At 44.4% G+C, this 57,671-nt stretch carries 45 protein-coding genes (1 of these 45 only partly in view); 18 read left to right on the plus strand and 27 right to left on the minus strand.

Annotation, left to right across the window (positions count from 1 at the left end):
* From rpsA to gyrA, 7 genes are all read right to left on the minus strand, one after another.
* Nucleotides 1-199 carry the 5' end (the start) of a 30S ribosomal protein S1 gene (gene rpsA / locus K6Y31_RS00285; protein ID WP_232802978.1) on the minus strand. Its footprint begins 1,478 nt before the window's first position, so 199 of the gene's 1,677 nt are visible here — the first part of the coding sequence; the start codon lies at nucleotides 197-199; the stop codon falls past the left edge of the window.
* A 117-nt stretch (nucleotides 200-316) separates the two neighbouring features.
* Nucleotides 317-1,006, minus strand: coding sequence for a (d)CMP kinase (cmk, locus tag K6Y31_RS00290; RefSeq protein WP_233050885.1), 690 nt, complete (start codon nucleotides 1,004-1,006; stop codon nucleotides 317-319).
* Between the two features lie 202 nt (nucleotides 1,007-1,208).
* On the minus strand, nucleotides 1,209-2,222 hold the full coding sequence (gene fbp / locus K6Y31_RS00295) for a class 1 fructose-bisphosphatase (protein ID WP_233051128.1): 1,014 nt from the start codon (nucleotides 2,220-2,222) through the stop codon (nucleotides 1,209-1,211).
* Nucleotides 2,223-2,385: 163 nt separating this feature from the next.
* Complete coding sequence (gene aroA, locus K6Y31_RS00300; protein ID WP_232802988.1) at nucleotides 2,386-3,666, minus strand: 3-phosphoshikimate 1-carboxyvinyltransferase; 1,281 nt, start codon at nucleotides 3,664-3,666, stop codon at nucleotides 2,386-2,388.
* 11 nt (nucleotides 3,667-3,677) lie between these two features.
* Nucleotides 3,678-4,781 (minus strand): histidinol-phosphate transaminase, encoded by a 1,104-nt coding sequence (hisC, locus tag K6Y31_RS00305; protein WP_233050886.1) that lies wholly within the window; start codon nucleotides 4,779-4,781, stop codon nucleotides 3,678-3,680.
* Between the two features lie 8 nt (nucleotides 4,782-4,789).
* Nucleotides 4,790-5,878: a 3-phosphoserine/phosphohydroxythreonine transaminase gene (gene serC / locus K6Y31_RS00310; RefSeq protein ID WP_233050887.1), complete on the minus strand. Its 1,089-nt coding sequence runs from the start codon at nucleotides 5,876-5,878 to the stop codon at nucleotides 4,790-4,792.
* Between the two features lie 58 nt (nucleotides 5,879-5,936).
* On the minus strand, nucleotides 5,937-8,639 hold the full coding sequence (gyrA, locus tag K6Y31_RS00315; RefSeq protein WP_233050888.1) for a DNA topoisomerase (ATP-hydrolyzing) subunit A: 2,703 nt from the start codon (nucleotides 8,637-8,639) through the stop codon (nucleotides 5,937-5,939).
* A 171-nt stretch (nucleotides 8,640-8,810) separates the two neighbouring features.
* Here gyrA and ubiG point away from each other — a divergent pair, with 171 nt between their 5' ends.
* The 6 genes from ubiG to K6Y31_RS00345 all read left to right on the plus strand — a co-directional run bounded on the left by ubiG (nucleotide 8,811) and on the right by K6Y31_RS00345 (nucleotide 15,538).
* Nucleotides 8,811-9,536: a bifunctional 2-polyprenyl-6-hydroxyphenol methylase/3-demethylubiquinol 3-O-methyltransferase UbiG gene (gene ubiG / locus K6Y31_RS00320; RefSeq protein WP_427901884.1), complete on the plus strand. Its 726-nt coding sequence runs from the start codon at nucleotides 8,811-8,813 to the stop codon at nucleotides 9,534-9,536.
* Between the two features lie 487 nt (nucleotides 9,537-10,023).
* Complete coding sequence (nrdA, locus tag K6Y31_RS00325) at nucleotides 10,024-12,303, plus strand: class 1a ribonucleoside-diphosphate reductase subunit alpha (RefSeq protein WP_233050889.1); 2,280 nt, start codon at nucleotides 10,024-10,026, stop codon at nucleotides 12,301-12,303.
* 54 nt (nucleotides 12,304-12,357) lie between these two features.
* Nucleotides 12,358-13,494, plus strand: coding sequence for a class Ia ribonucleoside-diphosphate reductase subunit beta (gene nrdB, locus K6Y31_RS00330; protein WP_233050890.1), 1,137 nt, complete (start codon nucleotides 12,358-12,360; stop codon nucleotides 13,492-13,494).
* Nucleotides 13,494-13,775: a class I ribonucleotide reductase maintenance protein YfaE gene (gene yfaE, locus K6Y31_RS00335; RefSeq protein WP_233050891.1), complete on the plus strand. Its 282-nt coding sequence runs from the start codon at nucleotides 13,494-13,496 to the stop codon at nucleotides 13,773-13,775. The genes nrdB and yfaE overlap by 1 nt, the downstream gene beginning before the upstream one ends.
* A 92-nt stretch (nucleotides 13,776-13,867) precedes the next feature.
* The gene (gene pdxH, locus K6Y31_RS00340) at nucleotides 13,868-14,521 is read left to right on the plus strand and encodes a pyridoxamine 5'-phosphate oxidase (RefSeq protein ID WP_233050892.1); all 654 of its coding nucleotides are present in this window, start codon (nucleotides 13,868-13,870) and stop codon (nucleotides 14,519-14,521) included.
* A gap of 222 nt (nucleotides 14,522-14,743) precedes the next feature.
* Nucleotides 14,744-15,538: an alpha/beta hydrolase gene (locus K6Y31_RS00345; RefSeq protein ID WP_233050893.1), complete on the plus strand. Its 795-nt coding sequence runs from the start codon at nucleotides 14,744-14,746 to the stop codon at nucleotides 15,536-15,538.
* Between the two features lie 48 nt (nucleotides 15,539-15,586).
* On the opposite strand, the gene K6Y31_RS00350 is transcribed toward K6Y31_RS00345, so the two are convergent.
* The gene (locus K6Y31_RS00350) at nucleotides 15,587-16,975 is read right to left on the minus strand and encodes a cobyric acid synthase (RefSeq protein WP_233050894.1); all 1,389 of its coding nucleotides are present in this window, start codon (nucleotides 16,973-16,975) and stop codon (nucleotides 15,587-15,589) included.
* A gap of 156 nt (nucleotides 16,976-17,131) precedes the next feature.
* On the opposite strand from K6Y31_RS00350, the gene K6Y31_RS00355 reads away from it, so the two are divergent.
* Nucleotides 17,132-18,622 carry an NAD-dependent DNA ligase gene (locus K6Y31_RS00355; RefSeq protein ID WP_233050895.1) on the plus strand — a complete coding sequence of 497 codons (1,491 nt, stop codon included), beginning with the start codon at nucleotides 17,132-17,134 and terminating at the stop codon, nucleotides 18,620-18,622.
* A gap of 19 nt (nucleotides 18,623-18,641) precedes the next feature.
* On the opposite strand, the gene K6Y31_RS00360 is transcribed toward K6Y31_RS00355, so the two are convergent.
* Nucleotides 18,642-21,347 carry a bifunctional acetate--CoA ligase family protein/GNAT family N-acetyltransferase gene (locus K6Y31_RS00360; protein ID WP_233050896.1) on the minus strand — a complete coding sequence of 902 codons (2,706 nt, stop codon included), beginning with the start codon at nucleotides 21,345-21,347 and terminating at the stop codon, nucleotides 18,642-18,644.
* 226 nt (nucleotides 21,348-21,573) lie between these two features.
* Here K6Y31_RS00360 and K6Y31_RS00365 point away from each other — a divergent pair, with 226 nt between their 5' ends.
* On the plus strand, nucleotides 21,574-22,905 hold the full coding sequence (locus tag K6Y31_RS00365) for a DEAD/DEAH box helicase (RefSeq protein WP_233050897.1): 1,332 nt from the start codon (nucleotides 21,574-21,576) through the stop codon (nucleotides 22,903-22,905).
* A gap of 115 nt (nucleotides 22,906-23,020) precedes the next feature.
* Here the strand turns inward: K6Y31_RS00365 and dbpA are convergent, their stop codons facing one another.
* Both dbpA and K6Y31_RS00375 read right to left on the minus strand, forming a co-directional pair.
* On the minus strand, nucleotides 23,021-24,406 hold the full coding sequence (gene dbpA, locus K6Y31_RS00370) for an ATP-dependent RNA helicase DbpA (RefSeq protein WP_233050898.1): 1,386 nt from the start codon (nucleotides 24,404-24,406) through the stop codon (nucleotides 23,021-23,023).
* Between the two features lie 154 nt (nucleotides 24,407-24,560).
* Complete coding sequence (locus tag K6Y31_RS00375) at nucleotides 24,561-26,342, minus strand: putative bifunctional diguanylate cyclase/phosphodiesterase (protein WP_233050899.1); 1,782 nt, start codon at nucleotides 26,340-26,342, stop codon at nucleotides 24,561-24,563.
* 264 nt (nucleotides 26,343-26,606) lie between these two features.
* Between K6Y31_RS00375 and K6Y31_RS00380 the strand changes: the two genes are divergently transcribed.
* Entirely contained in the window at nucleotides 26,607-27,335 is a 729-nt protein-coding gene (locus K6Y31_RS00380) for a GGDEF domain-containing protein (RefSeq protein WP_233050900.1), read from the plus strand.
* Nucleotides 27,336-27,427: 92 nt separating this feature from the next.
* Here K6Y31_RS00380 and sucD read toward each other — a convergent pair whose 3' ends face one another.
* The 8 genes from sucD to sdhC form a co-directional block, all read right to left on the minus strand.
* On the minus strand, nucleotides 27,428-28,300 hold the full coding sequence (gene sucD, locus K6Y31_RS00385; protein ID WP_232802515.1) for a succinate--CoA ligase subunit alpha: 873 nt from the start codon (nucleotides 28,298-28,300) through the stop codon (nucleotides 27,428-27,430).
* On the minus strand, nucleotides 28,300-29,466 hold the full coding sequence (gene sucC / locus K6Y31_RS00390) for an ADP-forming succinate--CoA ligase subunit beta (RefSeq protein ID WP_232802516.1): 1,167 nt from the start codon (nucleotides 29,464-29,466) through the stop codon (nucleotides 28,300-28,302). Before sucC ends, sucD begins: the two co-directional genes overlap by 1 nt.
* Before the next feature lie 105 nt (nucleotides 29,467-29,571).
* Nucleotides 29,572-30,747: a 2-oxoglutarate dehydrogenase complex dihydrolipoyllysine-residue succinyltransferase gene (gene odhB / locus K6Y31_RS00395; RefSeq protein ID WP_233050901.1), complete on the minus strand. Its 1,176-nt coding sequence runs from the start codon at nucleotides 30,745-30,747 to the stop codon at nucleotides 29,572-29,574.
* Nucleotides 30,748-30,764: 17 nt separating this feature from the next.
* On the minus strand, nucleotides 30,765-33,578 hold the full coding sequence (gene sucA / locus K6Y31_RS00400; protein ID WP_233050902.1) for a 2-oxoglutarate dehydrogenase E1 component: 2,814 nt from the start codon (nucleotides 33,576-33,578) through the stop codon (nucleotides 30,765-30,767).
* Nucleotides 33,579-33,719: 141 nt separating this feature from the next.
* Nucleotides 33,720-34,433, minus strand: coding sequence for a succinate dehydrogenase iron-sulfur subunit (locus K6Y31_RS00405; protein ID WP_232802519.1), 714 nt, complete (start codon nucleotides 34,431-34,433; stop codon nucleotides 33,720-33,722).
* 12 nt (nucleotides 34,434-34,445) lie between these two features.
* Complete coding sequence (sdhA, locus tag K6Y31_RS00410; RefSeq protein WP_233050903.1) at nucleotides 34,446-36,212, minus strand: succinate dehydrogenase flavoprotein subunit; 1,767 nt, start codon at nucleotides 36,210-36,212, stop codon at nucleotides 34,446-34,448.
* Nucleotides 36,212-36,556, minus strand: a complete 345-nt coding sequence (gene sdhD, locus K6Y31_RS00415) for a succinate dehydrogenase, hydrophobic membrane anchor protein (RefSeq protein ID WP_233050904.1) — start codon at nucleotides 36,554-36,556, stop codon at nucleotides 36,212-36,214. The genes sdhA and sdhD overlap by 1 nt, the downstream gene beginning before the upstream one ends.
* Nucleotides 36,550-36,924 (minus strand): succinate dehydrogenase cytochrome b556 subunit, encoded by a 375-nt coding sequence (gene sdhC, locus K6Y31_RS00420; protein ID WP_345790219.1) that lies wholly within the window; start codon nucleotides 36,922-36,924, stop codon nucleotides 36,550-36,552. Before sdhC ends, sdhD begins: the two co-directional genes overlap by 7 nt.
* Before the next feature lie 399 nt (nucleotides 36,925-37,323).
* Here sdhC and K6Y31_RS00425 point away from each other — a divergent pair, with 399 nt between their 5' ends.
* Nucleotides 37,324-38,610 (plus strand): citrate synthase, encoded by a 1,287-nt coding sequence (locus tag K6Y31_RS00425; RefSeq protein WP_233050906.1) that lies wholly within the window; start codon nucleotides 37,324-37,326, stop codon nucleotides 38,608-38,610.
* 90 nt (nucleotides 38,611-38,700) lie between these two features.
* Nucleotides 38,701-39,024, plus strand: coding sequence for a DUF4377 domain-containing protein (locus tag K6Y31_RS00430; RefSeq protein WP_233050907.1), 324 nt, complete (start codon nucleotides 38,701-38,703; stop codon nucleotides 39,022-39,024).
* 57 nt (nucleotides 39,025-39,081) lie between these two features.
* Here K6Y31_RS00430 and kdsB read toward each other — a convergent pair whose 3' ends face one another.
* The 5 genes from kdsB to K6Y31_RS00455 are packed head-to-tail and all read right to left on the minus strand — an operon-like array spanning nucleotide 39,082 to nucleotide 45,050.
* On the minus strand, nucleotides 39,082-39,822 hold the full coding sequence (gene kdsB / locus K6Y31_RS00435; protein WP_233050908.1) for a 3-deoxy-manno-octulosonate cytidylyltransferase: 741 nt from the start codon (nucleotides 39,820-39,822) through the stop codon (nucleotides 39,082-39,084).
* Nucleotides 39,819-40,004: a Trm112 family protein gene (locus K6Y31_RS00440; RefSeq protein ID WP_232802526.1), complete on the minus strand. Its 186-nt coding sequence runs from the start codon at nucleotides 40,002-40,004 to the stop codon at nucleotides 39,819-39,821. Before K6Y31_RS00440 ends, kdsB begins: the two co-directional genes overlap by 4 nt.
* Nucleotides 39,991-40,974, minus strand: coding sequence for a tetraacyldisaccharide 4'-kinase (gene lpxK / locus K6Y31_RS00445; protein WP_233050909.1), 984 nt, complete (start codon nucleotides 40,972-40,974; stop codon nucleotides 39,991-39,993). Before lpxK ends, K6Y31_RS00440 begins: the two co-directional genes overlap by 14 nt.
* 1 nt (nucleotide 40,975) lies before the next feature.
* On the minus strand, nucleotides 40,976-42,724 hold the full coding sequence (gene msbA / locus K6Y31_RS00450) for a lipid A ABC transporter ATP-binding protein/permease MsbA (protein ID WP_233050910.1): 1,749 nt from the start codon (nucleotides 42,722-42,724) through the stop codon (nucleotides 40,976-40,978).
* A 28-nt stretch (nucleotides 42,725-42,752) separates the two neighbouring features.
* The gene (locus K6Y31_RS00455; RefSeq protein WP_233050911.1) at nucleotides 42,753-45,050 is read right to left on the minus strand and encodes a DNA internalization-related competence protein ComEC/Rec2; all 2,298 of its coding nucleotides are present in this window, start codon (nucleotides 45,048-45,050) and stop codon (nucleotides 42,753-42,755) included.
* A gap of 33 nt (nucleotides 45,051-45,083) precedes the next feature.
* On the opposite strand from K6Y31_RS00455, the gene K6Y31_RS00460 reads away from it, so the two are divergent.
* Nucleotides 45,084-45,614 (plus strand): DUF2062 domain-containing protein, encoded by a 531-nt coding sequence (locus K6Y31_RS00460; RefSeq protein ID WP_233050912.1) that lies wholly within the window; start codon nucleotides 45,084-45,086, stop codon nucleotides 45,612-45,614.
* A 341-nt stretch (nucleotides 45,615-45,955) separates the two neighbouring features.
* Nucleotides 45,956-46,948, plus strand: a complete 993-nt coding sequence (locus K6Y31_RS00465; protein WP_233050913.1) for a porin — start codon at nucleotides 45,956-45,958, stop codon at nucleotides 46,946-46,948.
* Nucleotides 46,949-47,268: 320 nt separating this feature from the next.
* Here K6Y31_RS00465 and lolE read toward each other — a convergent pair whose 3' ends face one another.
* Genes lolE through K6Y31_RS00480 form a run of 3 tightly spaced genes read right to left on the minus strand, consistent with a single transcriptional unit; the run spans nucleotide 47,269 to nucleotide 50,421 of the window.
* Nucleotides 47,269-48,501, minus strand: a complete 1,233-nt coding sequence (gene lolE, locus K6Y31_RS00470; protein ID WP_233050914.1) for a lipoprotein-releasing ABC transporter permease subunit LolE — start codon at nucleotides 48,499-48,501, stop codon at nucleotides 47,269-47,271.
* Nucleotides 48,501-49,211, minus strand: a complete 711-nt coding sequence (gene lolD, locus K6Y31_RS00475) for a lipoprotein-releasing ABC transporter ATP-binding protein LolD (RefSeq protein ID WP_233050915.1) — start codon at nucleotides 49,209-49,211, stop codon at nucleotides 48,501-48,503. Before lolD ends, lolE begins: the two co-directional genes overlap by 1 nt.
* Nucleotides 49,204-50,421, minus strand: coding sequence for a lipoprotein-releasing ABC transporter permease subunit (locus K6Y31_RS00480; RefSeq protein WP_233050916.1), 1,218 nt, complete (start codon nucleotides 50,419-50,421; stop codon nucleotides 49,204-49,206). The genes lolD and K6Y31_RS00480 overlap by 8 nt, the downstream gene beginning before the upstream one ends.
* 85 nt (nucleotides 50,422-50,506) lie before the next feature.
* Between K6Y31_RS00480 and K6Y31_RS00485 the strand changes: the two genes are divergently transcribed.
* From K6Y31_RS00485 to K6Y31_RS00505, 5 genes are all read left to right on the plus strand, one after another.
* Entirely contained in the window at nucleotides 50,507-51,079 is a 573-nt protein-coding gene (locus tag K6Y31_RS00485) for a PilZ domain-containing protein (RefSeq protein ID WP_233050917.1), read from the plus strand.
* A 3-nt stretch (nucleotides 51,080-51,082) separates the two neighbouring features.
* Entirely contained in the window at nucleotides 51,083-54,547 is a 3,465-nt protein-coding gene (gene mfd, locus K6Y31_RS00490; protein ID WP_233050918.1) for a transcription-repair coupling factor, read from the plus strand.
* Between the two features lie 9 nt (nucleotides 54,548-54,556).
* On the plus strand, nucleotides 54,557-55,258 hold the full coding sequence (locus K6Y31_RS00495) for a CsiV family protein (RefSeq protein WP_233050919.1): 702 nt from the start codon (nucleotides 54,557-54,559) through the stop codon (nucleotides 55,256-55,258).
* Between the two features lie 150 nt (nucleotides 55,259-55,408).
* Nucleotides 55,409-57,040, plus strand: coding sequence for a sensor histidine kinase (locus tag K6Y31_RS00500; protein ID WP_233050920.1), 1,632 nt, complete (start codon nucleotides 55,409-55,411; stop codon nucleotides 57,038-57,040).
* Nucleotides 57,041-57,118: 78 nt separating this feature from the next.
* On the plus strand, nucleotides 57,119-57,670 hold the full coding sequence (locus tag K6Y31_RS00505) for a hypothetical protein (protein ID WP_233050921.1): 552 nt from the start codon (nucleotides 57,119-57,121) through the stop codon (nucleotides 57,668-57,670).
* The last annotated feature ends 1 nt before the right edge of the window (nucleotide 57,671 follow it).

Raw genomic sequence — 57,671 nt, forward strand, 5'->3', positions numbered from 1 at the left:
CATCACCTACGCTAACTTCTAGTTCACCAGCAGCATTTTTGAACTGGTCAATTGAGATAGGAGATTCTGATTTAAGACCTGCATCTACCAGTACGATACCGTTTTCGATAGCAACGATTGTACCTTTGATGATCGCACCTGGGCGCGTTTCGATTTCGTTTAGAGACTCTTCAAAGAGTTGAGCAAAAGATTCAGTCATGTTATTAGACACTTTTTAGTTAATGACAACCACTCATGATCCATCGCGAGTGGGGTTGCTGTACAAAGTTCATTCCATCCTTAGAACAAACATTAACGACAAGGATTATTCTATGAATTATTCCTTGTTGAGATTCAATTTTTCATTTACATAATCAACGACTATTTCAACTACTTGATTAATGTCAAGTTCTGTTGAGTCGATGACTAATGCATCATCTGCCGGTTTTAAAGGCGCCACAGGTCGATTTCTGTCTCTGTGATCTCGCTCTTCAATCTCGGCCAAAAGATGCGCGATATTAACATCAAAGCCCTTGACTTGCAATTGCTTATAGCGTCGCTCGGCCCGTGCTGCGGCACTGGCATCTAAAAAGATTTTTACTGGCGCATCCGTGAAAACCACGGTGCCCATATCGCGACCATCAGCAATTAAACCAGGCGCTTCACGGAAACTGCGCTGACGACGTAATAGTGCTTCACGTACCCGTGGAAAAGCCGCTACTTTAGAAGCCGCATTACCGGTTTCTTCAGTGCGAAGATCGCGACTAACATCTTCTCCTTCTAAAAATACACGCACGCCGTCCACTGTCGGTTTAAATACAACATCTAAATGCCCCGCCAATAAGGAAACCGCGTCTTCATTTTCTAATTCAACATTATGATGCAGTGCGGCTAACGCCAACACACGATAAATTGCGCCGCTGTCTAATAAATGCCAATTGAATTTTTCTGCCAATTTCTGGCAAAGGGTGCCTTTACCCGAGCCACTTGGACCATCAATTGTAATTACTGGGGCCTTCGCCACCATATAACGCCTCCACAACACTTAGTTTCAGTGTTTGATTATTTAGTTGTCAAAAAATCGCGGCTAATTATACCCAAGCCAGATAACATCAGCTAGGCAGATACCAAGTTATGTGAAGGCATATTGATTTTTCAAAAATATAATTCAATACGCCTTGCAACCGAGCATACCTTACTAGACACAATAATGACTGGAGATCGTGACGCTATGGTGCTTCAAAACGATCACATTCAGATAAAAATTGCTCCACTTTTTCAACCATCTCAGTGGAGCCAACAAAATAGGGCGAGCGCTGGTGTAACTCAGTAGGTTCAATATCCATGATCCGGCGCTCACCATCGCTGGCTTTACCGCCGGCTTGCTCAGCTAAAAAAGCAATCGGATTACATTCATACAATAGGCGCAACTTACCTTCTGGCGCACTGGCCGTGGTGGGATACATATAAATGCCACCTTTTAATAAATTGCGATGAAAATCAGAAACCAATGAGCCAATATAACGTGAGGTATAAGGACGATTTTCTTCGGGGACCTGCTCTTGGCAGTATTTGAGGTAGCGCTTCACACCGAGGGGAAACTTAATGTAGTTGCCTTCGTTAATGGAATAAATTTTTCCTTGCGTCGGCATTTTTAAATCTTGATGCGATAAACAAAAAACGCCAATGGAAGGGTCAAGGGTAAAACCATGCACGCCATTACCTGTGGTATACACCAACATGGTCGACGAGCCATAAATAACATAACCTGCAGCAATTTGTTTATATCCAGGTTGGAGAAAGTCTTCCAGCGTCACTTCTGAGCCAATCGGTGAAATGCGCTTGTAAATGGAAAAGATGGTGCCAACTGACACATTAACATCAATATTGGATGAGCCATCGAGCGGGTCCATTAACATAATGTATTTGCCGTTTTTCGATTTAGTGCCTTGAAACGCAATAAACTCTTCTTCTTCTTCCGAGGCAACACCACACACTTCACCGCGCGCTTCCATCGCCGCCTTGAATTTTTCATTGGCATAAACATCAAGCTTTTGCTGATCTTCTCCTTGCACATTCTCACCACCGGCGCTACCGATAATATCAACAAGGCCTGCCTTGTTTATTTCGCGGTTAACCACTTTCGCGGCTAAACGTATGGCCCCTAGCAAGGCACTTAAGCTGCCCGATGCATCTGGAAAATCCAGCTGCTTTTCAACAATAAACTCGCCCAGTGTTTTCATTGGCTCTGACATAAATTTCTACCTTATACCTATATATGACTTTCTTATGGTTTTCAGATCCTTCCCTTTTAATCCTAGACTCAACCCTGAACTAGTGTGGCAACTAAATGCCTAAAATACTTAATTTTAGATACAAAAAAAGGAGCCGGTTGGCTCCTTTGTTTTAGTGACTGACTTGTTTGAGTTTGTCAAAGTAGTCAGGGAATGTTTTCGATGTACATCCCGGGTCATTTATCGTTACCGGCGTATCACTTAATGCCACCAGTGAAAAACACATAGCAATGCGGTGGTCATCATAGGTATCAATAGCGGCATGGGTTAGTTTTGCCGGTGGCGTGACTTCAATAAAGTCATGCCCTTCAACTACTTCAGCACCGACTTTACGTAGCTCAGTCGCCATCGCCGCCAAACGGTCGGTTTCTTTTACGCGCCAGTTATACACATTGCGAATAGCAGTGGTGCCTTTAGCAAACAGCGCCGTGGTCGCGATAGTCATTGCCGCATCAGGAATGTGATTCATATCTAGATCAACCGCCGTTAGCTCACCGACTGATGATTTGATGTAATCATCACCCCACTCTATTTTCGCACCCATGGCTTCCAGTACATCAGCAAATTGTACATCGCCTTGTACTGATTTTTTGCCAATACCAGTCACTTTTATGGTACCGCCCTTTATCGCAGCGGCCGCTAAAAAGTAAGAAGCCGAAGAAGCATCACCTTCCACCAAAAATTTACCTGGTGCGGTATAGGTTTGATTACCTTTAATAACAAAACGTTGGTAGTCGTGGTTTTCTACCTCAACACCAAACTGCGCCATAATGTGCAGGGTAATTTCAATATATGGCTTAGACACTAAGTCACCGATAATTTCAATTTCGGTATCGGCCTTTGCATAAGGTGCCGCCATCAAAAAAGCCGTTAAAAACTGACTAGAAACCGAGCCATCAATTTTAATTTGGCCACCGTTTAAGCCCGTGCCTTTAATACGCAGTGGCGGGTAATCGGTATTTTTAAGGTATTCAACATCTGCGCCTGCTTGGCGTAATGAATCAACTAAGCTACCGATTGGACGCTCTTCCATTCTTGGCTCACCCGTTAATAGGTATTCGCCTTGACCTAAACAAAGAGCAGCACACAAAGGGCGCATCGCTGTACCCGCATTACCTAAAAACAATTCCATCTCACCTTGAGTTGAAAAAGCACGGCCTAACCCTTCTACCACACAAGTGGTTTTGTCTGCTGACAATTCATAACTGACGCCGAGCGCTTTTAGCGCGTTTAACATATGGCGAATATCGTCACTGTCGAGTAGGTTGGTTAATGTGGTTGTCCCTTTAGCCAATGCCGCCAATAATAGCGCACGATTAGAGACACTTTTTGAACCTGGAAGGTTTATTTCACCATCAATTTTGGCGATGGGATTCAGAGTTAAAGATTCCATTAATTTCCTACTTATTTGCCGAGCTCGAGCACGTTGATCAGGGCTGCTTTAAAAGTTTGGTTTTCTTGCTCAGTGCCAATACTGACGCGAAGATGATTGGGCATGCCATAGCCACCAATAGGACGAACAATCACGCCTAACTGCAGTAATTGGTTATAAACAGGGTTGGCATCACGCCCCGTATCAAAAGTGATAAAGTTACCTTTTGATGGGATGTATGGCAAATCATACTGTGTAAAGAAGCTTTCTAAATCCTTCATGCCTTGCTGATTTAATGCCACACTACGGGCCAGATATTCGCTATCTTGTAACGCTGCACATGCCGCCGCAATGGCTAAGCTGTTACAATTAAATGGCTGGCGCACGCGATTGAGCAGATCGGCAATAACATCGTTTGACATAGCGTAACCCACGCGCAGTGCTGCTAAGCCATAGGCTTTAGAGAAAGTGCGGGTGATCACCAAATTAGGGAATTGCTTGAGCCACGCCACCGTGTCAGCTTGCTCGTCAGCATATTCATAATATGCTTCATCTAACACCACGATGATATGACTTGGCACCTTAGCTAAAAATGCCAGCAGCTGCGCCGAGCTTAAACAAGTGCCCGTAGGGTTGTTCGGGTTAGCAATGAAGATCATCTTAGTTTTGTCAGTGATAGCGTCTGCCATCGCATCTAAATCATGACCCCAGTCTTTGGCCGCTACCGCCACCGCCTTTGCGCCAATAGATTGGGTAACCAAGGGATAAACCACAAACGCATACTGCGAAAAAATCACTTCATGTTGCGCACTGACAAACGTGCGCGCCAAAATTTCTAACACGTCGTTTGAGCCATTACCTAAGGTAATTTGATTGGTGTTAATCTGATATTTATTGGCCAAGGCTGTTTTCAAGTCATAACCGTTTGCGTCTGGGTAGCGCGTTAGCTCAGCGAATTCAGCGCTAATCGCCGCTTTAACCACATCACTTGGACCCAGTGGGTTTTCATTAGACGCCAATTTAACAATATTGGTTAAGCCCAATTCACGCTCTAGCTCATCAACGGGCTTGCCAGCTTGATAAGGATGTAACCCTTGCACTCCAACATTGGCTAATGCCACAAAATCACAACTCATATACGCTCCTAGCTATGCTGCTTGGCAAATTTATCCATAAAGGCCACAAGGGCTTCTACACCGGCTTTAGGCATGGCGTTATAAATGCTGGCGCGCATACCACCAACAATACGGTGGCCTTTCAACGTCAGTAACCCTTGCGCTGCCGATTCCGTTAAAAATTGCTCATTAAGTGACTCGTCTACTAACTGAAACGGCACGTTCATCCAGCTGCGGTACTGCGGGTCAACCTTGTTTTGGTAGAAATCACTGCTATCTACATAGTCATACAGCAGTTTCGCTTTCGCTTCATTATGCTCAGCCATGGCGCTTAGGCCACCTTGCTGCTTTAACCACTGGAACACTAAGCCCGCTAAGTACCAACTATAAGTTGGTGGGGTATTGAACATTGAATCAGACTCAGCCAATACCTTGTAATCAAAAATCGATGGGATAGCTTGGCGCGCTTTGCCAATTAAATCATCACGCACTATCACGAGCGCAAGCCCCGATGGACCAATATTTTTTTGTGCGCCCGCATACACCACACCAAATTGGCTGATATCAAGAGGACGCGACAAAATAGTTGAGCTCATGTCTGCCACTAACGGCACATCACCGGTATCCGGAATGCTTGAGATCTCAAGGCCTTCAATGGTTTCATTAGGACAATAATGAACAAACGCGGCGTTAGGATTAAGTGGCCATTCACTGCTCTCTAATAAGGAAGCTTGGCCTTGCGCCGTTTCGCGACGAATATCAATTTGATTGATCTTACCGTGCTTTTTTGCTTCTTCTGCGGCTGACTGCGCCCACTGGCCAGTAATAATATAATCCGCTTCTAATTTCTCACCAAATAGGTTTAACGGCACGGCAGCGAACTGACCACGGCCACCACCTTGACAAAATAGCACTTTATAATTATCTGGGATTTGCAATAAATCCCGAAGATCTTGCTCCGCCTGATTGGCTAATGCAATGTAGTCTTTACTGCGATGGCTCACTTCCATTACTGACACATTAAGATCGTTCCAGTTACGAAATTCACCTTGCGCCTGCTCCATTACCGCAGTGGGTAACATGGCAGGACCGGCACAAAAATTATAAACCTGAGTCATTATCTACTTCCGAAAAATAAAACGAGCGGCATAAGCCGCTCGTTTTGGTTGTTACTGATTATTCTTGTTCCGTTGGTTGTTCATCGGGTGGAAGCTGGGCTTCCTCCCCACTCACCGCCTCTGGGTTATCGTTTTCCGTATCATCGAGTAGTTCAACTTCTTCTACTTCTTCAATACGCTGCAAAGCCACCACTTGCTCGCCCTCACTAGTGCGAATAAGAGTAACACCTTGCGTATTACGACCCACCACTGACACCTCATCAACACGGGTACGTACGAGGGTACCTTTGTTCGAGATCAACATGATGTCTTCTGTTTCTTCAACTTGAACCGCGCCAACCACGTTACCGTTACGCTCACTCACTTTAATCGATACCACACCTTGGGTCGCACGACCTTTGGTTGGGTATTCAGATTGTGGGGTACGTTTGCCGTAGCCGTTTTCAGTGACCGTTAAGATATCACCCGAGCCATTTGGAATAATCAGTGACACGACTTTTTGACCATCAGCCAATTTAATACCGCGTACACCTGTCGCCGTACGGCCCATCGGTCTTACGCCGCGGAACCTAATTTCAGGTTGGCCATGTTCGTCAAGCACTGGATTACCGGCTTCATCAAGCACAGGTGTTTCTTCAGACTCTTTAAAGCGAACCACTTTACCGGCATCAGAGAACAGCATGATTTCGCTATCACCATGAGTAATAGCAACGCCAATCAGCTCATCATCATCTCTCAGGTTAATCGCGATTAAGCCTGAACTGCGCGGTTTGCTGTAAGCACTGAGGGCCGTCTTTTTAACGGTACCGGATGCTGTCGCCATTAAGATAAACTTGTCATCTTGGTATTCGCGCACTGGCAAGATAGCCGTAATACGTTCGTTTTCTTCAAGTGGCAGAATATTAATAATTGGACGACCACGCGCAGCACGTGACGCCAATGGTAATTGATAGACTTTCAGCCAGTACAATTTACCGCGGCTAGAGAAACATAAGATAGTGTCATGGGTATTGGCAACCAGTAGACGTTCGATGAAGTCTTCATCTTTCATCTTAGTGGCTGCTTTACCTTTACCACCACGACGCTGAGCTTCGTAATCGGTGAGAGGCTGATATTTCACGTAGCCCTCACGTGATAATGTCACCACAACATCTTCTTCTGTGATCAAGTCTTCCATGTCGATATCACCGCTCATGGCAGTAATTTCAGTGCGACGTTCGTCACCAAATTGGTCACGCACTAGCTCTAGCTCTTCACGAATCACTTCGATTAGACGCTCAGGGCTGTTCAGAATATGCAATAAGCTGGCAATTAGCTCTAGTAGCGACTTGTATTCATCAAGGATTTTTTCATGCTCGAGACCCGTTAACTTATGTAAACGTAAGTCTAGGATTGCTTGAGCCTGTTGCTCGGTTAAGAAATAACCGTCTTCGCGAATACCGTATTGCTCTTCTAACCAATCAGGACGCGCAGCGTCAACGCCCGCACTTTCTAGCATGGCTGCTACATTACCTAGCTCCCAACCACGCGCTTGCAGTGCCAATTTGGCTTGAGCCGGTGTAGACGACTCACGAATCAACTCGATAATCGGGTCGATATTAGCAAGGGCAATGGCAAGACCTTCTAAGATGTGTGCACGGTCGCGCGCTTTTCTTAGTTCAAACACAGTACGACGTGTCACCACTTCACGGCGATGACGAATAAAGCTTTCCAGCGTTTCTTTTAGGTTAAATAACTTAGGTTTGCCATTTTCTAGCGCCACCATGTTAATACCAAAAGACACTTGCATTTGCGTTTGCGCATACAAGTTGTTCAATACCACTTCGGCCACATCACCGCGTTTTACTTCGATTAATACACGAATAATACGGGTTGATTCATCACGAATGGCACTGATACCTTCGATCTTTTTCTCTTTTACCAATTCGGCAATTTTTTCAATCAAGCGCGCTTTGTTCACTTGATAAGGCAGTTCGTGAACAATAATGGTTTCACGCCCTGTTTTAGCATCGGTTTCGATATCGGCGCGGGCACGAATGCGTAATTTACCGCGACCGGTGTTATACGCATCAACAATGCCTTTACGGCCGGCAATAATGCCGTGAGTTGGAAAATCTGGGCCAGGAATATGCTCCATTAGCTCGGCAACCGTCAGCTCGCTGTTTTCAATTAACGCTAAACAGCCGTTAATCACTTCAGTCAGGTTGTGAGGAGGAATATTCGTTGCCATGCCTACCGCTATACCCGACGAGCCATTCACTAATAGATTGGGTACTTTAGTCGGTAAAACAGCGGGGATTTCTTCGGTGCCGTCATAGTTCGGCACAAAATCCACGGTTTCTTTATCTAAGTCGGCCAATAACTCATGGGAAATTTTATCCATGCGAATTTCGGTATAACGCATCGCCGCAGCGGAGTCGCCATCTACCGAGCCAAAGTTACCTTGGCCGTCTACGAGCATATAACGCAATGAAAAGTCTTGCGCCATACGAACAATGGTATCGTAAACTGCTGTATCACCGTGAGGGTGATATTTACCTATTACATCACCTACCACACGGGCAGACTTTTTATAGGGTTTGTTCCAGTCATTGCCCAGTACACTCATGGCAAATAACACACGTCGATGCACAGGTTTTAAACCATCGCGTACATCAGGAAGTGCACGTCCAACAATGACGCTCATGGCATAGTCGAGATAAGATGTTTTTAACTCATCTTCGATATTTACCGGCGTAATATCTTTTGCAAGATCGCTCATATAAGCCTAAATCCCTAAATCTAATAATTTCGGTCTGATTTGACGAGGGAGGGATTCTAGCACACTTTCGTGTCAGGGACAGAGGGAGGAATGGCACATAACCCGCAACTTTTTTGAAAAAATGGCTTTTTTCAGATCCACTCCCGCATATAATGGCTACAGAATTTTTAGATGAATAAAAAAGCAGCACAAATCATGAATGTAGATGCACAAGAAATAGCAAAATTTGAAGCGATGGCGAGCCGTTGGTGGGATTTAGAAGGCGATTTTAAGCCGCTTCACTTGCTCAACCCTACCCGTCTTGACTATATCAATCGTGGCTGTCAGGGCTTATTTGGTAAAAAAGTGCTCGATGTGGGATGCGGCGGCGGTATTCTTGCCGAAAGCATGGCGCACAAAGGCGCTATCGTCACTGGACTCGACATGGGCACAGAACCATTAGAGGTAGCGCGCCTACATGCATTAGAAACAGGCGCCAAGCTTGATTATATTCAAATGACCGCTGAGCAACACGCTAACGAACAGCCTCATAGCTATGATGTGGTCACTTGTATGGAGATGTTAGAACACGTGCCCGATCCCGCTTCCGTTATCGCCGCGTGCCGCCAACTGGTTAAACCTGACGGGGTCGTTTTTTTCTCTACTATTAACCGCACTGCCAAATCGTACTTAATGATGATCATCGGCGCAGAGTATTTATTGCGCTGGGTGCCTAAAGGCACACATGAACACCAAAAGTTTATTCGCCCGTCTGAATTTTTGAACTTTACCGATCAAGTCGGCTTACAGTGTACTGATTTGACCGGCGTACACTATCACCCCATATTGAAAAACTTTTATTTGGCGGAAAATGTGGACGTGAATTACATGCTGATGGCAAAACCATTAGCCGAATAAACAAAAACATCAATTTTTGATAATGTGCACATTTTTTCACCTCAAATAACGGCTTTCATTAGCCCTACAAATAAGGTGCATTTAAGCCAAGCCAAGTGTTATCAGCCTTGCCTGATAACCTCGGTTGTTGGCTTTTTAGGCAACCAGTAAAAATAAAAAATATTTTAACTTTTACCTAAAAAAACACTTGAAATTTACTTGGTCTAAACCCGATTGGACATCAATGGTTAGCTTTCACTAACCTAACTATTTATTTCACACTTTATCCACAAGTTATGATCAAGTTTCCCCCTTGCAAAATGACGCATACCTCATTATCTTGTACTCAATCAGAAGCAAAACACTATATATTGTGTTTACACAGATTTTAAAACACTAGAGGGCAATATTAGAACGTCATCTTCTTGTCGTTACTGGTAGCGCCTTTTGTTGTTTCTAAATCCATGCTCATTCACCAAGTTATTACAAATCTAAAAGGCGTTATGCGATGAATAAAAATCTGTTGGTCACCAAACGTGATGGCAATAAAGAAGCGATTGATTTAGATAAAATACATCGCGTTATCACATGGGCAGCAGAGGGATTAAATAACGTATCTGTATCGCAGGTTGAGTTAAAATCTCACATCCAATTTTACGACGGCATCAAAACCGAGAATATTCACGAAACCATTATCAAGGCAGCAGCTGATTTAATCTCACCACAGACACCTGATTACCAATATCTGTCTGCGCGCTTAGCCGTTTTTCATCTACGTAAGAAAGCTTACGGCACATTTGAGCCACCGCATTTGTACGATCACGTAGTCAAAATGTGTGAAATGGATAAATACGACCGTCACCTGCTTAATGATTACAGCCAAGCGGAATTCAACGAAATGAATGATTTTGTTGACCACTGGCGTGACATGACCTTCTCTTATGCGGCGGTAAAACAACTTGAGGGCAAGTATTTAGTACAAAACCGCGTGACCGGTGAAATATTTGAAAGCGCACAATACTTATATGTATTAGTGGCTGCTTGCTTATTCGCCAACTACGACAAATCTATCCGTATGGATTATGTGCGCCGTTTTTACGACGCTATATCTACCTTTAAATTGTCACTGCCGACACCCATCATGTCAGGCGTGCGCACCCCTACTCGCCAGTTCAGCTCATGTGTACTGATTGAAACGGGTGATAGCTTAGACTCAATCAACGCCACAGCCAGTGCCGTGGTAAAATACGTGTCACAGCGTGCTGGTATTGGTATTAACGCGGGCCGTATTCGCGCTTTAGGCAGTGAAATTCGTGGCGGTGAAGCCTTCCATACCGGTTGTATTCCGTTTTATAAATACTTCCAAACTGCGGTTAAATCGTGTTCACAAGGCGGCGTACGTGGCGGCGCAGCCACTGTGTTTTACCCTATTTGGCATTTAGAAGTTGAATCGCTATTAGTATTAAAGAACAACCGTGGCGTAGAAGAAAACCGCGTACGTCACTTAGATTACGGCGTACAACTGAGTAAGTTGTTTTACACTCGCTTGATCAAAGGCGGCAACATTAGCCTGTTTAGTCCATCAGATACACCTGGGCTATACGACGCGTTTTTCGAAGACCAAGACAAGTTTGAAGCCTTGTATCTGCAATACGAGCAAGACAGCAATGTACGTAAAAAAACCATCAAAGCGGTCGATCTATTCGCACTGCTGATGCAAGAGCGTGCTAGCACGGGTCGGATCTACATTCAAAACGTCGACCACTGTAATACTCACAGTCCATTTGACTCAAAAGTGGCACCCATCCGCCAGAGTAACTTGTGTCTGGAAATTGCGTTGCCAACTAAGCCATTGCAACACGTTAACGACGAAAACGGTGAAATAGCCCTGTGTACCCTATCGGCCTTTAACTTAGGCGCGCTAGAGAGCTTAGATGAGTTAGAAGAACTGTCTGATTTGATTGTACGAGCCCTTGATAGCCTATTAGATTATCAGGACTACCCGATCCCTGCGGCGCAAACCAGCAGCTTAAATCGACGTACCTTAGGGGTTGGCGTGATCAACTACGCTTATTACCTAGCAAAAAATGGTGTGTACTATTCAAACGGCAGTGCCAACAACTTAACGCACCGCACCTTTGAAGCGATTCAATACTACCTATTGAAAGCATCAAACGGCTTAGCGAAAGAGCGAGGTGCCTGTCCACTGTTCAATGAAACCACTTATTCTCAAGGCATTATGCCCATTGATACCTACAAGTCGGATTTGGACAATATCTGCACTGAAAAACTGCATTTAGACTGGGATACGTTACGCGAGGAAATTAAAACTCACGGCCTGCGCAACTCAACCTTATCTGCTTTGATGCCATCAGAAACATCGAGCCAAATTTCAAATGCGACCAACGGTATTGAACCACCGCGCGGTTTTATCAGTATTAAAGCAAGTAAAGACGGTATTTTAAAGCAAGTAGTGCCTGAATATGAGCGCTTAAAAGATAACTACGAGTTACTTTGGAATATACCAAACAATACTGGATACCTTGAGCTAGTAGGCATAATGCAGAAGTTTGTCGACCAAGCCATTTCAGCTAACACCAACTACGACCCAGCTAAATTCGACGGCGGCAAGGTGCCAATGAAAATGCTGATGAAAGACTTGCTGACAGCTTATAAAATGGGCCTTAAAACCTTGTATTACCATAATACCCGCGATGGCGCAGCTGACAGCCAAACCGATTTACAGCCAGAAGATGATGGTTGTGAAGGCGGCGCGTGTAAAATCTAATCAAACGGGGAAGCTTAGCTTCCCGCTTTAATGTTGTATTCAGAGCGAAACAGAATGAATAAGTACACTACCTTTTCAAAAGTACAAAATAACGCCCTCACTGAGCCTATGTTTTTTGGTAACCCGGTGAATGTTGCCCGTTATGACCAGCAAAAGTTTGAAATTTTTGAAAAATTAATTGAAAAACAGCTTTCATTCTTTTGGCGTCCAGAAGAAGTAGACGTTAGCCGTGATCGCGTCGATTTTCAGGACCTACCTGAGCACGAGCAACACATTTTCATCTCAAATCTCAAGTACCAAACCTTGTTGGACTCCATTCAAGGTCGTAGTCCTAACGTAGCACTGCTGCCGTTGGTATCATTACCTGAACTTGAAACCTGGATTGAGACATGGGCATTTTCTGAGACCATTCACAGCCGCAGTTACACCCATATCATCCGAAACTTGTTTAACAATCCAAGTGACGTATTTGACGACATCGTTAACAACGAAGAAATCCTAAAACGTGCTGATGACATAGCCGGTTATTACGATGACCTAATCACCGCAACGCAGTTTTACCAGTTACATGGCGAAGGCGACTACACGCACAGCGACGGCCGCGTTGAAACAATCACTTTGCGTGCTTTAAAGCGTAAAGTGTATTTATGCATGAACTCTGTAAACGCGTTAGAAGCAATTCGCTTTTATGTCAGCTTTGCCTGCTCGTTCGCTTTTGCAGAGCGTGACTTACTCGAAGGCAATGCCAAAATCATCAAGCTAATAGCCCGTGATGAAGCGCTGCATCTTAATGCGACTCAACACATTCTAAACCTATGGCGCGATGGCGCTGACGATCCTGAAATGGCTGAAATTGCCAAAGAATGTGAACAAGAAGCCATCGACATCTTTATGCGCGCCGCGCAGCAAGAAAAAGAATGGGCTGAATACTTGTTTAAAGACGGCTCAATGATCGGTCTAAACAAAGATATTCTTTGCCAATACGTTGAATATATTGCCAACGTACGTATGCAAGCTATCGGCTTCAAAGCCCCCTTTGAAACTAAATCTAACCCAATCCCTTGGATCAACAACTGGTTGGTAAGTGACAACGTGCAAGTGGCACCACAAGAGTCTGAAATTAGCTCTTACCTAGTCGGTCAAATCAACTCAGATATGGATGCTGACGATTTAGAGGACTTTGAACTGTAATGAGTAAGAAAATGGTCATCAATGGCGTAGATTTTCACGCCAGTGAAGAAAAAACTCTACTGGAAAACCTTGAACTGCAAGGTATTCAAACGGAATATCAATGTCGTGATGGCCATTGCGGTGCTTGTCAGTGTCAATTAATCAGTGGCTCGGTAGAATACATTATCGAGCCCCTCGCTTATGTAAGAAAAGATCATATATTAACCTGCTGCAGTAAGGCGAAAAGCGCCATTGAGCTTGCCATCCCTGAAGCAAAATTACCTCTGAAATTAACAGGTTAATTTCACTTTAAAACAACGTAGAATTGCTGCAGCTAAGCGGCTTTGCTGCTACACTGCAAAGTCCGATTGTTTATCATTAAGCGACGACAAGAATGTCTTTTCTAACCAAACTCAAATGTGCCCTTACCTTAGGCCAAGGCGTGTTATTAGAAATGCCTGAGCTAAAAGCCACCGACAACCCTTTTGAATTTTTTCAGCAATGGCTTAAACAAGCCGAAGAATCAGGCATTATTTTGCCCGAGTCGATGTCGGTAGCCAGTTGCGACACACAAGGCCGTCCATCATCGCGCATGGTGTTACTGAAAGAAGTCGACGATCGCGGCTTTGTGTTTTATACCAACTACGGTAGCCGTAAAGCCCAACAACTTGATGCCAATCCGCATGCAGCTCTGCTCTTTCATTGGAACATACTGCAACGCCAAGTGCGTGTTGAGGGCCGAATTGAACGCGTCACTTTTGAAGAATCACAGGCCTATTTCCACTCTCGTGGCCGTGGTAGCCAAATTGGCGCGTGGGCATCTCATCAAAGTGAAGTGGCGCAAAGCCGCCAAGAGCTGATGGACAAAGTAAAATTCTATGAGCAAAAATTTGCTGGCCAAACTATACCGCTGCCAGAATTTTGGGGTGGCTATCGTGTGATCCCTGAACGAATTGAATTCTGGCAAGGTAAAGCCGACCGCCTCCATGATCGTTTTGACTACCAAAAAGACGGTGAAAGCTGGCATGTGGTGCGATTGAATCCGTAACGAATGGAAGTGATGATACTGTAATTCATCACTTCTAACTTGTTATCATTCGCGTGGGCTTAACGAAATGAATTCCTTATAAATCAATAAAGCAAACTATAATTGGCCTTAATTTGAAATTAAGGCCTCTACCCAATACATTAATTTGACATTTATCTCAGTTTATATTTACCAATAAAGATACTATCTAGTCGATTAAAATAAATGACTTAAGGATGGGCCATGTACAAATTAATTTTTAGCTTATTATTATCTACTGTGTTATTAGGCTGTGGTGGCGGTAACGGCACCACTGTTAATGAAGGGGATAACGCGCTTAGTCAAAAAAAGCCGCAACCCTACAATCTAGATTCAACTGAAATAGCATCTTCTATTACCAACATTACCTATAAATTAGACGTATACGTCCCCCTTGATTATCAAGCAGGAAGTGCTCCGCTACCTGTAATTTATGCGTCAGATGGGCAATGGAGAAGTAACAGTTACAAAGGTATATTAGAAAACTCTGGTGTATCAGCTGTACTCGTTGCTATCCATGAGGGTCCAAAAGGCCATCGAAATATCGACTACTTAACACCCGGAGTCTATGATTATTACGAGTTTTTGACTCAAGAGCTTATCCCCTTTATAGAAAGTGAATATAGCGTAATGTCAGCTAACAGGACACTGGTCGGGCACTCATATGGCGGAGCCATGTCTTTTTACTCTATGCTCATCGCTGATCCTGATGTGGCATTTTTTAACAATTTCGTCTCAGCTGACCCGAGTGTTGCAGATACCGAAACTTTGCTTAAATTAGAACAAGAGCGGTTTAATTTAAGTAAAACAATGAACAGCAGAATGATTTTATCGGGTGCAATGCAAGGCGGTAATGGTCCAGATGTTGAACTGGCTTACGCACATATGCTAAATCGGAAATATGAAGGTTTGAATATTACTTTGATTAAGCAAAATGTAACCCATGATAATAGTGCCAACCAAACATTTAAAGATGCCCTACCGCTGTTGTTCCCATAATCGAGATTAAAATGTGAGCACAAGCCAGTAAAACTTGTGCTCTAGCATTTACAACCAACCATCCCGCGCAAATTTTTCAGCTAAACTATCAAGTTCAGTATCAATCACTTGATGCCAATTTTGGGTGGGTAAGTCTTGCCCTAATTGATGCACAAACCAGCTCATGAACACCGCATTTTCAAACGCACCGTGCAGGTAAATCCCCACTACATTTTCACGCTGCCAACCCAAATTAGATTGTAAAAATTCACTGACCTTACCGGTAGTTTGCGTTTGTCCATGGTGAATCTCATACCCGGTCATAGGTTGGTTTTGCCATTGAAAATGTACTTGCGAAGTAGACTTGATTTGCGCTAATTCTGTGGTTAATGGCAATAAGCCTAAGCCATCAAAATCACCTGCTTCTAAACGGCGCGGGTCAAGCAGCTTTTCACCTAATATTTGTAAACCGCCGCAAATACCCAGCACTAGCTTACCTTGTTGAGCCGCATCGATAACCGATTGAGCTAACCCCGTGTTAGCCAAATAGGCCATGCTGGCGCCTGAATTTTTACTGCCGGGTAAGATCACGGCATCAAAGCGTGACAAGCTTTGCTGTTCTCGGATCACGGTGACATTCACGCCTTGCTGATGAAACAGGGGATCAAACTCATCCATATTAGCGGCATAAGGATAAATCACTAACGCAATGTTTAGCTCGCCTTTAACAAAGGTGTCACTACCCCGAAAGGCATCTTCTTCTGGTAAACGGTGATCGTACATCGGAATGTTAGCCACCGTAGGAATACCGGTTTTTTCTTGCAGCCAATCCATAGCATTACCCAACAACAACGGATCGCCACGAAATTTATTAAGCACAAAGCCTTTGATTAAGCCTTGCTCCTGCGGCGCTAAACACGCCCAAGTCCCTAGCAGATGAGCAAACGAGCCGCCACGATCAATATCAGAAATCAAATACACATCGGCTTGTGTTTCCAGCGCCACTGCCATATTGACAATATCACCGGCGCGTAAATTAATTTCCGCAGGGCTACCCGCCCCTTCTATGACTAGTTGATCATAATCAGACTGCAAACTGGTTAAGGCATTTTTTACATGCTGCCAGAGTAACGATTTACGTTCCATCCACGCCATGGCAGAAATTTCTGCATTGGCCACACCATTCACGATCACCTGGCTATAGGTATCGGCGCTAGGTTTCAGTAATACAGGGTTCATTCGCACATCGGGGGTGACTTTCGCGGCCAAAGCTTGCAAGTATTGCGCGCGACCAATTTCTAAACCATCGGGTGTAACGGCCGCATTATTACTCATATTTTGAGCTTTAAATGGTGCCACGTTAACACCGCGGTTAGCCAGAACACGGCAAGCCGCTGCTGCCAGTAAGGATTTGCCAGCATCACTGGTACATCCTAATAACATGATAGGTTTTGCCATTGTTTCCCTTTATGCAAAAAGTCGCCATCATACCGTTAAACTCACAGCGGTGAAATGGACGCACTGACTTAATCCTCATGTCATCCAGTAAAAGCTGGCAACAGGCTCAATCTGATCTACACTATTTTAACTGTATATAAAAACAGGTGAGAGAGCATGAATACGCAACCGACTAAACTAACCTGCGCCATACTAACTGGGATGTTAACTGCCTTGAGTGCAAGTAGCAGTGCTGAAACCTGCTCCCAAACCCAGTTACAGCGGTTTTTAACGCAGCAAAACCAAGCCTACCATGCTGGCAATCCTTGTATCTCAGACTCATCTTTCGATCAACTCAATCAACTCCTCGCTCATCCAATCAGTACCTTAAACACAGACATAGACAATTCATGGGTGAGTCACCGTTACCCCATGAAAAGCCTTAATAGCACCACCAGCAAGCAAATGTTGTTGGAATTTATTAAACCCTTGTTGCAACGCGCCAATTCGTTAATCATTCAACCGAAAATTGATGGCATCGCGATTGAGCTTATTTATCATCACGGCCAATTAGCCCAAGCCAGTACGCGAGGAAACGGCGCAGCAGGTAAAGACATCACTGCATTGATCTTACTTGCTCCGCACATACCTAAACGGCTTAATCAAAAGGCGCAGCAAGAGGAAGTGGTTATTTATGGCGAACTGTTTATTCCCCTACAAGCGTTTAAGCAAATACAGGATTATTCGAGTAGCCGACAGTTAACGGCCGCGTTGGCGCAACAAAAACAGCCCGATATGACGTTAGCCAATTTACTCAATTTCTTCCCCTATCAATTGGCTCAACCGTTGCAGCCTAATGATCTGGCAAGCCAGCAGTTATTGGCGCAATGGAGCTTTAAAGCCACTCAAATCTTTAGCCAAACCATTAATGATATTGCGGATGCAGAGCGCTGGCTCAATACATGGCAACAAGATGTTGAACTGGATGCGGATATCGACGGCGTTGTGATAAAAGCCGCAGAACAAAACCTGCGCGACAGCTTAGGCAGTAATCAATCTTTTCCGCATTGGGCCATGGCGCTTAAACCAAAAGCCAAGCGCGCTGAAGTAACCGTGACTAAACTGAGCTATCAAGTCGGCCGCACCGGTAAAATAACGCCCATTTTGCACTTTTCGCCTGTGTCTTTGGGTAATAAAACCGTGCAGAAAGTCTCTGGACACTCAGTCAACTACATCAAACAACATGAAATAAACCAAGGTAGCTTAATCACAGTTGCATTGGCAGGTAAAGCCACGCCAACCATCACCAAGGTGATTGGCACGAGCACAGAGCAAGACTACCAGCTGCCGTTTGTTAAACCCGGCCTTTGTTTATCTAGCAGTTACGCTTGTAAGCAACGCTTTAAGCTGCAAATAAAATACACCATGAAGAAGTTAGGCTTACCTTTGAGTGTTAGAAAAGAAGTGAATCAATTAGTTAAACAAGGAGTGATCACCCAACTCGGCCAGCTTGGCCCATTCTATCAAGCGACCTATCATCGCAACTTGAGCAAACAGCGTCTACTCGCTAGCTTAACAGGCCGCCCTTTAACCCTGAGTCATTTGAGCGCAATGGAGCATGCCGAGCTAGAAAGGCAGCGCTTACTGTTAGCGCGCTTAAGCATTTAGGCGCTAACATCCGTTATACTTAAGAGACGTCAGAGTCAGACAACGGCAGCACCATTTCTATCAAACCGTCCTCTAGCTCGATAGTCACTTTAAAGCCTAATTTTTTTGCTAGCTCTGACATGCCGCGGTTTTGGATCATGGTAAAGCCCATTAAAATTTGCGTGCCGTTGGCTTTGTAGTAGCGGATCAGTTTTTCCAGTAAAAAACGCCCTAACCCTTGGCCTTGCATGTCACCTTTTACCACCATTGCAAATTCGGCATCGGTATTATCGGGATCAGTTGACGCTCTCACTACCCCTAAGGTGTCACCCTCACCATGTTCATCACACGCCACCGCGACAAAAGCCATTTCACGGGCATAATCAATTTGCGTAAGCAGTGCCATTTCTTCATGGGTCATTTGTGCACGCTCGCCAAAGTAACGCTTGTATCGGTCTTCTGCTGATAAGCCAGAATCAAACACACGGTGTTTTGGCTCATCTTCCGGCAAGATAGGACGCACCAACACTTTATTACCATTGCGCAGGGTAAAGTACTCTTCTAATTCTTTTGGATAAGGCCGGATCGCCAGTCTTGCCGCAGGGTCCCCTTCAAGAGACTGTAAGGTTACATTCACGTCTAACAAAGTAATATTATCACCCGCTATCAATACCGGGTTGAAGTCGATTTCTAAAATCTCAGGGCAATCAATTATCAAATGCGCCACTTGAGTCAGCATTACGCACAGGGCTTCAATGTCAAAGCCAAGGGGCAAGTGACGGTCACGGATTTTTTGACTCTTAAGGGCGTTGATCACCATATAGCGTGCCAGCGCCATATTCAATGGTGGCAGTGCGACAGCAGCATCACGGCTAATGTCCCATTCGGAGCCCCCTTCGCCCAGTAAAATAGCGGGGCCAAACACAGGGTCATTTTTCACTGCAATACGCAGCTCTTGAGCGCCAGCGGTTAATGCCATTTTTTGTACTATCATGCCGTCAATTCTTGCCGTTGGAAAACGGTCTATAACCCGTTGCGTCACCGATTGCGCCGCTTGCAACACTTCAAGCTCAGAGTTGAGGTTAAGCACCACGCCATGTACATCTGATTTATGATGAATGTCGGGTGATTGCACCTTAAGCGCCACGGGGTAGCCGATACGATTGGCCGTCTCAACCGCCTCATTGGCATCTTTCGCGTACCAAGTCGGAATGGTTTTCAATCCGTAGGCTTCTAATACCGGCTGCATTTCGTGGGTTTCTAATACGGATTTACCCTTATCAAGGGCGCGTTGTAAGATGTCCCTAGCACGCTGAGCATTAGCGGGTAAATTGGCTGGGATAGATTGCGGCGTTTCCATCAATAGTTTTTGGTTACGGCGGTATTCCACCATGTGCATAAACGCGCCCACGGCCCCTTCTGGCGTGCGATAAGTGGGTAAACCTGCAGCAGAAAATAACTTTCTGGCTTCATAAGCGGCTTGTTCGCCAGTCCAATTGGTTAATATATTGAAACGTCGTTGATTTGGGTGCAATTTTACCGCACTTATCACGGCTTCCGCCGTTTCGCCGCTATGGGCTAAAGCGGAAGGCGAATGCATTACCAATACCGCATCGATGTCCTTAGAGTTCATTAACACATCTACCGCCCGCGCGTAACGTTCAGGGGTGGCATCGCCGATAATGTCGACGGGGTTAGCACGCGACCAATTAGACGGTAATACTTTATCTAGCTCTGCTATCACTTGCTCATCTAACTTAGCTAGTTTTCCGCCCCGCTCAATGAGTGCATCCACCGCTAATACACCGGGCCCACCGCCGTTGGTCACGATGGCAAGGCGTTCACCTTTCAAAGGATTAGAGTGCGCAAGGGTCTCTACCGCGGCAAACAATTCATGTAAATCTTTTACCCGCAGCATACCCGCACGTTTAAATGCTGCGTCATAAACTGCATCACTACCTGTTACGCCACCGGTATGTAATTCAGCGGCAATCGCACCTTCATGACTACGACCTGATTTGATCACCAAAATCGGTTTGTTGCGCGACGCTGCTCGCGCTGCGGACATAAAATCGCGACTTTGGTGCACCGAATCAACATACAGCATGATCGCGCGGGTTTTACTGTCTCGGCCAAGTAAATCGAGCAATTCATCAAAGTCGACATTAATACCGTCACCGAGGGAAATAAAATGGGAAAACCCGATACCTTTGTTATTAGCCCAATCTAATACTGTGGTACAAATAGCTGCCGATTGAGACACAAATGCCAGCTTACCCGGTTGCGTGCCCGCATGAGCTAAGCTGGCATTTAAACCAATATTTGGCAAGATCAACCCTAAGCTATTAGGCCCTAATATTCGAATGCCGTACTTTTTGGCAAAATCATTCAATTGCTGTTTTAGCTCAATACCATCTTCACTGCACAATTGATCAAAGCCACCGGAAATAACCACCGCCGCCTTACAGCCATGTTGTCCTAATTTTTCAACGATGCGAGGCACGCGTAAAGCCGCTGTGCAAATAATTGCTAAATCAGGTACTTGTGGTAGTGCCTCAATATTTGGATAAGCCAACACGCCCAAAACTGCTTTATACCTCGGTGTCACTGGCATAATCGGACCAGAAAAACCGCCGGAAAGCAGATTTTTCATCACCACGTTGCCAGCACGTAGCTCACGAATAGAAGCACCGATCACAGCAATGGATTGAGGTTTAAACAACAAATCTAAATTACGTTGACTCATATCAGATACACTCAGAGGTTTACTTAACTAATTAGTTTACTTGTGATTGATCTGAGCAGCCAATTTTTTTATGTGTAAATCATTAAGTTATGAATAAAGTCACTGGCGCCTACAATTATCCTTTTCGACAAGTAAGACCTTTGATTGCACCCAGTGCTGATATGCGCTACCCTGCCTGCCCGCTAACGTGCGGTTCCCCTCAAAAGACACCGATAAGAGAGCAACTATGAGCTTTGCCAATTTGGGCCTTTCTGCCCAAATCCTTGATGCCGTGACCCAACAAGGTTACACCACCCCTTCACCGATCCAAGCCGAAGCAATACCCGCGGTGATCCAAGGCAAAGATGTCATGGCAGCAGCGCAAACTGGTACCGGTAAAACAGCCGGTTTTACTTTGCCATTGTTACAAAAGCTTTCTCAAGGTCAACGCGCACAAGCAAACCAAGTGCGCGCATTGGTATTAACTCCCACTCGTGAGCTAGCTGCGCAGGTCGGCGAGAGTGTCGCGCTTTATGGTCGTAATTTACCTCTGACTTCAATGGTTGTTTTTGGTGGCGTGAACATTAAACCGCAAATAGCGGGATTACGCCGCGGCGCGGATATTTTAGTGGCCACGCCAGGTCGCCTACTGGATCTTTATCAGCAGAAAGTAATCAACTTTAAGCGCTTAGAAATTCTGGTTTTAGATGAAGCCGATCGCATGCTAGACATGGGCTTTATTCACGACATTAAAAAAGTATTGGCCGTGCTGCCTAAGCAACGTCAAAACTTGCTGTTTTCAGCTACTTTTTCTGATGATATTCGCAAACTTGCCAAAGGGTTAGTTAATAATCCTGTTGAAATTTCAGTGGCACCACGCAACACCACCGCCGCGCGAATCGAACAATGGGTCTACCCTGTTGATAAAACTCGTAAAGCCCCTCTACTTGGTCAGCTGATAAAAGAAAATGACTGGAAACAAGTATTAGTGTTTACCAAGACAAAACACGGCGCTAACCGCCTCAGTCAAAACTTAGAAGCCAATGGCCTTAAAGCCGCTGCGATCCATGGTAATAAAAGCCAAGCCGCACGCACCAAAGCATTAGCGGGCTTTAAGTCAGGCGAAATTCGTATTTTGGTAGCAACTGATATTGCCGCACGTGGTTTGGATATTGACCAACTGCCACACGTAGTGAACTTTGATTTACCTAATGTGTCTGAAGATTATGTCCATCGCATTGGCCGCACAGGTCGCGCTGGCGCTAGCGGTGAAGCGATTTCTCTAGTGTGTCACGAAGATGCAAAACTACTGCAAGATATCGAAAAGTTGATCAATAAAACCATTGAGCGCAAGACAATCCCAGGGTTTGAAATCAGCACTGAATTACCAACCAAAAACTTTGCGCCGGCGAAAAAGCAAACCAGCCAAACTCGTCGACCACGTAATCCCAATGCGCAGAAACAACAGGGTAATCGTTCAGGTAGCAACGCCAATAACAGTGGTAATGGCGCGCAGCCGAGTAAGCCTGCAACACGTCGGCCTTCACGTCATCGTCCAGTGAATAAAACCGCAGCCTAACTAGGCGCGGTACTAAAAACGTTTTACCATAAAAAAGCCCCTAAATGATTTAGGGGCTTTTTTTATTCGTCATTTCTGATGGTGAAAGTACCAACAATAAGGTTTTATCTCGTGGTTAACGCATGCGAGCGATACGGAATTTGCGGCCTTTTATCTTGCCTGCTTCTAGCTTTTTCAATGCAACCGTCGCCACTTCACTGCCGACCGCCACATAAGCCCAATTATCAAGGACTTGAATTTTGCCGATTTGCTTAAAATCGATACCATTATCACCTGTTAACGCGCCAACAATATCACCTGGGCGCACTTTTTGTTTTTTGCCGCCATCGATACGCAGTGATACCATTTTCGGCTTAGCAATCACGCCGTCTAGCACAGATAATTCAGGTAAGTGCTCTGCTTCAATGCGAATACCTAAGTAGTCTTCTAAAATGATTACTTTATTCGCGTCTTTCGCACTGAACAATGAGCAAGCAACCCCTTTGCTGCCAGCACGGCCAGTGCGGCCAATGCGATGCACATGCACCTCAGGATCGTGTGATAATTGGTAATTAATTACCGCATCAAGGGCGTCAATATCTAAGCCACGGGCAGCAACATCCGTTGCCACTAATATAGAGACACTTTTATTAGCAAAACGCACTAAAGTTTGGTCGCGATCTTTTTGCTCTAAATCACCGTTTAATGCCAACGCACTAAAACCATAATTACAAAGCTCATCCGCCACTTCTTGCGTGTCTTTTTTCATATTACAAAACACCACACAGGATTCAGGTTGATGCTTCATTAGCAATAACCGAATAGCCAGCAAACGCTCTTCAAAGTTACTCACTTCGTAAAAGTGTTGTGAAATAGTGCTTTGTTCGTGTGTCGACTCAACCTTAACAAATTCAGGCTGATCCATAATGCGGTCGGCAATGGACTTAATTTCATCAGGGAATGTCGCGCTAAACAATAATGTTTGTCGCTGCGTTGGCATCTTCTCAATAATCGCATCCAAAGCAGGCTGAAAGCCCATGTCTAGCATACGATCGGCTTCGTCTAACACGAAGGTAGTAATATCGTCTAATACTAAAGTACCTTTCTCGATATGATCTAAGATGCGACCTGGCGTCCCTACCACGATATGCGCGCCATGCTCTAAAGAGCCAATTTGCGGGCCAAAAGGCATGCCACCACATAACGTCAGCACTTTAATATTGTGTATAGCGCGCGCCAGTTTACGGATCTCCGTTGCTACTTGGTCAGCCAACTCTCGAGTGGGACAAAGCACTAAGGTTTGAATACGGAAACGTTTAACATCAAGGGCCTGCAATAAGCCAAGACCAAATGCAGCCGTTTTACCTGAGCCTGTTTTGCCTTGCGCGATGACATCTTTACCAGCAATGATCGCCGGTAAACTTTGCGCTTGGATCGGCGTCATGGATTGATAACCAAGGGACTCAAGGTTACTGAGTAATTCGGTGCGTAAGGATAAAGAAGAAAAAGAAGCTTGGCTCAAAACAGTAGTCCCGTGTTCATGGATCAAAAAGCAATGCCAATATTAGGCAGAGATAAGTGGCGGATTATAACAGTTGCGGGCAATAAGTAATGATCTTTAACGGCTCAAACAAAGTATTAATAAAACACTGTTAGTTTAGCCAAATATGCTGAGGCTATCTTTTGCTAAACAACAGCTCACTTATCTCGGGCGCACTGACAGGTTTAGAAAACAGATAACCTTGATATTCATCGCAACCTTCAGTTTTTAGTAAAGCTAATTGTGCTTCATCTTCAACGCCCTCAGCGGTCACAGACATGCCTAAGTTATGCCCAAGTTGCACCACGGTTCTGACGATCATGCGGTCTTTTTGATTGGTCACGCAGTCATCGACAAATGATTTATCTATTTTGAGTATATCGATAGGTAGACGGCGTAAATAATTCAAGGAAGAATAGGCGACACCAAAATCATCAATCGCAACTTTAACCCCAAGGGCTCGTAACTGGCTAAACGTGTCAATAATATGGTTCGAGTTTTCCATAATCGCACTTTCTGTTATCTCAACCTGTAATAAATATCCAGGTAAAGCAGCTTCTGTCAGTGCGCGTTTAATCATCTCATAAACATCGTCATGGGCTAGCTGCACCGCTGACACATTGACCGAAATAGCAACCTCTTGCCCGGCATCCAACCATCGCTTACCTTGATAACAAGACTGCTGCATGACCCAAGCACCTAAGGCGATAATTTGCTGACTTTCTTCCGCTATCGAGATGAAATCAATGGGGGGAATAACGCCTAAGTCAGGATGCTTCCACCTTACTAGTGCCTCTACACCAGAAATAACCCCCTTTTTAACATCCACTTTAGGCTGATAGAGCAAATAAAACTGCTCTTGCTCTAATGCAGACATTAACTCTTGTTCGAGCTGATACTTACGAATAGTTTCTTGGATCAGTTCATGGTCAAACCAATGATAGGTATTTTTACCTTGTGCCTTTGAACGATACATAGCGATATCGGCATTGCGACACCAGATATCATTTAAACCAGACGCATCACTGTATAAGGCAATGCCAATACTCGCAGTTAAATGATATTCACGCTTTGCCAAATGATATGGCGAGTCTGCAAAGCTGATAATACGCTGAGACAAGGTGTTGGCTTCTTGCTCCAATGCAAACTCTTCCCTAATAACTACCGCAAATTCGTCACCGCCGATGCGATAAGCACGGATAAAATTAGACTCTAGCGACTTTAGCCGCTGGGCAAATTCCTTTAAGACCAAATCGCCAATATTATGACCCATGTTGTCATTGATGCGCTTGAAGCCATCGAGATCAATCTGTAGTAGCGCCGTTGGAAAAAGAGTCGACTCCATTTTCACCTTCAACTGCGCAATGTCATAGTAAAAGCCTTTTCGGTTTGGCAATTGAGTCAAATAATCCGTCATACTTTCTTTTCGATAGTTGATCATTTGATACTTTAGTTTCTGCTGAAAATACGCCATCACAGATGCAAAGCTACTGATGGTAATCAATTCAATACCATCCTCGATGAACTCATCAAATTCACTCCCTTTAAGCGTAAAAAAGTAAGTCGAGAGGATCAAAAAAGCACTGGCGATGGGCCAAAGAGAGCTGGGAAATAAAATAATATAAGTGAGTGGAATGAGTAAAAATGTTTCTTCAACTTGATCCAAAGATAGCGGATCGACTATTCCGCCTGTAACAATGAGACCAAGAGAAAAAATTGCCGCTAACTTTCTGAAATGGCCATTTTCTGTATGCTTAGCAAACAGCATCAATAGAGGATAAAACAGGTAACTATAACGAGCGAGCTGGTGTTCGCTGAACAAGGTATAAAAAATTAATACAACCGCCACATAATAGAAGGTATCTATCCAAAACTTTATCGACAGCAAAGACCGTAGTGTCGTGTTTATAGTGACCATAAGCATCCTTTCAAGGTTGGCTTAATTGAGTATGGCAAAGCCTTAACCACAACAGAAGTAAGTAATAAAAATGTTAATTAAATTGTCGCCAACCTCACACTGCTTGTTCAATAAAAATACCTAACACCATACCACCTATCTAAGGTATGGCTAATTTGTTTTAAAAAATGCGTACTAAACAACACTTTTATTTAGAAAAAACTGATTAATGACGATAATTTAGTTATCTGCGCTAAAATAGAACTATTGATAGCAAGGAGGGCTATGATGAAAAATTTCTCTCGTTCATTAAGCTTTACCAGTGCCGCTAAGCGCGACCTAATTTTGATTAGCATCAGCTTAATACCACTGTTAATCGTGCTTTTAACCCAAGACATATCTGAAGCGATGGTGGCTTTTTTTCAGCAGTATGAACATCTCGAGCTAGATGAGTTGATGCCGCTAGGGATGTTTTTGTCATTGTGCTTCACTTGGTTTTCGTGGCGCCGCTGGCGAGAAATTAAAAGCCTCTATCTGGTAGTAGAAAAACTGTCATTACAAGACCCTATTACGTTGAGCAAAAACCGCCGCGCAGCCATTATCGAGTTAAGTAAATTACAAAAATCCAAAAGCCAGTTTGGTTTGATCTTAATGGATTTAGATAATTTCAAACAAATTAATGAAACATTTGGTTATGACATTGGTGATGAGGTCTTGGTTAAAAAGGCGCAACTATTGCAACGCTACTGTGACAAACACCAATTTAGCGCGCGTTGGGCTGGTGCACAATTTATTGTCATCGCCCATGATTACGATGTCCACCAAACTCAGCAGTTGGCAAAAAAGTTACACCGAGCTGTAGTGGATGAATTGTTTAATAGCATGGAAATCGTTTGCCGTTTAGGACTGACCCAAAACCACCCCAATGACTCGGTGGAGCAAGCTTTACAGCGTGCGCAAGATGCACTACTTGAAGCAAAATTAAGGGATGAAGATATCTACCAACAGTGGTAATTGCGAAATCTAGTTCTGAGACGATATGCATATAACTTTAGGTACAAAAAAGCCTCGCATTAGCGAGGCTTTTTGCTAGTAAAGACTTGGAATTACCAGCCTGTTACTTCTTTTAGTGCTGAGCCGATTTCAGCTAGCGATTTAGTGGTTTTAACACCCGCCGCTTCTAATGCAGCAAATTTATCTTCAGCTGTACCTTTACCACCAGAGATAATTGCGCCAGCATGGCCCATACGCTTACCTGGAGGAGCTGTAACACCGGCAATGTAAGATACAACAGGCTTAGTGACATTGGCCTTGATATAAGCAGCAGCTTCTTCTTCAGCAGTACCACCGATTTCACCGATCATTACAATCGCTTCTGTCGCTGGATCGTTTTGGAACATTTCCAATACGTCGATGAAGTTAGTGCCAGGGATAGGGTCACCACCGATACCAACACAAGTAGACTGACCAAAACCAGCATCCGTAGTTTGCTTAACCGCTTCGTACGTTAGTGTACCAGAGCGAGAAACAATACCTACTTTACCTGGCTTGTGGATGTGGCCTGGCATGATACCAATCTTACATTCACCTGGCGTGATCACACCCGGACAGTTAGGACCGATCATGCGTACGCCAGTCTCTTCTAGCTTCACTTTAACGTCAAGCATGTCAAGAGTCGGAATACCTTCAGTGATAGTAACGATTAGCTCGATACCCGCATCGATAGCTTCTAAGATCGCATCTTTACAAAAAGCCGCTGGTACGTAGATAACAGTTGCTGTTGCGCCAGTGGCTTCAACGGCTTCACGCACTGTGTTAAATACAGGTAAGCCTAAATGCTCTTGGCCACCTTTACCTGGTGATACACCACCGACCATTTGCGTACCGTAAGCAATCGCTTGCTCTGAGTGGAATGTACCTTGGCCGCCAGTGAAACCTTGACAGATTACTTTGGTATCTTTATTGATTAATACAGACATTATTTGCCCTCCGCAGCTTTAACTACTTGCTCAGCCGCGTCAGTTAGACTTGTAGCAGCAATGATATCGAGACCAGACTTAGCCAGCACTTCACGGCCTAATTCCGCGTTGGTACCTTCAAGGCGAACCACTACAGGCACTTCTACGCCTACTTCTTTAACCGCGCCGATAATACCTTCTGCAATCATGTCACAACGTACGATACCGCCGAAGATGTTAACTAACACAGCTTTAACATTCGAATCAGATAGAATGATTTTGAATGCTTCTGCTACGCGCTCTTTAGTTGCGCCGCCGCCAACATCCAAGAAGTTAGCTGGTTTGCCACCGTGTAGGTTAACAATGTCCATGGTACCCATTGCTAGGCCTGCACCGTTCACCATACAACCAACGTTACCGTCTAATGCTACGTAGTTCAGTTCAAATTTGGCCGCATGTGCTTCGCGCTCATCTTCTTGTGAAGGATCGTGCATTTCACGCAGTTTAGGCTGACGGTACATCGCGTTTGAGTCGATGTTGATTTTACCGTCTAGACAAACTAGGTTGCCCTCACCTGTCACAACCAAAGGGTTGATTTCTAGCAGTGCTAGGTCATGCTGAATAAACATGTTGCCTAGACCTAAGAAAATCTTAGTAAATTGTTTAATTTGGTCACCTTTTAGGCCCAATTTAAACGCTAATTCACGGCCTTGGTAAGCTTGTGGGCCTACTAGCGGATCAATCGCAGCTTTGTGAATAAGCTCAGGTGTTTCTTCAGCAACCGTCTCAATGTCCATGCCGCCTTCAGTTGACGCCATGAATACCACGCGACGAGAACCACGGTCAACTACTGCACCTAGGTATAACTCGTTAGCAATGTTTGACGCTTCTTCAACCAAGATTTGAGTAACTGGCTGACCATTTGCGTCGGTTTGGTAAGTCACAAGGTTCTTACCTAACCATTTCTCAGCAAAGCCTTTAATGCCTTCTTTGGTGGTATGTAGCTCTACGCCACCCGCTTTACCACGGCCGCCTGCGTGTACCTGACACTTAACAACCCATTTTTCTCCACCGATTTTATCGGCTGATTCAGCAGCGGCTTCTGCAGTGCTAGAAGCGAAACCTACTGGGACTGGCAATCCAAAGTCAGCAAAAAGCTGTTTTGCCTGGTACTCATGCAAATTCATGATGTTCTATCCGTTTTTTTTAACAACGTTCTTTAGGTGTGAATCACCCTGCGAAATGGGCTTATCAAACAATAAGCCCAAACTTTTAAACTTTCTGATTACTATTTATACATCAAGTAGTAAGCGTGTTGGATCTTCTAGTAATTCTTTAACAGTTACTAAGAAACCAACTGATTCTTTACCATCGATTAAACGATGATCATAAGATAGGGCCAAGTACATCATAGGTAAAATTTCAACTTTACCATTGACAGCCATTGGGCGGTCTTGGATCTTGTGCATGCCTAAAATCGCCGCTTGTGGCGGGTTGATAATAGGTGTAGATAATAGTGAACCGAACACACCACCATTAGTGATAGTGAAGTTACCGCCCATCATTTCCTCAACCGTTAACTTACCGTCACGGCCTTTAAGGGCAAGTTCGCGAATACCTTTTTCGATATCAGCTAGGCCTAACGTATCACAGTCGCGTAATACAGGCGTAACCAGACCACGAGGCGTTGAAACAGCAATGCTCACGTCGAAGAAGTTGTGGTAAACAATTTCATCGCCATCGATAGATGCATTGACTTCTGGGTAACGTTTTAGCGCTTCGGTGATCGCTTTAACATAGAAAGACATAAAGCCAAGACGAATGCCGTGTTTCTTTTCAAACACTTCTTGATATTGCTTACGAATGTCCATGATCGGCTTCATGTTGATTTCGTTAAACGTAGTCAACATTGCCGTTGAGTTTTTCGCTTCAAGTAAACGCTCTGCAATACGTTTGCGCAGGCGCGTCATCGGCACACGTTTTTCGCTACGAGCAGCCACTGATTCAGAGGCAACAGGTGCTGATGCGGTCGCAGCAGGTGCAGCTTTAGCATTGCGGAAGTTGTCAACGTCTTCTTTAGTGATCACACCGCCTTTGCCTGAGCCTTTAATTTGGCTGGCATCAATGCCATGTTCATTCATTAAGCGACGTACTGAAGGGCTAGCATCAGCAGTGCCTTTCGCAGCAGGTGCTTCTTCTGAGCTAGCGGCTGGCGCTGCAGCCGTCGCTGCGCCAGGTTTGATGCGGCCTAGCAATTGTTTAGAAAGAACCGTTGCACCTTCTTCTTCAGTAATTGCTTCTAAGATACCTGATTCCGAAGCCGGAACTTCAAGCACGACTTTGTCCGTTTCGATATCCACTAGGATCTCGTCGCGTTCAACAAACTCGCCTGGTTTTACATGCCAAGTTGCAACGGTTGCATCCGCGACAGACTCAGGTAAATCGGGAACTAATATTTCGATAGCCATTTAGCTTTCCTTCACTCTTATTCTTTCAGACCAAGTGCGTCATTAACCAACGCTTTTTGTTGTTTTAAATGTACAGAGATATAACCTACCGCCGGTGATGCAGAAGCAGCGCGGCCGGTATAAGTTAATGTCGCACCTTCAGGTAATACATTTCTGAAGTGATGCTGACTACAATACCAAGCGCCTTGGTTTTGCGGCTCTTCTTGACACCAAACAAAGTCTTTTACATGTTGATATTGCGCGAGGATTTCTTCTACTTCTTCTGTCGGGAATGGGTAGAGTTGTTCAATACGAATAATGGCAACATTGTTCAATTCGTTGTTTCGACGCTGTTCAAGTAGATCGTAATAGACTTTACCGCTACACATCACTAAGCGAGTCACTTGTTTGGGATCAAGATCATCAATTTCATCAATCGCGTTATAAAAACGGCCATTTGCTAACTCATCCAAGCTAGAAACCGCTAATGGATGACGTAACAGTGATTTAGGCGACATAACAATCAATGGACGACGCATCGGACGCACCACTTGGCGACGTAGCATTTGATAAACCTGTGCCGGTGTAGAAGGCACCACAACTTGCATATTATGTTCAGCACATAATTGTAAGTAGCGCTCTAGGCGAGCAGATGAATGCTCAGGACCTTGACCTTCATAGCCGTGTGGTAATAACAAAGTAAGACCACACATACGGCCCCACTTCTGTTCACCCGAACTCAAGAATTGGTCGAATACCACTTGAGCACCGTTAGCAAAGTCACCAAACTGCGCTTCCCAAATCGCTAGCCCTTTCGGCTCGGCGGTTGAATAACCGTATTCAAATGCAAGTACCGCTTCTTCAGATAGCACTGAGTCATAGATATCAATTTTCCCTTGCCCCTCTTTTAAGTGAGCTAGGGGTAAATAAGTAGCCGCATCCGTTTGATTGTGCAACACAGCATGGCGATGGAAGAAAGTACCTCGACCAGAGTCTTGACCCACAATACGCACATTATATTGACTGTCTAGAATGGTTGCGTAAGCCAGTGTTTCAGCAAAACCCCAATCAATCATTTTTTCACCACGGATCATCGATAAACGATCTTGGTATATTTTATCAACACGGGAGTGCAGTTTGTGCTCTTCTGGATATTGACAGGCTTTCTCTCCTAGCGCTTTTAGGTGCTCTAGGGGGTACTGCGACTCATAAGATGTATTCCAGTCATGCTTGAGGTATGGCGTCCAATCAACCGAATGCTTCTGCATCGGGCGCCATTCGTCAACCACACAATCACCCTTATCCAGTGCATCACGATAGCCATCAACAAAGGCCTTAGCTTGGGCTTTATCTATCACGCCTTCATTAATCAGTTGATCAGCATAAATGCTGCGCGGTGTTGGGTGTTTTTTGATTTTTTGGTACATCAATGGCTGAGTTGCACTTGGTTCGTCAGCTTCGTTGTGTCCATGGCGGCGGTAACACACCAAATCAATCACCACATCGCGATTAAAGGTGTTTCTGAAGTCCAGTGCGATTTGCGTGACTAAAATAACCGCTTCAGGGTCGTCTGCATTAACGTGGAAAATAGGTGCTTGGACCATCTTCGCAATGTCAGTACAGTACATCGTCGAGCGTGTGTCTTCTGGATTCGACGTAGTAAAACCAATTTGGTTATTGATCACAATTCGAATGGTGCCACCCACTTTAAATGCGCGCGCCTGCGACATATTAAAGGTTTCTTGAACCACACCCTGACCTGCAATAGCTGAGTCACCGTGTACAGTAATAGGCAATACTGAAGAACCGTCTTTGCAACCTAAGCGCTCTTGACGAGCACGAACAGAGCCTAATACAACAGGGTTAACAATTTCTAAATGAGAAGGGTTAAACGCCAGCGCTAAATGCACATCGCCACCCGGGGTGGCAAAGTCAGAGCTAAAACCTTGGTGATATTTAACGTCACCTGCGCTGTCATCGTGAACTTTTTTACCGGCAAATTCATCGAACAAATCCGTCGGTTTTTTACCCAATACGTTAACCAGCATATTAAGGCGACCACGGTGCGCCATACCAATAACCACTTCTTTAGCACCTTTCTCGCCAGAACGACGGATCAGCTCTTTCACCATCGGCACGAAACTATCGCCACCTTCTAGTGAGAAGCGTTTGGCCCCTGGGAATTTAGAACCGATGTATTTTTCTAGCCCTTCGGCGGCGGTTAAACCTTCAAGGAAACGCTTTTTCGCATCAACGCTAAATGAAGGCTTACCTTCACAAGACTCAATGCGGTTTTGGATCCAGCGTTTCTGCTCAGTATTGGTGATGTGCATGTATTCAGCACCAATTGAGCCACAGTAAGTACGTTTTAGTGAATCAACCAAGTCTTTTAGCACCATGGTGCCATTGCCAACTGCGTATGAACCAACATTAAAGCTGGCATCAAAATCAGCCCCTTCCAAGTCATGAAAGAAAGGATCAAGTTCACGCACTGATTTGCGCTGCCATATACGCAATGGGTCAAGCTGAGCTTGCTGGTGACCACGGAATCGATAAGCATTGATAAGTTGTAATACCTTAACTTGCTTTTCATCGTTGTGCATTTCACCAGAAGGCGCGGTGAAACGTTTAGGTGATTTGGCTAAGCGACGAAATTCTTCAATGACTTCTGAATGCGCCTGCTCTTGAGTTGCGTTTTCAAGGCCAGGAAGTTCATCGAAGATGGTACGCCACGTAGGGTCTATTTGTGTAGGGTCTTGCAGATAGGCTTCGTACAGCTCTTCAATATAAGCTGCGTTAGCACCAGCCAGGTGAGAAGATTCTAGCCAGGCTTTCATCACACTGTTTTGCATCAATTATCCCTTATTATACTTCTTGAGCAAACCGTTCCGCTTTATGCGGTTGTAGGGTAGTTTTACCAAAAAAATAGCCACCTCTCCAGAGATGGCTATTCAGTTTTTGCTACAAAACATCACGTTTGGCAACAAATTATACTAAACAGCCTTGTTTAGCAGCATTGACTTGATATGGCCAATGGCTTTAGTTGGGTTTAATCCTTTAGGACAAACACTGACACAATTCATGATGCCATGGCAGCGGAACACGCTAAACGCATCATCAAGACCCGCTAAACGTTCATCCGTGGCGGTGTCACGGCTGTCGATTAAGAATCGATAAGCAGCTAACAGGCCTGCTGGACCAATGAATTTGTCAGGATTCCACCAGAATGAAGGACAAGAGGTAGAACAACATGCACAAAGAATACATTCGTACAAACCGTCTAATTTTGCTCTTTGCTCTGGTGACTGCAAGTTTTCACCTGCAGGTGGTAATGCATTATCCGTGATTAGGTAGGGCTTGATCTTCTCATATTGAGTAAAGAACTGAGTCATATCAATAACTAAGTCACGCACAACCGGTAAACCAGGTAGTGGACGAATCACTATTTTGCCGTTACCTGATAAATCAGATAATGGGGTGATACAGGCCAAACCATTTTTGCCGTTCATGTTTACGCCATCAGAGCCACATACCCCTTCGCGACACGAACGTCGGAAGGATAACGTAGGATCTTGCTCTTTAAGCATCAGTAATGCATCTAACACCATGATGTCAGAGCCATCTTCAAGATTAAGGGTATAATCTTTCATGTATGGCACGTTATCTACATCTGGGTTGTATCGGTATACCGAAAATTCAACTTTCATCTTAGCAACCCCTTAGTACGTTCTGATCTTCGGTTCAAATGCTTCACGATGTACTGGCGCCATATTGACGTCACGCTTAACCATTTGCTCCGTTTCAGGGTTATAGAGAGAGTGACACAACCAACTTGTATCATCGCGATCTGGGAAGTCAAAGCGACTGTGCGCGCCGCGACTTTCAGTTCTAAAGTTTGCAGCAAGTGCCGTTGCGTAAGCCGTTTCCATCAGGTTGTCTAGCTCTAAACATTCAATACGCTGGGTATTAAATTCAGAGCTAGTGTCCGACAGTTTGGCATCTTTTAAACGCTCGCGAATGGCTTTTAGTTCAGCCAAACCTTCCGCCATGGCTTCACCTTCACGGAATACCGAGAAGTTTTTCTGCATACACTGTTGCATGTCTTTTTTGATTTGCACCGGACATTCACTGCCTTGACCGCTTTCCCAGCGATTAAAACGAGCCAGAGAGGCTTGGATGTTCTCTTCTGATGCTTCTTTAATATCAACGAGTTGGTCCAGAGCTTTACCTAAGTGCTGACCAGCAGCGCGGCCAAATACCACTAAATCAAGTAACGAGTTACCGCCTAAGCGGTTAGCACCGTGTACTGATACACAGGCAATCTCACCAACAGCAAATAAACCGGTCACATCCATCTCTTTGCCGTCAGCATCTTGCTTGATCACTTGGCCTGTTACACGTGTCGGTAAACCACCCATCATATAGTGACAAGTTGGAATTACAGGAATCGGCTCTTTTACTGGGTCTACATGGGCAAAAGTACGCGATAACTCACAAATACCAGGTAGTTTTGATTCCAGCATTTCTTTGCCAAGATGATCTAACTTCAGCTTAACGTGTGGACCCCAAGGGCCTTCACAGCCGCGACCTTCACGAATTTCAATCATGATCGAACGCGCAACAACGTCACGGCCCGCTAAATCTTTCGCATTCGGTGCATAACGCTCCATGAAGCGCTCGCCATCTTTATTTAATAGATAACCACCTTCACCACGACAACCTTCTGTAACTAAGGTGCCGGCTCCAGCAATACCTGTTGGATGGAATTGCCACATTTCCATGTCTTGTACTGGCACGCCAGCACGGATCGCCATGCCAACGCCGTCACCAGTGTTGATGTGGGCATTAGTGGTTGACGCATAAATACGCCCTGCTCCGCCCGTGGCTAAGATAGTGGCTTTTGATTTGAAATAAACCACTTCACCGGTTTCAATCTCGATAGCTGTACAGCCCACCACAGCGCCTTCATCATTTTTAACTAAATCCAAGGCATACCATTCAGAAAATACCATGGTTTTGTTTTTAACGTTTTGTTGGTAAAGGGTGTGTAACAGCGCATGGCCTGTACGGTCAGCAGCGGCTGCTGTTCGCGCGGCTTGCTCACCACCGAACTCTTTAGATTGACCACCAAAAGGTCGTTGGTAAACACGGCCATTGTCAAAACGAGAGAAAGGTAAACCCATGTTTTCAAGCTCTGTAATCGCTTCTGGGCCTGTCTTACACATATATTCAATCGCGTCTTGGTCCCCGATATAATCAGAGCCTTTAACGGTATCGTACATGTGCCATTGCCAGTTATCTGCATGAGCATTACCTAGCGCAACAGTGATACCACCTTGCGCAGAAACGGTATGTGAACGGGTTGGAAATACTTTAGATAACAGCGCGCAGCTCTTACCTTCTTTAGAAATTTGTAGTGCAGCGCGCATGCCTGCACCACCGGCGCCGATAACAACAGCGTCAAATTCGCGAACTGGAATACTCACTAAACACCCCACAATACAGAGAAGCCAACAAACACATAAATAAAGGCTACAGATGTCAGTACAAACTGTAAACCACCGCGCAGTAATGCACATTTGATATAATCAGTTAGTACTTGCCATAGACCAATCCAAGCATGCACTAACATGGCAACTAGCGCTAACATAGTGAAAGCTTTAGTAAACACGCCAGAGAAGAAACCCTGCCAAGATTCATATGTGATATCAGTGAAGGCAATGAAGCCAACAAGATAAAGAGTATAAAGTGTTAGGATGACGGCCGATGCACGGATCAGTACAAAATCATGTACGCCACTGCGCCCTAAGCCTGATGCGATTTTTACCATACCATTATCCCCGCTAGTAGTGACAAGATGATGGCGATAATGAAACTCACTTTCGCGCTTTGTGTACCAGATTCTAGTTCTTCCCAGTAACCCAGATCCATGATCATATGACGGATACCTACCACGATGTGGTAAGCCAATGCGGTCAGTATTCCCCAAAGAATGAATTTGATGAAGAAATTGTCGGCTAGACTAGCGACGTTTTCAAACCCTTCCTTTGAGCCTAACGATTGTGCTAATAGCGACAGCAAGATAGCCAGTGCTACAAATACAATGACGCCAGATACACGATGCAAGATAGATGCAATAGCAGTTACAGGAAAGCTTATTGTCTGTAGGTCGAGGTTTACAGGTCTTTGCTTTTTCACGGTGTTGCCCACTCAGCTCCATTGAGAGCATGCTTGTTATAGTTATATTCCCCGGAACAAACTCGCTTATTTAAGTGCAATAAGTTGTTAATTGGTTGTTGCGGCCTTTATAACTTTTCTCAAAGGTAGCGTTATCAGCACTACCCTCGGAATGGCTTAAAACCAAGCCAACAAACCATCCGGAGACCTCGCCGCCATTATATGAAGGGCAATACGCTTTTACAATGAAGTTTCAACATTTTGCATCACATTCTGTTAAGAAATAGTAACTAGCACTCATTTTTTCATTAACATACCACTTATATAAGCACAACAAAATTGACAAATGAAGGCAAGATCTGTAGAAATGAGCGGCGTTTGTTATTCCAACTCGCATATAAAGAGCAAAGGAGACGTGCTATGGCTGATCAAAAAGCCACTTTACATCTACCAGGCCAAGAGCCTTTTGAACTGCCTATTTTAGAAGCAGCAGCAGGCTTTAATGTACTAGACGTACGCGGCTTGGGTAAACATGGTTATTTCACTTTCGACCCCGGTTTTTTAGCAACCGCATCTTGTGAGTCTGAAATAACCTATATTGATGGTGCAAAAGGTGTATTGCTGCACCGTGGTTATCCGATTGACCAACTAGCAAAAAAATCTGATTTTTTAGAGGTTTGTTACATACTTCTGAACGGAGAGGTGCCCAACCGTAAAGAATTCGATGATTTTCATCGTGTTGTAATGCACCACACCATGGTTCATGAGCAACTAACAGACTTTTTCTCAGGTTTCCGTCGTGATTCACATCCAATGGCAATCATGTGTGGCGTAGTGGGTGCTTTATCTGCTTTCTACCATGACTCATTAGATATTTCCGATGCTAGACATCGTGAAATTGCGGCTTACCGTTTACTGTCTAAGATGCCAACGTTAGCGGCCATGAGTTACAAATACTCAATGGGCCAGCCGTTTGTATACCCGCGTAACGATTTAAGCTATGCCGGTAACTTCTTACACATGATGTTCGCAGTACCATGTGAAGAATATGTGGTTAATCCAGTGCTTGAGAAAGCCATGGATCGCATCATGATTTTACATGCCGACCACGAGCAAAATGCCTCGACATCAACGGTTCGTTTAGCGGGCTCATCGGGTGCAAACCCATTTGCTTGTATCGCGGCAGGTATCGCATCACTTTGGGGACCGGCTCACGGCGGCGCCAATGAAGCATGCTTAAACATGTTAGAAGAAATCGGTAGCGTTGATCGTATTGATGAATTCGTAGCACGTGCAAAAGATAAAGAAGACCCATTCCGCTTAATGGGCTTTGGTCATCGCGTTTACAAAAACTTTGACCCTCGCGCAACTGTCATGCGCGAAACATGTCATGAAGTGTTAAAAGAGCTAAATATTCAAGATCCACTATTAGATGTGGCGATGCGTCTAGAGCAGATTGCGTTAGAAGACCCTTACTTCGTCGAGAAGAAGCTTTACCCTAACGTTGATTTTTACTCAGGTATCATCTTGAAAGCGATGGGCATTCCAACCTCTATGTTTACTGTTATTTTTGCAGTATCACGTACCGTTGGTTGGATCGCACACTGGAATGAAATGTTAAGCCAGCCAGGACAAAAAATTGGTCGTCCTCGCCAGCTTTACACGGGTCACACTACTCGTGATTTCAGCTCAATTGACGAGCGTTAATTTAAATAATTGAATAGTTTTAGATTAATTCTGAAAAAAGCATAGAACAAAAGAGGTCAAATATGACCTCTTTTTTTTTGGAGAATTAAAATGAAGAAATATTTTGGGCTGACCTCTGCGCTATTTTTAGCTGCGTGTGCCAATCACCAGCCGCTGACTCAAGAAACACTATTATATGTTAATGCTGAAACCAAGGAATGCACAGGAGTGGGGCCGATGATTTGTCTACAGGTTAAAACCCCAGAAGCGCAACAGTGGCAGCTTTTCTACCAAGATATTAATGGCTTTACTTATGAACCTGGTTTCCATTATCAGTTACAAGTCAAAAAAGAAGCCGTTAATAACCCCGCAGCCGATGCTTCATCCGTTAAGTACAGCTTGATCAAAATTATCAGTAAATTACCAACAAAATAAAACCAGTAACAACAAGAGAAAATAGACTGCAATATCGCCCCCACCTTCTCAATATCACTACTGCGATAGAAGCTGGCTCACTCGCTCATAATCTTCTGGTGTATCGATACCAGCCGCAGGGATTTCTTGAGCAACAGCCACATGAATTTTTTCACCATGCCAAAGCACCCGAAGTTGCTCTAACTTTTCAATCTGCTCTAATGGTGATTCGCTCATGCCAATATACTGTGTAATGAATCCAGCACGATAAGCATAAATGCCAATATGGCGTAGCAATGGGCAATGCTCATCGACTTGATGCGGAAAATGATCGCGCTGCCAAGGCACACTGGCACGACTGAAATATAACGCGTAACCTTGTTTATCCAGCACCACTTTGACGGCATTAGGATTAAAGACTTCATCTGCAGATGAAATACTCGTCGCTAAGGTAGCCATAGGGGCAGCCGTCTGGCTAGCTAAGTTAGCCGCTACTTGTTGTATGATGCTAGCAGGAATAAGGGGCTCATCGCCTTGCACATTTACAATCACTTCGTCAGCGGAAAAGCCGCAAAGATCAACCACTTCAGCTAAGCGCTCTGTACCTGATTGATGATCTGCACGTGTCATACACACTTCACAATCAACCGCATCGGCAATTCGTTGGTCGTCTGTGGCGACAATAATTCGTTCAGCCCCACTCTCGCGAGCGCGATCAACCACGTGTTGCACCATAGGTTTACCCGCAAGAGAAAGTAATGGCTTGCCCGGCAGGCGCTCAGACTGATAGCGCGCCGGGATCACCACGACAAAGCTCATGAACTTACCTCATCTAAGCTTAACTCACGCGCTTTTTCTTCAATTAACACCGGGATCCCCTCTGTGATGGGGTACGCCAGTCGATCGAACTTACAAATTAACTCTTGCTGCGCTTTGTCAAAATGCAGTTTTCCTTTACATACCGGGCAAGCAATTATTTCAAATAGATTATGATCTAACATTTTGATTTATCTCTTTTAGTTTCATCATGATGTGTTCTTTAAATGGTGGCGCGATGGCCGCAGAAACAGGTAAATACCAAGCTTGTTTCAAATCGAAGTCGCGGCACTTTACGGCATCTTTTTCAGTCATAAACAATGGGTAATGCTGCTCTAAGGCCTGAATTTCTTCTTGCTTAAAAGCATGGTGATCTGCAAAGGCTTTTTGTTGTATCAGTTCAAAGCCTAACCCTTCTAACGTATTGAAAAAGCGTGGCGGATGACCAATACCGGCGCAAGCATTCACTTTTTTGCCCACCTCATCAGCATCAAATTCAACCTGGCCAACTACCGATTTGGGCGTACTCGGCTTTAATGACATAGCGAATTCATTACCTTGTGGATCAGCGCCATTATTAATTACAAAATCGACGCTGTTTAATCTCTTTTTACTTTCTCTTAAAGGACCTGCAGGCAGTAAAAGGCCATTACCAAAACGTCGCTCACCGTCCACCACCACAATTTCAATGTCACGTTGCAAAGCATAATGCTGCAGGCCATCATCTGAAATAATCACATTGACATTGCAGTGTTCAATTAAATATTGGGCGGCTTCAATTCGGTTTGGCGACACCACAACCGGACAAGCGGTACGATGATAAATTAACACGGGTTCATCCCCCGCTTGCGCGCCCGTTGTGGTTGCGTCAACAGGTAACGGGTAATGGGCTGCATTGCCACCATAACCGCGACTGATCACCCCAGGGCGATAGCCCGCTTGCGTTAGCCATTCACATAATCCAATCACCACGGGTGTTTTGCCATTACCACCCACACTTAAGTTACCAACAACAATGGTCGGCACACCGACATGGACAGACTTAAGCCAACCTTGACGAAAAGCAAAGCGGCGTGTTGCGGCAATCAAACCAAATAGCCACGACAGTGGCCAAAGTAAGCAGGTTATCCAGTCTATTCGATACCAGCACTTCATATTACGACGCTGCTGTTTGCATTTTAACTAAGCTGGCATAAACCCCATCATGCTGACTTAAGAATTGATGAGTACCTTGCTCAATGATCCGCCCTTGATCAACCACCAAAATTTGGTCTGCATTTTCAATGGTAGACAAGCGATGCGCAATCACTATTGAGGTACGATCTTTTTGCAACGCTTCCAGCGCAGCCTGAATGTGCCGCTCAGACTCCGTATCGAGTGCGGAGGTGGCTTCATCTAAAATCAAAATGGGTGCATCACGCAACAATGCACGTGCAATGGCAATCCGTTGCCTTTGCCCGCCAGACAACATCACGCCATCTTCACCTACTAGGGTATCTAAGCCATCAGGGAATTGCTCAATAAACTCCATGGCATGAGCCGTTGTCGCCGCTGCAATTATCTGCTCTCGGCTGTAATTGTCCCCCGTTGCATAGGCAATATTGTTGGCAATGGTGTCATCAAACAAATGTACTTTTTGCGATACGTAGGCCATTTGCGAGCGTAGATTGTCCAGCGGAAAATCATAAATACTTTGCCCATCAATACTAACATCACCTTCGATACCGTCATAAAAGCGCGTGATAATAGAAGCGATGGTCGATTTACCTGAGCCAGAGCGCCCAACTAAAGCAATACTTTTCCCTGCTTCAACTGAAAAGCTAATATTATCCAATGCAGGCTTCTCTTTGCCTTGGTAATGAAACGTTACCTGATTAAAGGCTATTTGTCCTTTTACTCGCGCAATCGGTTTGTTTCCGCTGTCTTTTTCTAAATCGCTGTCCAAAATAGCAAACAAGCTGTCACAAGCCGCTAAACCTTTTTGAATTTCATTATTCACTTGAGTGATCGATTTAATTGGTTTCATCAGCGCGAACATTGAACTGATGATCAGCGTAAACGTACCAGGGGTTAAGGTATCCATTACTTGTGGGAAAGTTGCTAAATACAGCACAAATGCTAAGGCAATCGAAGCCAAAAACTGGATCACCGGTACACTGATTGCCTGCGCAGATATCATTTTCATATTTTGTCGGCGCACCTTGTTACTGACATCAGCGAATTTATCTTGCTCAAGTGACTGTCCGCCAAACATTAACACTTCTTTGTGACCTTTTAACATCTGCTCCGATGATGTCGTAACAGAGCCCATTGCCGCTTGTATTTGGTGGCCTAAACCACGAAAACGTTTACTGACTTTGTTAATCACAAACCCAACCACGGGGCCAACCACAAAGAAAATTAGCGAAAGTTGCCAGCTTTGATAAAACATCATCGCGAGCAACGCCACCACCATGGCTCCTTCACGGAAAATGCTCACTAAAGAATTACTGGCGGCATTAGCGACTTGGTTACAGTCGTAAGTGATTTTCGACAATAAATCACCAGTACTATTTTTATCAAAAAAAGCCACTGGCATTTGCATTAAATGGTTAAATACGGCCCGCTGCAGTTTCATTACCACATGATTGCCCACCCACGCCATGCAATAGCTGCTCATAAATGCCGCCAAACCACGTGCAGTAATGATGACTAAGACAAAAATAGGCATATAGGTTAAAACATCAGGATTTTTACCGGTTAACCCTTCATCAAGCAAAGGTTTGAGAGAATATAAAAATGTAGCGTCGACAGCGGCATAGCCCAACATACCTATCACGCCACCTATGATCCCAAGTTTTTTATCTCTAACGTATTCAAGTAAGCGTTTAAAGGTGACAAAAGAAGAGGTTGTCAATTGTGTCATAATGGCCACTTATGAAAAAAGAAACATTTTAACCTCTAGGGACAAAAGGTAAAAGCGCTGAGTGATACCAATATGGCGAGATAACATCGCGAAAGCCCTTTATTTCCCAGCTTTCACCTTGCGGCGCTATTTCCAGCATGCCTTGCTTTGCGGTGTTAGCCGCTCGAGAGCCCGCCTTTATGTAGCGCTGCACCACTTCATTATGTGGAAATCCCCAGGGGTTAAACCGCCCTGCACTATAGATAACCCAAGTGGGTGCTGCCGCATCAATAAACGCCGCTGAGGATGACGTTTTGCTGCCATGATGCGCGGCGATGACTACGTCTGCTTTAATTTCTTGCCCTGCCCTTGCTATTAATTGTGCTTCAGCGCGCGCTTCAATATCACCTGGGATCAAGATACTAAAATCGCCATTGGTTAAATGCAGTACACATGAATTATTGTTACGAGAACGGCCCACCGCTTTACCACGCTGTGTGAAAAAGCGCCCGGTAAATGCGCCTAAGCTAATTAATTGGCCTTGTTGGCAATACTGAAATGGCGACTGCGGTTGACTGTGCCAATAACGGGTTATCGTTAAGTTGGCCACAATATCCTGCCAACCACCGGCATGATCGTTATCTTTATGGCTAACAATAAAGTGTCGTAATTCACTAATATTGTTGGCTTTAAAATAGGGTAATATAACGCTTTTTGCCATACTAAAGCCCGTTGAGCTAGCAAAACCCGTATCAAACAGCAGGTACTCTTGCTGACTTTGCATCAACACACTCAATCCTTGCCCCACATCAAAAACAACCACTTGCCAGTCTGGCTTATTAGGAATTAACCATGACCGCCCCACGACGAGACAAATTGCTGCGAGTATCATGGCAGCAAAGCGAAAACCACCAGAGGATTTTACTTTCAACCCCCAAGCTAAAAGTAAACCAATCATTAAAGAGAAAATAATCCAGTTTACACTTTGCGTATTTAATTCAAGCCAAGCAGTTGGCAAATACGATAACGCGTACACCAACCATACCAGCATTTGATCAACCCAAGGTAATAACCATAACCCAAATGAGGGAGCAAAGAGCAGCAACGCAGTCAGTAACAAACAGCTTGGTAGCACCAAAATACTAACAATCGGAATAAAGACTAAGTTATATACTGGCGATAAAGCACTAATACCTGAAAAATAAAATATTTGTACCGGCATCAGCAATAGCCAAAGCAATAATTGAAAATATAACAAATCGAGTAACCAACGTCGGCCTGACGCCGCTTTTTTTTGGCCTAGTTTGATGATCAAAAAAATGCCAATCACGGCACTAAATGAAAGCCACAAACTAACACTTAAAACAGCGAGAGGATCCCATAGCAATAAGCAAAACAGAACTAATAGCAAGGTATCAACAGACGTGATTTTTCGATGAAATAAAAGGGCAAAAGCAGTGATTGAAAACATCAGTAAAGCCCGCTGTGTCGGTAGACTAAATCCAGCCAGCCAAGCATAAGTAAAAGCGCCAACCACACCACTCATCATTGCCCAACTCGCCAGTTTAATGGGGATAGCAAAAACAGAGCTAAAACCACTTAAGATAAGGTAAACCAAGCCACTGCAAGCACCCGCGACCAGCATAATATGTAAACCAGAGATCACCAGTAAATGGGCCAAGCCCATTTCCTGTACTTGCTGCTTTAAGTCAGAGTCAAGTCCCGTTTTATCAGCAAACACCAACGCTAACAGCAAACCTTGTTCGGACATCCCTTGAGTAAGTGCCCTGACGTGCTCGTATAACTGAGCGCGCCAAGATAACTCATCATTAATAACCCCCAGAAATGACTTAACAGAAACCTGATAACCAACATGTTGGCTAAACAGGTATGATTGCTGGTTAAAAGACGCAACATTTGCTCTGCCCCAGACCGGCTTTATCTTCGCCTTAAACTTAACTATCTGACCCGCATTGAAAACCAGGTTAGCTCGATACCATGACAAACGAACTTTTTTCGCAAACAAGGGCTGATAATCATCAATAGCAATCAAATCAGCTTGATAAAAATTGGGCATAGGCGAGGAATTTAATGAATTTATTCTCACAACTATGGTATGTTCTGCGCCTGAATTTAACTCGTTTGGTAGCCAGTTCAAATGCCAGTGGGCAATGCAACTGAACCAAACAAGCGCTAAAGGAAAACCACTTAGCGCGCGCATTTTTTGTTTCGCCAAGAAAAGAGCTGCAAGTATGACGCTCAAAATGCACTGTTGCAGGGTGAGTAGCTGGGGTAAAAACAACCCGAATGTAATGCCTACAACAAAGCAAAAGTACCATCTGCGCATTGGATAAACACCTAACTACAATAAGTAAACTATATGCCAAAAAAGCTGATTAAGCGGTATACACCCAACCCAGACACGCTGAAAAATCATAAGCACTTGAAAATATTTGGTGATTTACTGCATGACGCAAACTTGTGGCACTTAAATAGGCGCTCGGCCGCAGGTGCGTTTGCTGTTGGTTTATTTATGTGTTGGATCCCATTACCATCACAAATGCTGATGGCGGCAGGGCTTGCTATCTTATTTAGAGTTAATTTACCCCTCTCCGTTGCATTGGTTTGGATTTCTAATCCCATCACCATGCCACCGATGTTCTATTTTGCTTACCTGATCGGCGCTTATTGCTTGCAACAACCGATTCAACATTGGCAATTTGAACTTTCATGGCAATGGTTAATGGAGATGCTCAATACCATCGGCCCAGCGTTACTATTAGGTTGTGGCTTAATGGCGGTGTCCTGCGCTGCATTAGGCTACCTAACCATTCATTGGTTGTGGAAGCTGTCGGTTATCCGAAATCACTCACAACGTAAACAGCGAAAATATCGCAACAAACAAAAGTAATAAAAAGAAATATCAGCGACTCAGATTACAGATCTGTGCAATAAGCACAGGTCTAACTAATCGATTGCGTAGACTTATCTGTAAAAAAAAGAAAGTTTTATTGATTGATTTTTAAGCCTTCGTCTTAAGTCTCTTGCAAAAAAGTGATCTTTATTCTGTTTCACTTAACACTTGTCATATTAGCTTCATAAACCTTTACTAGTATCTTCCCCGTAGATAAGGCTCAAATAACAATTGATAATCATTAGCGTTATCGATATATTTGGGTCTAATTCAGTTTCCACTCTTTTTGAGTGACAAATAACGTAATTCTTGCTCCTAATAATAAATAAGGAAATATTGTGAAAAAGACGCTACTAACCTCAGCTATCCTAGCTGCTTTCGCTTCTGGTTCTGTATCTGCTGCTGAAGTTTACAAAGACGAAACTCACAGTGTTGACGTGTACGGTAAAATCCAAGGCATGTACTACGACTCAAAAGATAAAGGCGAAGAAGGCGATCAAAGCTACTTCCGTCTAGGTGTTAAAGCAAAGTCTTCTGTTTCAGAGTCTGTTTACGCTTTCGGTCGTTATGAAGTTGAATACGCTGCTAACACAAATGACGACCTAGATGTTCGTCTTGGTTATGCAGGTCTAGGCAACAAGCAGTACGGTGCTCTTTCTTACGGCCGTCAATACGGTGCTTACACACTAGTTGCTGATTTCACTGACGTACTATACGAATTCGGTGGCGATGCTTCTGGTACAGGTACTGATGCATTTGGTACAGGTAAAGCTGATAGCTTACTTAAGTACGCAGTTGAATTTAACGGTGCTACTTTTGAAGCTAACTACCAGTTAGATAACAACTACGAAGCAGATAAAAGTAAAGTCGGCGAAACCGCTACTTCATACGGTCTTGCTGCAACTTACGGTTTCGACTTCGGTGTTAATGTAGGTGCAGCTTACAACTCTGGTGAACGCCTAACACCTAATGCAGGCGATGCTGAAATGACTGCTTTAGCTATCAATTACGATGCAAACGGCGTTTACGCAGCACTACTTTACTCTTTCGGTGAAAACTGGGGTAAAAAAGCGACATCTATCAACAATACTGACTTCACAGCGTTCGAAGCAGCATTAGGCTACGACTTCGGTAACGGTTTTGGTGTACTTGCAGGTTATAACAAGCAAGAAGCTGAAGTTGGTAATGTAACTACAGATACTGTAGATTACTACACGTTTGGTGCTCAGTATAAATACAACAAACAGTTCGCTGTTCTTGCAGAATACAAGTCTGACCAAATCAAAGGTAACGAAGATATCTTAGCTTTAGCAGCTGTTTACAAATTCTAATCTGTGTTGAATTTGTTTAATTAAATCCTGCTTCGGCAGGATTTTTTTTGCTTGAGGAATATCACTATTAGCCAAAACTGAGTTAATAACGATTTCAGCCCGTTAAGCGCCGAGTTTCTGATTGATGTAATAATTAGCCCAAAGCAGGCTTCTCTGTGCTTACTGACGCATTTGCAATAGCGTTAATGATATTTTAAGTCAAGGGCACAGCGTTTTAATTATTAGTTGAAATACAGCGGAAAGAAACATGCCCTTAACAGCTTAGCTGCCAAAGGCATATCCTTGGTATGATGAAGCGTTACGCAGTAAGCAAAACGCTATTAGCCATGGCCTAGCTGCTGGGCAGGTTTTACCTTAGTTGCACGCCATGCCGGGTAAATAGTCGCCAGCAGGCTCATTAACACCGCCACACTAGCTATCACCACCACATCGAGAGGCTGAACCAAAGACGGCATAAAATCAATAAAGTAGATCTCACCAGACAATACCTTCTGTCCGGTTAAAGACTCAAAAAACTGAAATATTTCCGTTAGGTTGAGTGCAACAATCACGCCTAATACAACACCAAACAAAGCACCAACCACACCATTTAACAACCCTTGCACAATAAAAATATTACGCAATAAAGCACTGCTTGCGCCCATGGTTTGTAAGATAGCAATATCGCCTTTTTTGTCGTTCACGGCCATCACTAAGGTAGACACGATGTTAAAGCAAGCCACTGCGACCACAAGAAATAAAATGACATACATTAAGGCTTTAACCATTTGAATATCTTGATAGACATTACCTTGGCTAAACACCCAAGGCTTAATATAAACTAATAAACCAGAGGCATAAGCCACGCGGCGAGTGATAGATACCGCATCCATTACATCCGTGGTTTTAAACGCCACGCCATTCACTCCAGCGGTCAATTCATTGCCGGTGTTCAAATGAATAAAGCCCAAGCTATGGTCAAGCTGGCCACCCATTTCCAGTAACCCCACTAAGGTGAAGGTGACGCGTCTGGGCGCTGATAACTTGTTATCAGCGGTTAAGTTAGGCAACAACAAGGTAACATTATCATTCACCTGTAAACCCAGTTTATCGGCAATCCCCTTACCCAGAATCAGCTGATAGCCCGGCTCAGCTAAGCGCTGCCAGCCATCACCGGTAATAAATTGTGACATCTGCGTCACCTTATCTTCCAACTCGGGCTCAATGGCGCGCAGTGCCACGCCTTTCATTTCATTGCCTTTTTGCAATAACCCGGTGACATTAATATAGGGCGCAGCAGCTATCACTTGTCGGTCTTGCTCAACTTGCTTAACTAAGGCAGGCCAATTTGCAAAAGGGCCTTGGGCCGATTCTAACTCGCCATGAGGGATCACCGATAAAATTCGATCTCGTAACTCACGCTCAAAACCATTCATCGCCGACACACCAACGATCAACACTGCCACCCCCAGCATAATACCCAGTAATGACGACAGCGATATAAATGAAATAAAACGATTCTTTTGTTTCGCGCGGCTGTAACGAAGGCCAATAAACGCAGCTAAAGGTAACACTAAGATGGCTCTCCCACACTGGTTGAGGAATGGGCTCCTTGCAATACGCCATCACGCATATGCAATTGTCGATCAAGCTTATTCGCTAAGCTCAAATCATGAGTAACCACCACAAATGCCGTATTTAAGCTTTGGTTTAGCTCTCTGATCAGCTGATAGATATTCTCCGCACTTTGCGCATCCAAATTACCCGTGGGCTCATCAGCTAACAAAATGGCGGGCTGATTAATTAACGCCCGCGCGATTGCAACACGCTGACGTTCACCACCAGAAAGCTCTGATGGGCGGTGCTCAATGCGGTGAGCCAACCCCACTTTATCAAGCATGGCAATGGCTTGTTGTTTAGCTTGTTTAACGGGCATCTTCGCAATCAGCAAAGGCATCATGACATTTTCTAATGCAGTAAATTCACCGAGTAAATGATGAAATTGGTACACAAAGCCCATCTCTTGATTACGTAGCTGCGCTTGTTGCTTGGCTGACATTTGATGAATATTACGGCCATTAAAAAGCACTTCGCCACCGCTAACGGAGTCGAGCGCGCCAAGAAGGTGCAACAAGGTACTTTTACCTGAGCCCGAACTGCCTACAATCGCGAGTAATTCACCCGGTTTTACATCTAAATCCACACCATGCAACACTTGAGTACTCACATCACCATCTTGGTATGCTTTAGTGATATTGCGACAAGTTAACAAAAAATCATTCATATCTTAAAGCCTCTGCGGGTTTAACACGGGCCGCTCGCCAAGCAGGATAAAACGTCGCAGCAAAGCTCAACAGCATGGCGCCCAAAATAATGTGTACTATTTGCCAAGCATTAAATAACACGGGAAGCTGACCACCCACTGCGGCATATAAATCAAAGCCTAAAAAAGCCAATAGCGGGTTGATATAAAGTGCTAATAATATTCCAATCACAGCGCCAAATAACGCGCCCAGCACACCACTCCACGCACCTTGCACCATAAACACAGCAATAATATTGCTATTACTCATGCCTAGGGTTTTTAATATGGCCACTTCACCTTCTTTATCCGTTACTAACATCACGGAAGAGGACAAAATATTAAACGCAGCAACCGCCACAATCAGGCATAACAACATGCCAATCATGTTTTTTTCCATTTTTATTGCTTGGAAAAACTGGCCATGACTAGTGCGCCAATCATAAACATAGAGATCTTGTGGCAAATTTAGCTGCTCAAAGCCTTGAATATGGAAGGGGTCGTCAAGAAAAAAGCGAATACCTGTCACCGCGCCTTTAGGCAAGCGCATTAAGCGGGCCGCGTCCACGCCGTGCAAAAAGATTTGGTTGGCGTCAGCTTCTGAGCCTAACGTGAAAATGCCCGCGACGACAAAGTTACGTTGACTCGGGATCCGGCCTAACGGGGTAAATACTGAGCCTCGGGTAGAAATAATCCGCATCTTATCATTTAAGCCAATATCCAATTCCTTGGCTAACTCACTGCCAATCAGCACCTTGTAGCTGCCCGGCGTCAAATTATCTAGCCGGCCTAAATTAATCGCCTGTTTTAAGGTCGCGGGTGCCCATTCCTCGGGAAAAATCCCTTGGATCTCGACCGCTCGTAACTGTTTAGGGGTTTGCACCATGGCTTCGGCGTTGACCATCGCCGACACACCTTCCACATTAGCAATGTCACCAATATCGCCCATGACACTTTGCCAGTCAGGCAACATTTGCGCTTGATTGGTGATCACCACATGAGGGATAGCACCTAATACGCGCTTTTTTTGTTTCTCTTCAAAGCCATTCATCACGGATAAAACCAAGATCAACGACATCACCCCGAGTAAGATACCACCGGTTGAAAACAAGGAGACAAACGAGACAAATCCATTGCTGCGTTTGGCTTTGGTATAGCGAAGCCCAATAAAGAGGCTGAGTGGATAAAACATAAGTGTCTATTCAATAGCTTGCGAAAGCACAAAGATAAAGGATAATAAAGGGAATACAGGTTAAGACACAAGGGCAATTTTTTTAATGGACACAGAATCCTATTTTAGCGTCACGCACCCCCTTACGGTGAACATCGAGCCCTTGGCAAAAAATGACACGGTGCCAAAGGCCGATGAATTGGTGCTTCATATGCCCGCCTCTTTTCAAATCGCCAGTGAAATAGCTCAAGTAGATGCCAACTCGTTACGCTTTCTCAACCAACTGGGCGAGCAAACCCAAGACTTGGTGAACTACCTCAGCCTACAGTCAAAAAAAATAAACATGCTGCTTTGCCACATGATGGCGCAAGAAGATGATATTCAATATCGCCACCATACCCTCGCCTTTGGTGGCGGTGGTATTCGTTACCTGCACTCTCAGAGCATGGAAGTCGGTCAGTTCGCCAGTTTAAAGATATTTTTAGTCGATGAAGCTTCTGCCGTTTTTTGCTATGGTCAGGTCAGCCAGTGCCAGGCTGTCGAACAAGGCTATGAAATTGACATGCATTTTGCCAGTATCCGTGAAACCGATCGCGACGTATTAATCAAAGCCAGTCTGCACATTCAATCTAAACAATTAAAACGACGCGCTGAGCTGCGCCAGCAGGAACAAAACTAAGACATGACAGTCTCTTCGTTACTAACGCTTCCCGCATTAAAAAAAGCGGGCGATAAACAATTTTTGGGTCAACTTTCTGGATCTAGCTTGGCATTAGGCGTCGCCGAATTTGCCCTGCAACATCAAGGCATGGTGCTATTATTGGTGGCCGATACACCCAGTGCACTTAGGTTAGAACAAGAAGTCACCTTCTTCTTACAAGGTAAAAAACCAGTACTGAGTTTACCGGACTGGGAAACCTTACCTTACGATAGTTTTTCACCCCATCAAGACATTATTTCAACGCGCCTCACTACCTTGTATCGCTTACCGCAAGTGACCACTGGCGTGTTAATCGTCCCTGTGGCAACCTTATTATTGCGCTGCGCGCCCCCCAGCTACTTAACCCAGCATAGCTTGTTGCTTAATACCGGTGAACAGCGCGCCATTCAAAGTTTACGTCAACAGCTTGAGCAAGCCGGTTACTATCAAGTTGAGCAAGTGATGGAGCATGGTGAATACAGTGCTCGTGGCTCCGTGTTTGATTTATTCCCAATGGGCAGCGCTCAGCCATATCGCTTAGACTATTTCGATGACGAAATTGAGACGATCAAAGAGTTTGACCCGGAAACGCAGCGAAGTACACAAACCGTTGAGGCCATTGAGCTGTTGCCGGCACGTGAATTTCCCACCGACAAAGCCGCCATTGAGCGTTTTCGCAGCCAATACCGTGAGCGCTTCAATGCTAGCCGTGAAGCACAATCGGTTTATCAACAAGTCAGTAAAGGCACCTTCCCGGCGGGTATTGAATACTACTTACCGCTATTTTTTGAGCAAACCGCCTGCTTGTTTGATTACTTGCCCGATACCACGGCGATTGCAGTGGTGGGCGACATTCAACAAGCCGCGGCCCACTTTTTAGGCGATGTAGAGCAACGCTACGAAAACCGTCGTCACGACATTCAGCGACCATTATTGCCTCCCCACGAGCTTTACTTGCGAATTGAAGAATGCTTTGGCCAATTAAAACAGTTTCCTCGATTACATTTTAGCGAAGCCGCTGTCAGCACAGCAAAGGCCGGTTACTTTAACGCGGGCACGCAAAGCCTGCCCAATATCGCGGTAACTCACAATCAGCCGCAACCGCTTGCCGCCCTAACCGACTTTTTGGCTGATTTTGATTGTAAAGTGCTCTTTTGCGTTGAGTCACAAGGGCGCCGAGAAACCTTACTCAGCTTACTTGAAAAAGTAGCACTCAAACCGAAACAATTTCAGCAGTTAGTTGATTTTACCCAGTCTGATGCGCGTTTAGGCCTGATCGTTGGCGACGTTAGCCGCAGTTTTATTATCCCATCTGCCAACATTGCCTTTATTTGTGAAACGGAACTACTTGGCGATCGCGTGGTGCAACGCCGCCGTAAAGACAGCAAAAAAACGGTTAATACCGACGCGCTGATCCGCAACCTTGCCGAACTGGCCATCGGCCAAGCGGTAGTGCATTTAGACCACGGTATTGGCCGTTATCAAGGGCTTCAAACCCTCGATATCGGCGGCATGGAAACCGAGTACCTCACCCTAGAATATGCAGGCGGTGATAAATTATACGTTCCTGTGACTGCATTACATTTAATCAGTCGATACAGCGGCGGTGATGATGAAACCGCTCATATTCATAAACTTGGCGGTGAAACATGGAGTAAGGCGAAACGCCGCGCAGCGGAAAAAGTACGTGATGTCGCCGCCGAATTACTTAATGTTTATGCTAATCGTGAAGTCAAACCTGGCCATATCTTTGCCATTGATAAAGAACAATACGCCAGCTTTGCGGCCGCGTTCCCGTTTGAAGAAACCGATGACCAAATAAGCGCCATCAATGCAGTATTAAACGACATGTCGCAAAATAAAGCCATGGATCGCTTAGTGTGTGGCGATGTGGGCTTTGGTAAAACCGAAGTGGCCATGCGCGCCGCTTTTGTGGCGGTGAATGCGGGTAAACAAGTCGCCGTGCTGGTACCGACCACCTTGTTAGCACAGCAACATTATGAAAACTTTAAAGATCGCTTTGCTGACTGGCCAGTAGAAGTGGAGGTGATGTCACGCTTTAAAACCGCCAAAGAACAAAAAGAAGTATTGGTGCGGTTAAAAGAAGGCAAAGTCGATATCTTGATCGGTACCCATAAGCTACTTGGTGCTGACATCGAATTTATTGACCTAGGCTTGCTTATCGTCGATGAAGAGCACCGCTTTGGCGTGCGCCAAAAAGAAAAAATCAAGGCGCTACGAGCCAATATTGACATTCTCACCCTTACCGCCACCCCGATCCCTCGAACCTTGAATATGGCGATGAGTGGCATGCGCGATTTATCCATTATCGCCACCCCACCGGCCAAACGCCTCGCCGTTAAAACCTTTGTTCGCCAGCGTGAAGACGCACTGATCAAAGAAGCAATTACCCGTGAGATCATGCGCGGTGGTCAAGTGTATTTTTTACATAACGCTGTCGACACCATAGAAAAAACCGCTGCAGATTTAGCCGAGCTTGTCCCAGAAGCACGAATTATCGTCGGCCATGGCCAAATGCGTGAACGCGACCTAGAAAAAGTCATGTCTGATTTTTACCATCAGCGCTACAACATTCTGGTTTGTACCACCATCATTGAAACAGGGATAGATGTACCGACCGCAAATACCATGATCATCGATCGCGCCGATAACCTAGGTTTGGCACAGTTACATCAATTAAGAGGGCGTGTTGGCCGTTCACATCACCAAGCTTATGCCTACTTATTAGCGCCCCATAAAAAGCTAATGAGTAAAGATGCGAAAAAGCGTTTAGAGGCCATAGCGTCTTTGGAAGCCCTTGGTGCCGGCTTTACACTTGCCACTCACGACTTAGAAATACGTGGCGCCGGTGAGTTACTGGGTGATGACCAAAGTGGTCAAATTCACTCTATTGGCTTTAGCTTGTACATGGAAATGCTCGAGCAAGCCGTTAACGCACTGCGCGAAGGCAAAGAGCCGGATTTAACCCAATTACTCAACCAGCAAACAGAAATAGAGCTGCGCATACCGGCGTTATTACCTGATGACTATATTGGCGATGTCAACATGCGTTTGTCCCTTTACAAACGCATTGCCAGTTGCACGAATAAAGATGAGCTAGATGACTTGCAAATTGAACTGATTGACCGTTTTGGCCTGTTACCTGAGGCAAGTAAACACTTGATTAAAATAGCTGAATTTAAGCTGGCTGCCTCTGCGATTGGCATTAAAAAAATTGAAGCTCATGCTGCGGGTGGCTACATAGAATTTGCAGAAAAAACTAAGGTAAATCCGACATATCTGGTATCTTTACTGCAAAATCAACCAAGAATTTATCGCATGGAAGGGCCAACACGTTTGCGTTTTGCCATTCCGGCTCAAGAGCGAAGCGATAGAATTAAACTGGTGCAAACTATGTTGACTGCACTGACAGAAAACACCTTATAAAGGAACAAGATGTTGCAACGTTTGTTATTTATTTTCATGATGTTAGTAAGCCTGTCGTGCGCACAAGCCAGCGAGCGTTATGAAGTTGAATTAATTGCTTTTAAACATTATGCCTCGGCCGATGATGTACCAGAAAATTTAAGCTATCAGTTACCTTTATTATCAGTGGATCATGGCGTTAATATATTAGCTAACATATTGCCTAGCCAATCAATTCCTATGGTTATCGATGGCGCGCAAGTATTCTCAGGCTCAGATGAGATTACTATTTTGCCCAAGTCCAGCTTAACCATGAACACGGAAATGAAGCGCCTTACCCGAAACTTAGCCTTCACCCCTCTCATTCATCTAGGTTGGTCAGTAGCAGTAGCGGTAACGGAAGCGGGTGCCCCTTCGGTACGTATTTTAGCGGGCAAGAACTTTCAAGGTCGCTATCCCCTCAGCAAAAGCCAAATTAATGCAGATGTTGCAGGTCCTTTATTTGAGTTAGATGGACTTATTACGCTGTATGAAGATCAACAACTCTACCTTGAAACAGAACTGGTACTACGTGAGCCTCCACAATATCTGGGCACAGCGACTCAAGCCAGTCAGGCTAGTCCATCATTAATAGAGTTTCCAGTGAAACAACGCCAAGCGGTTAACAGTGGCGATACCTATTACCTTGACCATCCTCTATTAGGGTTATTGGTAAAAATCCGTAAAATTTAGTCTAACGAGCTTCTGAATGAATTCAGAAGCTTCGCATTTCTCACGAAATAAATAACAGAGCCTAAGTCGCTCTACAAAGTCGGTTTTTGTCTTCTATACTGGGGAAAATCCCTATTAATTTATAGTACCTTGCAAAAATACCGATGTCGCTTGTTCACTAAGTTACTGCTGCCCACGGCCTTTGCAGTGTGTGCATTGAGTTTGTTACTGGTTTATTGGGTACCAGAGCTCACCTATAACTTACAAAAACAAGATCAGATAAATACTCTGGCTCACCTCAGTAACTTTTTAAAAAAACAATACAGTACCACCTCATTACAAGACAAGTTTCCTTTTCATCCCGCGTTTAATCAAGATAGCGCAAATACCACAGCCGCGATTCAGATCTTGCCTATCAAACCAAGGCATAATGAGACCGAGTTTGCCATTAATAAACATTTCATTAGAAACCCAAACTCTGACTACTTTGAATCGACCAACATAAATAAACCTAAGTCACATCTGATGGTAACCCCTATCAGGCTAAATCAATTTGAATGTGTGGCCTGCCATAACAAATATCAAGTTAACAGAAAGCGGATCTGGCGAGAAGGCGACATCGCTGGCTATATTGCCTATGCGACCGATACTGCGCATATTGCGAAACAGGCGAGTGAAGTAAGAGATAATATTGCAGTAATCATATTGCCATTTATCATATTAATGCTGGTTAGCGCCCTACTCAACTATCGAAAGACCCAAGGTAATGTGGCTCGTTTACTTGATGTCGCCGTTGATATTACGCATGGCAACCTACAGCGTAGGGTAGCAATAAAAGGACATGATGAACTTGCGCTATTTGGCCAGGCAATGGACATCATGCTTGATACATTAGAGCAAACTCAATCTGAACTAATGGCGAGTCAGCAAAATTTACGTCAAGTGAGTAAAGAGCTCAAGCTGCTGAATATAGAGTTGGAACAGCGTGTGTTTGAACGCAGTGATGCCTTAAACTCGGCTTTATTGAACCTAAAAGAAACCCAAGAAGAGCTGATTAAAAATCAAGGCGCTATCACCGCTTCAACCTTAGTCGCAGGTATCGCCCATGACATTAATAATCCATTAGGCATTGCGCTCACCGCCGTCACCTATTTACGTGACGAAAATGTAAAAATACAAGATAAAATTCAGCATAACAGCATTAAGCGTTCAGAAATCACCACCTATATTACTCATGTCAGTGAAAGCTCTGACATTATCGAAAATAATATTCGCCAAGCAACTCATCTGATCCGAAGCTTCAAAGAGCTCAGCATCAATCAATGTAACGATGCACTACAATCCATCCAGGTACAGCCTTTTCTTGAAAGCTTGTTTTTGAGTCTTAGCCCTGAATTAAAAAAAGCACAAATATCCTATCGGCTTGACGTTCCTTCTCAATTATCATTAATCAGTTATCCTGGAGTTTTAAGCCAAATTTTTACCAACTTAGTACTCAATTCCATTCGTCATGGCTACGGTAAAGATGAAAAAGGAAGAATCCAACTCACCGTGAGCCAAACTAATGATTTTTTCAAATTTGACTATTCCGATGATGGCTGTGGCATTAGCTCAGAAGTAGAGGAAAAGATGTTTACTCCTTTTTTCACTACACGTAAAACCACGGGAGGCTCAGGATTAGGTTTGAATATGGTGAAAGAACTGATCAAACATAAACTACAAGGCGAGATCAAGATCTACTGCGCCAAGCCTCATGGCTTGGGGTTTATCATCACCTTGCCTCAGTTAACTCAAGAAAAATAACAATTGTCACAAATACTTCACACGAACATCTTTATTAAACACTATATTTTCAAGATATTAATGTTAAAGAGTGAACCAATGAGTGCCCCTGTACAACAAAGCAGTAAGCAAATTAAAATAACAACCTTAAGCCAAACCCTTGAAAAGCTGATTGCCTGCTATCCTGATGCCACCGTTATTAACTTTACCAAACACAAGATGGACATAGACCTACCACCTAACTTGTTGTGGTTAGATGTCAATTCAAAAGGGAAGGCTCGGTCAAGCCAATCACAAGTGTTAACGGGCAACCTCAATGAACTAGATTGGTTGGCGCAGCTCGATAAAACCACCAACCAAAAGTTCATCATTTTAATCAGTGAGAACAAAAAAAACAGTTATGAGCAATTGCAGTATCTGCTAGATACTCTCTCAAGCTGGGCCCCTTGCATCGATTTATTAGTTGATAAACAACTAAAAGATAATCTAGCTCGCTGGCCTATCAACGATTTTCATCAAGCATTGGAGCTTATTGATGTCATGGATATTGAGCTGACTAAGGTACCAAAGACTTGGTTTAAGCGCATTCAGTTTTGGCTCGGTGTTAGAACCCATTACCAAGTTTACCATTACGGCTCTCTTGATTTTTAGC

The organism is Motilimonas cestriensis (assembly GCF_021295315.1).
GTDB lineage: Bacteria > Pseudomonadota > Gammaproteobacteria > Enterobacterales > CBDFNC01 > Motilimonas > Motilimonas cestriensis.

Coding starts and splice junctions, on each gene's coding strand:
- cmk (WP_233050885.1), bottom strand. CDS start 1,006: ATGGTGGCGAAGGCCCCAGTAATTACAATTGATGGTCCAAGTGGCTCG.
- fbp (WP_233051128.1), bottom strand. CDS start 2,222: ATGAAAACACTGGGCGAGTTTATTGTTGAAAAGCAGCTGGATTTTCCA.
- aroA (WP_232802988.1), bottom strand. CDS start 3,666: ATGGAATCTTTAACTCTGAATCCCATCGCCAAAATTGATGGTGAAATA.
- hisC (WP_233050886.1), bottom strand. CDS start 4,781: ATGAGTTGTGATTTTGTGGCATTAGCCAATGTTGGAGTGCAAGGGTTA.
- serC (WP_233050887.1), bottom strand. CDS start 5,878: ATGACTCAGGTTTATAATTTTTGTGCCGGTCCTGCCATGTTACCCACT.
- gyrA (WP_233050888.1), bottom strand. CDS start 8,639: ATGAGCGATCTTGCAAAAGATATTACGCCGGTAAATATCGAAGATGAG.
- ubiG (WP_427901884.1), top strand. CDS start 8,811: ATGAATAAAAAAGCAGCACAAATCATGAATGTAGATGCACAAGAAATA.
- nrdA (WP_233050889.1), top strand. CDS start 10,024: ATGAATAAAAATCTGTTGGTCACCAAACGTGATGGCAATAAAGAAGCG.
- nrdB (WP_233050890.1), top strand. CDS start 12,358: ATGAATAAGTACACTACCTTTTCAAAAGTACAAAATAACGCCCTCACT.
- yfaE (WP_233050891.1), top strand. CDS start 13,494: ATGAGTAAGAAAATGGTCATCAATGGCGTAGATTTTCACGCCAGTGAA.
- pdxH (WP_233050892.1), top strand. CDS start 13,868: ATGTCTTTTCTAACCAAACTCAAATGTGCCCTTACCTTAGGCCAAGGC.
- K6Y31_RS00345 (WP_233050893.1), top strand. CDS start 14,744: ATGTACAAATTAATTTTTAGCTTATTATTATCTACTGTGTTATTAGGC.
- K6Y31_RS00350 (WP_233050894.1), bottom strand. CDS start 16,975: ATGGCAAAACCTATCATGTTATTAGGATGTACCAGTGATGCTGGCAAA.
- K6Y31_RS00355 (WP_233050895.1), top strand. CDS start 17,132: ATGAATACGCAACCGACTAAACTAACCTGCGCCATACTAACTGGGATG.
- K6Y31_RS00360 (WP_233050896.1), bottom strand. CDS start 21,347: ATGAGTCAACGTAATTTAGATTTGTTGTTTAAACCTCAATCCATTGCT.
- K6Y31_RS00365 (WP_233050897.1), top strand. CDS start 21,574: ATGAGCTTTGCCAATTTGGGCCTTTCTGCCCAAATCCTTGATGCCGTG.
- K6Y31_RS00375 (WP_233050899.1), bottom strand. CDS start 26,342: ATGGTCACTATAAACACGACACTACGGTCTTTGCTGTCGATAAAGTTT.
- K6Y31_RS00380 (WP_233050900.1), top strand. CDS start 26,607: ATGATGAAAAATTTCTCTCGTTCATTAAGCTTTACCAGTGCCGCTAAG.
- sucD (WP_232802515.1), bottom strand. CDS start 28,300: ATGTCTGTATTAATCAATAAAGATACCAAAGTAATCTGTCAAGGTTTC.
- sucC (WP_232802516.1), bottom strand. CDS start 29,466: ATGAATTTGCATGAGTACCAGGCAAAACAGCTTTTTGCTGACTTTGGA.
- odhB (WP_233050901.1), bottom strand. CDS start 30,747: ATGGCTATCGAAATATTAGTTCCCGATTTACCTGAGTCTGTCGCGGAT.
- sucA (WP_233050902.1), bottom strand. CDS start 33,578: ATGCAAAACAGTGTGATGAAAGCCTGGCTAGAATCTTCTCACCTGGCT.
- K6Y31_RS00405 (WP_232802519.1), bottom strand. CDS start 34,433: ATGAAAGTTGAATTTTCGGTATACCGATACAACCCAGATGTAGATAAC.
- sdhD (WP_233050904.1), bottom strand. CDS start 36,556: ATGGTAAAAATCGCATCAGGCTTAGGGCGCAGTGGCGTACATGATTTT.
- K6Y31_RS00425 (WP_233050906.1), top strand. CDS start 37,324: ATGGCTGATCAAAAAGCCACTTTACATCTACCAGGCCAAGAGCCTTTT.
- K6Y31_RS00430 (WP_233050907.1), top strand. CDS start 38,701: ATGAAGAAATATTTTGGGCTGACCTCTGCGCTATTTTTAGCTGCGTGT.
- kdsB (WP_233050908.1), bottom strand. CDS start 39,822: ATGAGCTTTGTCGTGGTGATCCCGGCGCGCTATCAGTCTGAGCGCCTG.
- K6Y31_RS00440 (WP_232802526.1), bottom strand. CDS start 40,004: ATGTTAGATCATAATCTATTTGAAATAATTGCTTGCCCGGTATGTAAA.
- lpxK (WP_233050909.1), bottom strand. CDS start 40,974: ATGAAGTGCTGGTATCGAATAGACTGGATAACCTGCTTACTTTGGCCA.
- msbA (WP_233050910.1), bottom strand. CDS start 42,724: ATGACACAATTGACAACCTCTTCTTTTGTCACCTTTAAACGCTTACTT.
- K6Y31_RS00455 (WP_233050911.1), bottom strand. CDS start 45,050: ATGCGCAGATGGTACTTTTGCTTTGTTGTAGGCATTACATTCGGGTTG.
- K6Y31_RS00460 (WP_233050912.1), top strand. CDS start 45,084: ATGCCAAAAAAGCTGATTAAGCGGTATACACCCAACCCAGACACGCTG.
- lolD (WP_233050915.1), bottom strand. CDS start 49,211: ATGAATGATTTTTTGTTAACTTGTCGCAATATCACTAAAGCATACCAA.
- K6Y31_RS00480 (WP_233050916.1), bottom strand. CDS start 50,421: ATGTTTTATCCACTCAGCCTCTTTATTGGGCTTCGCTATACCAAAGCC.
- K6Y31_RS00485 (WP_233050917.1), top strand. CDS start 50,507: ATGGACACAGAATCCTATTTTAGCGTCACGCACCCCCTTACGGTGAAC.
- mfd (WP_233050918.1), top strand. CDS start 51,083: ATGACAGTCTCTTCGTTACTAACGCTTCCCGCATTAAAAAAAGCGGGC.
- K6Y31_RS00495 (WP_233050919.1), top strand. CDS start 54,557: ATGTTGCAACGTTTGTTATTTATTTTCATGATGTTAGTAAGCCTGTCG.
- K6Y31_RS00505 (WP_233050921.1), top strand. CDS start 57,119: ATGAGTGCCCCTGTACAACAAAGCAGTAAGCAAATTAAAATAACAACC.